This window comes from Bradyrhizobium sp. MI1.7 (assembly GCF_055811795.1).
In genome coordinates this window covers 82,717-125,827 of record NZ_JBVVPO010000020.1, presented here as the reverse complement: position 1 = coordinate 125,827, position 43,111 = coordinate 82,717, and the positions used below count along the sequence as shown (strand labels likewise).

Annotated in this window: 41 protein-coding genes; 19 read left to right on the top strand and 22 right to left on the bottom strand. The window is 64.4% G+C overall.

Annotation, left to right across the window (positions count from 1 at the left end; genetic code table 11):
• Positions 1–155: 155 nt before the first annotated feature.
• Positions 156–1,574: an indoleacetamide hydrolase gene (iaaH, locus tag AC0L3X_RS20105; protein ID WP_063985661.1), complete on the bottom strand. Its 1,419-nt coding sequence runs from the start codon at positions 1,572–1,574 to the stop codon at positions 156–158.
• Positions 1,575–1,650: 76 nt separating this feature from the next.
• Positions 1,651–5,100 (bottom strand): indolepyruvate ferredoxin oxidoreductase family protein, encoded by a 3,450-nt coding sequence (locus AC0L3X_RS20100; protein WP_283017737.1) that lies wholly within the window; start codon positions 5,098–5,100, stop codon positions 1,651–1,653.
• 152 nt (positions 5,101–5,252) lie between these two features.
• On the opposite strand from AC0L3X_RS20100, the gene AC0L3X_RS20095 reads away from it, so the two are divergent.
• Positions 5,253–5,708, top strand: a complete 456-nt coding sequence (locus AC0L3X_RS20095; RefSeq protein WP_014491864.1) for an Lrp/AsnC family transcriptional regulator — start codon at positions 5,253–5,255, stop codon at positions 5,706–5,708.
• A 252-nt stretch (positions 5,709–5,960) separates the two neighbouring features.
• On the opposite strand, the gene AC0L3X_RS20090 is transcribed toward AC0L3X_RS20095, so the two are convergent.
• Genes AC0L3X_RS20090 through AC0L3X_RS20080 form a run of 3 tightly spaced genes read right to left on the bottom strand, consistent with a single transcriptional unit; the run spans position 5,961 to position 9,201 of the window.
• Positions 5,961–6,746 carry a fumarylacetoacetate hydrolase family protein gene (locus tag AC0L3X_RS20090; RefSeq protein WP_473316706.1) on the bottom strand — a complete coding sequence of 262 codons (786 nt, stop codon included), beginning with the start codon at positions 6,744–6,746 and terminating at the stop codon, positions 5,961–5,963.
• Positions 6,747–6,761: 15 nt separating this feature from the next.
• Positions 6,762–8,129, bottom strand: a complete 1,368-nt coding sequence (locus AC0L3X_RS20085; RefSeq protein ID WP_028147946.1) for an LLM class flavin-dependent oxidoreductase — start codon at positions 8,127–8,129, stop codon at positions 6,762–6,764.
• A 19-nt stretch (positions 8,130–8,148) separates the two neighbouring features.
• Entirely contained in the window at positions 8,149–9,201 is a 1,053-nt protein-coding gene (locus AC0L3X_RS20080) for an Ldh family oxidoreductase (protein ID WP_063985658.1), read from the bottom strand.
• A gap of 294 nt (positions 9,202–9,495) precedes the next feature.
• On the opposite strand from AC0L3X_RS20080, the gene AC0L3X_RS20075 reads away from it, so the two are divergent.
• Positions 9,496–13,611 (top strand): bifunctional diguanylate cyclase/phosphodiesterase, encoded by a 4,116-nt coding sequence (locus tag AC0L3X_RS20075; protein ID WP_063985657.1) that lies wholly within the window; start codon positions 9,496–9,498, stop codon positions 13,609–13,611.
• Here the strand turns inward: AC0L3X_RS20075 and AC0L3X_RS20070 are convergent.
• From AC0L3X_RS20070 to AC0L3X_RS20050, 5 genes are all read right to left on the bottom strand, one after another.
• Entirely contained in the window at positions 13,585–13,926 is a 342-nt protein-coding gene (locus AC0L3X_RS20070; RefSeq protein WP_063985656.1) for a hypothetical protein, read from the bottom strand. The two genes, AC0L3X_RS20075 and AC0L3X_RS20070, sit on opposite strands and share 27 nt — an antisense overlap.
• A 223-nt stretch (positions 13,927–14,149) precedes the next feature.
• Positions 14,150–15,142, bottom strand: coding sequence for a UDP-glucose 4-epimerase GalE (galE, locus tag AC0L3X_RS20065; protein ID WP_028147948.1), 993 nt, complete (start codon positions 15,140–15,142; stop codon positions 14,150–14,152).
• Positions 15,143–15,161: 19 nt separating this feature from the next.
• On the bottom strand, positions 15,162–15,968 hold the full coding sequence (locus AC0L3X_RS20060; RefSeq protein ID WP_063985655.1) for a WecB/TagA/CpsF family glycosyltransferase: 807 nt from the start codon (positions 15,966–15,968) through the stop codon (positions 15,162–15,164).
• Positions 15,961–18,339, bottom strand: a complete 2,379-nt coding sequence (locus tag AC0L3X_RS20055; protein WP_354098018.1) for an exopolysaccharide transport family protein — start codon at positions 18,337–18,339, stop codon at positions 15,961–15,963. Before AC0L3X_RS20055 ends, AC0L3X_RS20060 begins: the two co-directional genes overlap by 8 nt.
• A 282-nt stretch (positions 18,340–18,621) precedes the next feature.
• Entirely contained in the window at positions 18,622–19,422 is an 801-nt protein-coding gene (locus AC0L3X_RS20050; RefSeq protein ID WP_063985653.1) for a class I SAM-dependent methyltransferase, read from the bottom strand.
• A 396-nt stretch (positions 19,423–19,818) separates the two neighbouring features.
• On the opposite strand from AC0L3X_RS20050, the gene AC0L3X_RS20045 reads away from it, so the two are divergent.
• A complete protein-coding gene (locus AC0L3X_RS20045; RefSeq protein WP_063985652.1) occupies positions 19,819–20,847 on the top strand; it encodes a glycosyltransferase family 2 protein in 1,029 nt (342 codons plus the stop codon).
• A 6-nt stretch (positions 20,848–20,853) separates the two neighbouring features.
• On the opposite strand, the gene AC0L3X_RS20040 is transcribed toward AC0L3X_RS20045, so the two are convergent.
• The gene (locus AC0L3X_RS20040) at positions 20,854–21,840 is read right to left on the bottom strand and encodes a glycosyltransferase (protein WP_038942514.1); all 987 of its coding nucleotides are present in this window, start codon (positions 21,838–21,840) and stop codon (positions 20,854–20,856) included.
• Positions 21,841–22,088: 248 nt separating this feature from the next.
• Here AC0L3X_RS20040 and AC0L3X_RS20035 point away from each other — a divergent pair, with 248 nt between their 5' ends.
• The 3 genes from AC0L3X_RS20035 (at position 22,089) to AC0L3X_RS20025 (ending at position 25,819) form a co-directional block, all read left to right on the top strand.
• Positions 22,089–23,156: a glycosyltransferase gene (locus AC0L3X_RS20035; protein WP_063986713.1), complete on the top strand. Its 1,068-nt coding sequence runs from the start codon at positions 22,089–22,091 to the stop codon at positions 23,154–23,156.
• 50 nt (positions 23,157–23,206) lie between these two features.
• Positions 23,207–24,559 (top strand): O-antigen ligase family protein, encoded by a 1,353-nt coding sequence (locus tag AC0L3X_RS20030; RefSeq protein ID WP_283017735.1) that lies wholly within the window; start codon positions 23,207–23,209, stop codon positions 24,557–24,559.
• A 117-nt stretch (positions 24,560–24,676) separates the two neighbouring features.
• A complete protein-coding gene (locus AC0L3X_RS20025; protein WP_354132197.1) occupies positions 24,677–25,819 on the top strand; it encodes a GNAT family N-acetyltransferase in 1,143 nt (380 codons plus the stop codon).
• Positions 25,820–25,840: 21 nt separating this feature from the next.
• On the opposite strand, the gene AC0L3X_RS20020 is transcribed toward AC0L3X_RS20025, so the two are convergent.
• Positions 25,841–26,380: an RBBP9/YdeN family alpha/beta hydrolase gene (locus AC0L3X_RS20020; protein ID WP_063985649.1), complete on the bottom strand. Its 540-nt coding sequence runs from the start codon at positions 26,378–26,380 to the stop codon at positions 25,841–25,843.
• A 122-nt stretch (positions 26,381–26,502) separates the two neighbouring features.
• Between AC0L3X_RS20020 and AC0L3X_RS20015 the strand changes: the two genes are divergently transcribed.
• Both AC0L3X_RS20015 and AC0L3X_RS20010 read left to right on the top strand, forming a co-directional pair.
• Positions 26,503–26,979, top strand: a complete 477-nt coding sequence (locus AC0L3X_RS20015; protein WP_063985648.1) for an Lrp/AsnC family transcriptional regulator — start codon at positions 26,503–26,505, stop codon at positions 26,977–26,979.
• 113 nt (positions 26,980–27,092) lie between these two features.
• Positions 27,093–27,977: a protein-L-isoaspartate O-methyltransferase family protein gene (locus tag AC0L3X_RS20010; protein ID WP_063986712.1), complete on the top strand. Its 885-nt coding sequence runs from the start codon at positions 27,093–27,095 to the stop codon at positions 27,975–27,977.
• A gap of 15 nt (positions 27,978–27,992) precedes the next feature.
• On the opposite strand, the gene AC0L3X_RS20005 is transcribed toward AC0L3X_RS20010, so the two are convergent.
• The 4 genes from AC0L3X_RS20005 to AC0L3X_RS19990 all read right to left on the bottom strand — a co-directional run bounded on the left by AC0L3X_RS20005 (position 27,993) and on the right by AC0L3X_RS19990 (position 30,520).
• A complete protein-coding gene (locus tag AC0L3X_RS20005; RefSeq protein ID WP_187388105.1) occupies positions 27,993–28,211 on the bottom strand; it encodes a hypothetical protein in 219 nt (72 codons plus the stop codon).
• A 44-nt stretch (positions 28,212–28,255) separates the two neighbouring features.
• Positions 28,256–28,855, bottom strand: coding sequence for an NAD(P)H:quinone oxidoreductase (wrbA, locus tag AC0L3X_RS20000; RefSeq protein WP_063985647.1), 600 nt, complete (start codon positions 28,853–28,855; stop codon positions 28,256–28,258).
• 163 nt (positions 28,856–29,018) lie between these two features.
• Positions 29,019–29,717 (bottom strand): pirin family protein, encoded by a 699-nt coding sequence (locus AC0L3X_RS19995; RefSeq protein ID WP_028147960.1) that lies wholly within the window; start codon positions 29,715–29,717, stop codon positions 29,019–29,021.
• Positions 29,718–29,767: 50 nt separating this feature from the next.
• Positions 29,768–30,520 (bottom strand): SDR family NAD(P)-dependent oxidoreductase, encoded by a 753-nt coding sequence (locus tag AC0L3X_RS19990; protein WP_473316705.1) that lies wholly within the window; start codon positions 30,518–30,520, stop codon positions 29,768–29,770.
• A gap of 117 nt (positions 30,521–30,637) precedes the next feature.
• Here AC0L3X_RS19990 and AC0L3X_RS19985 point away from each other — a divergent pair, with 117 nt between their 5' ends.
• Entirely contained in the window at positions 30,638–31,576 is a 939-nt protein-coding gene (locus tag AC0L3X_RS19985; RefSeq protein WP_028147962.1) for a LysR family transcriptional regulator, read from the top strand.
• A gap of 129 nt (positions 31,577–31,705) precedes the next feature.
• Positions 31,706–32,227, top strand: a complete 522-nt coding sequence (locus AC0L3X_RS19980; RefSeq protein ID WP_063985645.1) for an REP-associated tyrosine transposase — start codon at positions 31,706–31,708, stop codon at positions 32,225–32,227.
• 128 nt (positions 32,228–32,355) lie between these two features.
• On the opposite strand, the gene AC0L3X_RS19975 is transcribed toward AC0L3X_RS19980, so the two are convergent.
• Positions 32,356–32,613, bottom strand: coding sequence for a hypothetical protein (locus AC0L3X_RS19975; protein ID WP_063985644.1), 258 nt, complete (start codon positions 32,611–32,613; stop codon positions 32,356–32,358).
• Between the two features lie 150 nt (positions 32,614–32,763).
• On the opposite strand from AC0L3X_RS19975, the gene AC0L3X_RS19970 reads away from it, so the two are divergent.
• Together AC0L3X_RS19970 and AC0L3X_RS19965 are read left to right on the top strand one after the other, a co-directional pair.
• Positions 32,764–33,750, top strand: coding sequence for a tripartite tricarboxylate transporter substrate binding protein (locus tag AC0L3X_RS19970; protein WP_063986711.1), 987 nt, complete (start codon positions 32,764–32,766; stop codon positions 33,748–33,750).
• Between the two features lie 95 nt (positions 33,751–33,845).
• Positions 33,846–34,199 carry a cysteine rich repeat-containing protein gene (locus AC0L3X_RS19965; protein WP_063985643.1) on the top strand — a complete coding sequence of 118 codons (354 nt, stop codon included), beginning with the start codon at positions 33,846–33,848 and terminating at the stop codon, positions 34,197–34,199.
• A gap of 72 nt (positions 34,200–34,271) precedes the next feature.
• Here AC0L3X_RS19965 and AC0L3X_RS19960 read toward each other — a convergent pair whose 3' ends face one another.
• From AC0L3X_RS19960 to AC0L3X_RS19950, 3 genes are all read right to left on the bottom strand, one after another.
• Positions 34,272–35,138, bottom strand: coding sequence for an adenylate/guanylate cyclase domain-containing protein (locus tag AC0L3X_RS19960; RefSeq protein ID WP_063986710.1), 867 nt, complete (start codon positions 35,136–35,138; stop codon positions 34,272–34,274).
• Positions 35,139–35,331: 193 nt separating this feature from the next.
• Positions 35,332–35,799, bottom strand: coding sequence for a YbaK/EbsC family protein (locus tag AC0L3X_RS19955; RefSeq protein WP_014491890.1), 468 nt, complete (start codon positions 35,797–35,799; stop codon positions 35,332–35,334).
• Between the two features lie 41 nt (positions 35,800–35,840).
• Entirely contained in the window at positions 35,841–36,572 is a 732-nt protein-coding gene (locus AC0L3X_RS19950; RefSeq protein ID WP_231143641.1) for a haloacid dehalogenase type II, read from the bottom strand.
• 533 nt (positions 36,573–37,105) lie between these two features.
• On the opposite strand from AC0L3X_RS19950, the gene AC0L3X_RS19945 reads away from it, so the two are divergent.
• Genes AC0L3X_RS19945 through AC0L3X_RS19935 form a run of 3 tightly spaced genes read left to right on the top strand, consistent with a single transcriptional unit; the run spans position 37,106 to position 38,903 of the window.
• On the top strand, positions 37,106–37,702 hold the full coding sequence (locus tag AC0L3X_RS19945) for a superoxide dismutase (RefSeq protein WP_028147969.1): 597 nt from the start codon (positions 37,106–37,108) through the stop codon (positions 37,700–37,702).
• Between the two features lie 14 nt (positions 37,703–37,716).
• On the top strand, positions 37,717–38,367 hold the full coding sequence (locus AC0L3X_RS19940; protein WP_063985641.1) for a hypothetical protein: 651 nt from the start codon (positions 37,717–37,719) through the stop codon (positions 38,365–38,367).
• 38 nt (positions 38,368–38,405) lie between these two features.
• Complete coding sequence (locus AC0L3X_RS19935; RefSeq protein WP_063985640.1) at positions 38,406–38,903, top strand: GlcG/HbpS family heme-binding protein; 498 nt, start codon at positions 38,406–38,408, stop codon at positions 38,901–38,903.
• A gap of 98 nt (positions 38,904–39,001) precedes the next feature.
• Here AC0L3X_RS19935 and AC0L3X_RS19930 read toward each other — a convergent pair whose 3' ends face one another.
• A complete protein-coding gene (locus tag AC0L3X_RS19930) occupies positions 39,002–39,886 on the bottom strand; it encodes an amidohydrolase family protein (RefSeq protein WP_354132198.1) in 885 nt (294 codons plus the stop codon).
• A gap of 329 nt (positions 39,887–40,215) precedes the next feature.
• On the opposite strand from AC0L3X_RS19930, the gene ykgO reads away from it, so the two are divergent.
• The 3 genes from ykgO (at position 40,216) to AC0L3X_RS19915 (ending at position 41,490) form a co-directional block, all read left to right on the top strand.
• A complete protein-coding gene (ykgO, locus tag AC0L3X_RS19925) occupies positions 40,216–40,341 on the top strand; it encodes a type B 50S ribosomal protein L36 (RefSeq protein ID WP_006611362.1) in 126 nt (41 codons plus the stop codon).
• Positions 40,342–40,448: 107 nt separating this feature from the next.
• Complete coding sequence (locus tag AC0L3X_RS19920; RefSeq protein WP_094184308.1) at positions 40,449–41,105, top strand: tetratricopeptide repeat protein; 657 nt, start codon at positions 40,449–40,451, stop codon at positions 41,103–41,105.
• A gap of 124 nt (positions 41,106–41,229) precedes the next feature.
• Positions 41,230–41,490 (top strand): hypothetical protein, encoded by a 261-nt coding sequence (locus AC0L3X_RS19915; protein ID WP_063986708.1) that lies wholly within the window; start codon positions 41,230–41,232, stop codon positions 41,488–41,490.
• A 7-nt stretch (positions 41,491–41,497) separates the two neighbouring features.
• On the opposite strand, the gene AC0L3X_RS19910 is transcribed toward AC0L3X_RS19915, so the two are convergent.
• Positions 41,498–41,680 (bottom strand): hypothetical protein, encoded by a 183-nt coding sequence (locus AC0L3X_RS19910; protein ID WP_063986707.1) that lies wholly within the window; start codon positions 41,678–41,680, stop codon positions 41,498–41,500.
• Between the two features lie 328 nt (positions 41,681–42,008).
• Between AC0L3X_RS19910 and AC0L3X_RS19905 the strand changes: the two genes are divergently transcribed.
• Positions 42,009–42,965 (top strand): alpha/beta fold hydrolase, encoded by a 957-nt coding sequence (locus tag AC0L3X_RS19905; RefSeq protein WP_063985639.1) that lies wholly within the window; start codon positions 42,009–42,011, stop codon positions 42,963–42,965.
• The last annotated feature ends 146 nt before the right edge of the window (positions 42,966–43,111 follow it).

Here is a 43,111-nt window from a genome sequence, read left to right as displayed (position 1 = left end):
TGTTTTATCGTCATCGTGTTTTTTTTTTTTTTATTTTATTTTTCCCCCCCCCCGGGTTCCGGGCTGGGGGGGCCACCCGCCCCCCCGCCCCGGCCCCCACCACCCATCAATGATAGGTGGTGGGCACGCTTCGCTTTGCCCACCCTACGAGAGCGTCAACGCGGTGCGGGCAGTCGTCCGAACACGCTGTCGAGCGCCACGCCGATCGCGAGCAAGCGGCGATCGCTTCCCGCAGGACCATCCAACTCAAGTCCGATCGGCAATTTGCTTGTCGCGCCAAGCGCGATCGGGATCTGGACACCGGGAATGCCGGCATTGCTGCCGGGATCGGTGTTCTGGATGCTCAGGCCGAAATTCTCGAGACTGCTGGCGTCCGGATTGGAGGCAATTGCAACGCGCGGCGTGGTCGGGAAGGCGACGGCGTCGAGCTTGTTGCTGGCAAACGTATTGCCGTAGAGCGCCTGAAGCGCGGGGCGGGCGGTCTTGATTGCGGCGTCATAGATCGGCCTCGCGTCGAACAGCGCGTTGTCGGGGCCGGGCAGTTTTCGCGGGATCACCATGCCATCATAGATGCTTTTCACGTCGGCGCTGGAGATCTTCTCTGCCAGCGCCTCGATGCTGAGGCCGGTCCCGGTGTGCTTGAGATAGGCGACCATGTCGTCATAGGCCTCATACAGCGCGACGGGAAAGCTGACCTGGCCGTTGAGTTCGGCGAGCTCAGGCATCTCGATCTCGACGACCGTGACGCCCTTCGCCTTCGCTTTTGCGATCGCCGTGTGGAACGCGGCTTCCGTATCGGCGTCGAGATTGGTCAGCATCGCGTTCGCGATGCCGATCCGCACCTGCTTCAGATCAGCCGGCGCAACCTCGTCGCCGCCGGCGATCACGCGATCGAGCAGCGCGACATCCGCCATCGTCGCGGCCATGGGCCCCGCGGTGTCGCGGGTGTGCGAGATCGGCGCAATACCCTCTTGCGGATAGCGCCCGACCGTCGGGCGCAACGCGGCGCATCCGTTCAGCGCGGCGGGGACACGGACCGATCCGCCGGTGTCGGTTCCGAGCCCGCCCGTGACGATTCGCGCGCCGAGCGCGGCGCCCGTGCCGGACGAGGAGCCGCCGGCGATCAGCGTGCGGTCATAAGCGTTGCGCACGCCGAACTCCGCGCCGGTCTTGAACGCGGTGTTGTAGCCGGAGATGCCGAAGGCGAGCTCATGCATGCTGGTCTTGCCGATGATGACGGCGCCTGCAGCCCGCAGCTTCGCAACCACCGGTGCGTCAGCATTCGGAATGTAGTCCTTCAGTGCCGGTGTGCCGGCGCTGCAGGGCAGTCCCGCGACCTCGATATTGTCCTTGATCACGATGGGCACGCCGCCGAGCGGCTTTGTCCTGTCGCCCGTCGCGTCGAATGCGGCGGCGGCTTTCAGGGCGCCCGCTTCGTCCAGGGTGACGAAGGCATTGAGCTCGGCATGGGCTTTGGCGCGGCTCAGTGCTTCCGTCGTGAGTGCGGTACTCGTGACTTTCCCGGCGCGCAGGTCGGCGACGGCCTGACTCAGGGTCAACTGGTCCAAATCCATGATGCGTCATCCGATTGCAGGGGCGCCAACAGGGTGCCGCCTAAAGTCCGGAGGCTGAGGCCTCACTGGTGCCGCGTCAACCGTGGGCGTGCATCTTTTGCGTTACCGACGTCGTCAAATTCGTGAGCAGCCGCTCGACCTCGGGCTTCACCTTGGCGATCGCGGTGTCCTTCACTGGTCCGTAGCCGCGGATCTCCATCGGCGCTTTTGCGACGGCAACGAGGTCGGGAAGATGTGCTGCCTCGAGCTGGCCGAGCATGCGTTCGATCAGGCCTTCATACCAGGCGATCAATTCCCGTTCAGTGCGCCGCTCATTCGTGTAGCCGAATGGATCGAACGGCGTTCCGCGTAATCCCTTCAACCGCGCCAGCATGGCGAGCGGCATCTGGATCCACTGGCCGAAAGCGCGCTTGCGCGGACGGCCGCGTGCGTCAGGTTTTGACGGCAGGAACGGCGGCGCGAGATGATATTGGATGCGAAAACCGTCCTCGAACTCGCGCTTCAGCTCGCCGAGGAAGCCGCTCTGCATGTGCAGACGCGCCACCTCGTATTCGTCCTTGTAGGCCATCAGCTTGAACAGGGCGCGCGCGACCGCCTCGGTCAGCACCTCACTGCTCAGAGCGGCTTCGGCCCGGCGGACCCTCGCGACGGTCGCCCGAAAGCGCATCGCATAGGCGGCGTCTTGATAGGCGGCGAGGAAATCGGCGCGGCGATCGATGATCTGATCGAGCGTCTCGGCTTCGAGCGCTTCGTCACTCCCCGGCAAAAACTCCGGATCGGCCGCGGCGATCCGGCCCCAGGCAAAGGCCTGCTTGTTGCGTTCGACCGCGACGCCGTTGAGCTCGATCGCGCGCAGCAGCGCTTGCAGCGCGACCGGCACAAGCCCGTGCTGCCAGGCAAAGCCGAGCATGATGATGTTGGCATAGACGGCATCGCCGAGCAGCCGCTCGGCGAGCGCGTTGACGTTGATGGTGTCGAGATTGTCGTTGCCAATGACTTGTCGGATCGCGCGCAGGCGGGCGGGCGAGGCAAGGTCGGCGTCGCGGAAGCGGACGACGTCGCCGGTCGGCATCTCCGCGGTGTTGATGGCGGCGCGTGTGCCGCGGTGATAGGTGCCGGACGCCTTAGGTGAGGAACTGACGACGAGGTCGCAGCCGATCAGCGCGTCGGCCGCGCCCTGGTCGATGCGGACCTGGTGCAACGCGTCCGGACTTGACGCAAGGCGGATGAAGCTCAGCACGGGACCAAATTTCTGTGCAAAGCCGGTGAAATCCAGCACGGAGACGCCACGCCGCTCCAGATGCGCGGCCATGCCGATCAGCGCGCCGACCGTGATCACGCCGGTGCCGCCGACGCCGGTCACGAGCAAATCGTAGGGACGATCGAGCGTGGCGGGAGCGGGCAGGGGAAGCGTAGCCGCGCGACCGACGGCGTCGGTCTCGCTCGCGGTCTTTTTCCGGCGCGTCGCGCCTTCGACGGTGACGAAGCTTGGGCAAAAGCCGTTGAGGCAGGAAAAATCCTTGTTGCAGGACGAGAGGTTGATCTGGCGCTTGCGACCGAACGGCGTCTCCTTTGGCTCGACACTGAGGCAGTTGGATTCGACCGAGCAGTCGCCGCAGCCTTCGCAGACGAGATCGTTGATATAGGCAAAGCGCCTTGGGTCGGCCATCTGTCCGCGTTTGCGCCGGCGACGCTTCTCGGTGGCGCAGGTCTGCTGATAGATCAGGACGGAGACGCCGGAAATGTCTCGCAGCTCGCGCTGCACGGCGTCCATCTCCTCGCGCGGATGGATGGTCACGCCGATCGGCAGGTCTGCCGGCAAGAACTGCGCGGGATCGTCCGACACCAGCGCGATGCGTCCCACGCCTTCGGCGCGAACGCTGTGGGCGATGGCATGCACGCTGATGGGACCGTCGACCGGCTGGCCGCCGGTCATCGCCACGGCATCGTTGAACAGGATCTTGTAGGTGATGTTGGCCCTGGCGGCGATCGCCTGCCGGATCGCCATCGAGCCGGAGTGGTAGTAGGTGCCTTCGCCGAGATTCTGGAACACGTGCTTGTGGCCGGTGAAGCGTGACGACGCCGCCCAGTTGACGCCTTCGCCGCCCATCTGGATCAGCGAGGAGGTCTCGCGGTCCATCCAGCTCGCCATGAAATGGCAGCCGATGCCGGCTAACGCCTTGGAGCCTTCCGGCACCTTCGTCGACGTGTTGTGCGGACATCCGGAGCAGAAATACGGCGTGCGCGTCGCACCGCTGACGTTGATCGTGCGCGCGGCCTCGGGCATCAAGGCGGCCGCGCGCGCGGCGAGATTGAGGCCTGGGAACATCGGGTCGAGCCGGCGTGCGAGCACGCCAGCAAGCGCACGCGGCGACAATTCGCCGATCCAGGAGATCAGCCGCGCCCCTCGCTCGTCGTGCTTGCCGACCATGCGCTCGGGCTTTGAGCCTGGATAGTCGTAAAAATATTCCTTGAACTGGCTCTCGATGATGCCGCGCTTTTCCTCGACGACGAGGATCTCGCGCTTGCCCTTCACGAAGTCCATCGCGTCATGCAGCGCCAGCGGCCAGACCATGCCGACCTTGTAGACGTCGATCCCGATGTTGCGGCAGGCCGCTTCATCCAGGCCCATCAGCCGCAGGGCCTCCATCAGGTCGAGATGCGCCTTGCCCGTCGTGACGATGCCGTAAGTGGCGTTGGGAATATCGTAGATGTGGCGATCGATCGGATTGGCTTTTGCAAAGGCGTAAACCGCGTGCTTCTTCGCCTCCAGCCGCTCCTCGATCTGGGGGCCCGGCAGGTCGGGCCAGCGATAGTGCAGTCCGCCCGGTGGCGGCGTGAAATCGGGCGTGTTGAAGACGCGTGGCGGGCGCAGCGCGACGGATGCACCTGACTCCACGATTTCCGAAATCGCCTTGAAGCCGACCCACATGCCGGAGAAGCGGCTCAGCGCGTAGCCGTATTCGCCGAACTCCAGATATTCGCTGACGCTTGCGGGGTGCAGCGTCGGCATGAACCAGCTCATGAAGGCGACATCGGACTGGTGCGGCATCGAGGAGGAGACGCAGCCATGGTCGTCGCCGGCGACAACCAGCACGCCGCCACGCGGCGAGGAGCCATAGGCGTTGCCGTGCTTGAGGGCGTCGCCGGAGCGATCGACGCCGGGGCCCTTGCCGTACCAAAGTCCGAACACGCCATCGACTTCGCGATCTGCCTGCGTCTCTACCTGCTGCGAGCCGAGCACTGCTGTTGCCGCGAGGTCCTCGTTTACCGCGGGGAGAAATTCGATGCGATCCCGCTTCAGCCGCTCCTGGATGCGCCAGAGCTCGAGATCGACGCCGCCGAGCGGCGAGCCGCGATAGCCGGAGATGAAGCCGGCGGTGTTCAGCCCGGCGGCGCGGTCGCGCCGCGCCTGGTCGAGCGCGATGCGGACGATCGCCTGCGTGCCCGTGAGGAAGACGCGCCCCTCTTCGCGGTCGTAGCGGTCTGAGAGCTCGTAGCTGTCGAGTGATGGAACGGCGTCCATGGCGGACCTCGTGCGGCATCCTGCCTGATGACGGAAGGGTATGCCGGGGAGGCTGGTAGGTCTTGCCTATTCACCCTGTCTTGATCGATAATTCGGTAAAATTTTGCGGAGGATGGCATAATTCGGTAGAAGTTACCGAATCGGGGGCTTCCATGATTGAAGAGCAGGACGCGCGGATTCTCGCCCATCTCCAGACGGACGGCCGCGCCACCAACCAGCAGCTCGCCGACGAGGTCGGCATGTCCACCTCGGCGTGCTGGCGCCGGGTGCGTGCGCTGGAGGAGGCCGGCGTCATCCAGGGCTATGCCGCGCTGATCGCGCGCGAGCAGGCGGGCTTTGCGATGTCGGCCATCCTGCATGTCTCGCTGGAGCGGCACGATGCCAAATTCGTCGACGAGTTCGTCGCGCGGGTGACCACGCGGCGCGAAGTGCTGGAGTGTTTCGCGACCACGGGCGACGCCGACTATCATTTGCGCGTCGTCGTGCAGGACATGGCGGCCTACAACAGATTCCTCGACGAGTTCATGTTCCGCATTCCCGGCATCCGCTACGTCCGCAGCAACGTGGTGCTGAAGGAGATCAAGACGAGTGTGGCGCTGCCGTTTTGATTGCGCGGGAAGTGCCGTGGTGCCGTAGGGTGGGCAAAGGCGCGCTTGCGCCGTGCCCACCATCTCGCCTCCATTACGAATGCGGTGGGCACGCTTCGCTTTGCCCACCCTACGGCACTGTTGATTTCGCGGCGTATACAACTCTATCTCCTCACCCTGAGGAGGCCGCGCAGCGGCCGTCTCGAAGGGCGAGGCCACAGTCGGGCCTTCATCCTTCGAGACGCTTGCTTCGCAAGCTCCTCAGGATGAGGACTACCGCTGCTCCCGCACAAACCTGTTCCGCAACGTCCCTACGCCCGTGATGTCGATCTCCACCACGTCGCCGTGCCCGATGTCAGGCGAGGCGCCGTCCGTGCCCATCCAGATCACGTCGCCGGGCCACAGCGTGAAGTACTTGGTCAGCTCGACCAGGAACGGCACCACGCCGAAGATCATGTCGTTGGTGTAGAAGCGGTTGGTCTCCTTGCCGTTGACCCGGACGACGGTTTCCATTTTCGCCAGATTGGCCTCGGTTTCGATCCAAGGGCCCATCGGCTTGAACGTGTCGGCGTTCTTCGAGCGCCACAGGCTGCGGTCGGCCTTCTGCCAGCTGCGTTCGCTGACGTCGTTGCCGATGGTGTAGCCGAACACGCAATCCATCGCATTCTGCTTGGTGAGATGCTTCACCTTCTTGCCGATCACGACGACGAGCTCGCCTTCATAGTGGATCTTGTCCGTCGCAAAGGACGGGATCACGACGTCCTCGTCATGCGCGATCAGCGCGTTCTGGGCGCGGTAGCCGATCTCGGGTCTATCAGGGACGGCCGGCACCTCGCCGCGCTTGTCGGCGGCTTCCTTCAGGTGCTTCAGATAGTTCAAGCCGACGCAATAGAAGGTGCGCGGGATTAGCGGCTGCTCGATCCGAACTTGTGCCAGCGGATGCGTGCGCGAGGTGCGCTGCCATTCGCCAAAGGGATCGCCGTCGACCGCGATCACCTGGTCGCCCTCGACAATTCCCCAGGAGGTCTTGTCCGAGACAGTGAATCTCAGCCAGCGCATGCTCTGTCCTCGTTGTTATTCCGCGGCATCGCGCGGCTGCACCTTCCAGGCGCCGGCCGCGGGCCGCTTCAGCCCGAGATTTTCGCGGAGTGTCTTGCCCCGATACTCCTTCTGGAACAAGCCGCGCCGTTGCAGCTCCGGCACGACGTGTTGCACGAAGTCCGCATAGGAGCCGGGCACATAGGTCGCGGCGATGACAAAGCCGTCGCAGCCACGCTCGACGAACATCTCTTCCAGTCTGTCCGCAATCTCCTTGGGACCGCCGACCATGGCGTCGTGGACCTGGCCGCGGCCGGAAAAGGTGACGAAGTCGCGCGCGCTCGGATTGCTCTTGCCGGAATTCTTCAGCACGCCGTCGCGGAGGCCCAGAATGCCCTGCATGCTCTTCAGATCGTCCGTCGTCAACGGCTCGTCGAGGTCCTTGGAGGCGAAGTCGTAATTGAGCGCTTCGGCAAGTAGCGACAGCGCGTCGATCTCGAGCGGCAGTTTGTTGATCAGCGCCATCTTGTCCTCAGCCTCGGCCCTGGTCGCGGCGCAGACCGGCGTCGTCAAATTGCAAAGGCGCATCTGATCGGGATCGCGGCCAGCCTTGGCTGCCTCGTTTCGAACGGCGGCATAACCTTCCTTGGCACCAGCGAGATTGCGCGCGGCCGTGAAGATCACCTCGCCCCAATGGCCGGCAAAGCGTTGGCCGCGGCCGGATGCGCCGGCCTGGATGATGACGGGATGGCCCTGGTCCGAGCGCGGGACCGTGAAGGGACCACGGGACTTGAAGGCCGCCCCCTTGTGATCGAGCCGCTTCACCTTGGCCGGATCGGCAAAACGGCCGCTCTTCTTGTCCATGATGAGCGCGCCGTCTTCCCAGGTGTCCCAATGCCCGAGCACGACCTCCATGAATTCGTCGGCGCGGTCGTAGCGCGAATCATGTTCGGGATGGGAATCGCGACCCATGTTGAGCGCCTCGCCGTCATTGAGCGAGGTGACGACGTTCCAGCCCGCGCGCCCGCCGGACATCAAATCGAGGGTCGCGAAGCGGCGGGCGACGTCGAACGGCTCGTAATAGGTGGTCGAGCAAGTGGCGCCGAGGCCGAGCTTGTCGGTGACCATGCCCATCGTGGTCAGCACGATCAGCGGATCCATCTTCACGCAGCGGATGCCGTATTCGACGGTGTGGGCATGATCGTTGCCGTAGCGGTCCGGCATCGCCAGCCGATCGTCGAAGAACGCCATGTGGAACTTGCCGGCTTCGAGGATCTTGGCGATCTCCTGATAATAGTCCGCCGACATCGAATCGTCGCGCGAGTCCGGATGCCGCCACGAGCTCGGCAAATTCGTGCAGTTCTGCGCCTGGAGGAAGCCGACCAGTACCATCTGCCGCGTCATGCTGTTCTCCCAAATTCCGTCAGGCCAGATCAAGGACGGTGTCGAGCCGGTACTCGCGCGCCAGCGCGCGCAGCTTTTCCCAGGTCGCATCCTCGATCTCGATGCCGTCGCGCAGGCGTTGCTGCTCGCGCAACCCCTCGATCTCGCCGGGATAGTACACGCCCTTGCTGCCTTCGGAGGGCGGCGTCGATTTCAGATAGTGCGCGAATTCGGCGACCTCGCGCTTGAATTCCTTCAGCGGACGGAACGCGGCGACGTTGAACACCGCCATGAAGCATCCGTCATTGTGACGTCCGGTCGGTTCGACGCCGAAGCCGAGACCGGTCAGCAGGCCGCACAGCACCTCGACCATGGCGGCGAGGCCGCTGCCCTTGTAGCCCTCGGTGCCGCCGAGCGGCAGCAGCGCGCCGCCCTTGCGATATTGCGTGGGGTCGGTGGTGTGCCGTCCCTCGGCATCGATGATCCACCCCGTCGGAATCTCCTCGCCGCGGGCGACCGCGAGCTGGATCTTGCCGGCCGCAACCGCCGAGGTTGCCATGTCGAGATAGAACGGCGCATCCAGATCGGACGGCACCGCGATCGAGATCGGGTTGGTGCCGAGCCTAGCCTCCTTGCCCCCGAACGGCGCCACGTGCTTTGGCGAGCGGCCGGAATCCGCCGTCGCAATCCCGATCATGCCTTCGCGCATCGCCATCAACGGATAGGCGGCGAGGCGACCGACATGGCTTTGCCGGAATACGGTGCAGGCGGCAACGTTCGCCGTCTTCGCCTTCTCGATCGTCAGCGCCATCGCCTTGGCGTTGACGTGGAAGCCGAACCCCCACTGGCCGTCGATCACCGTCGTGGTCGGCGATTCCTGGACGATGGTCCATTTGGCGCCGGGCACGATGTGGCCGGCCTTGATGCGGTCGATGTAGGTCGGAACCGCGATCACACCGTGGGAGTCGTGACCGGCGAGGTTGGCGTTGACGCAGCCTGTGGCCACCGCATCGGCCTCTTCGTCGGAAGCTCCGGCGGCACGGAGCAGCGCGGCGCTGATGAGCGTGAGGCGGTCGGTCTTGACGACGGGCATGGCGTTCCCTCGGCATTCTGCCCTTAACGGGCTGCTTGTTGGGAGCCATCGTCTCAAAGCGTGGGAGCGATATCAATCTCCCGTAAACCAATACAGGGCTGCAAAATCGTAAAGAGAGCGCGCCTTCGTCGAAGAATCCTCCCGTGCGGCGGCATTCCCGACAGTTTGGCGCCGGCCGTTCGCAGCTCATTCACTTTGATCGCGGGTTTGCAGCGCGCAATAACGACCACTTAGGCCGTCGCCGTTCATAAAGCACCCGGGAGAATTAGGCAGAAATGCCCGGGAGCTGAGACCGTGCAGACGACCCTCGCGCGCACCTTTGCAGCGTTGAGCGCCATCAACGAAGCGATCCTTTACGCGAAATCGCCGGACGAGCTGTACCAGAAGGTCTGCGACGCCGGGTTTTCGAGCGGAGACTTTTTGGCCGTTGCGGTTTTCCTGGTGGGGCCGGATGGCCGGCGGCTGTGCTTTGCGGCCGGTTGCGGCGATGACATTGCGCGGCTGCGTTCGCTCGAGATCACGACCGACTCCGGCACGCCCGAGGGAGCGGGTGTCGGCGGCGAAGCCTTTCGCAATCAGAAGCTGAGCATCAGCAACGACTACCTGAATGATCCTCGCTCGCTGGCGTGGCGCGAGGGCGCAGCCAAGGCCCACATCGGCGCGGCGGCTGCGCTGCCGCTGCTCTGCAACGGCAAGAGCGTCGGCGTGCTGTATGTGACCCGCAGGGAAGCCGGCTCACTGAACGAGCAGATGGTGTCGCTGTTCGAGCGCATGTCGGCCAACATCTCCTATGCGCTGGACAATTTCGCGCGCGAGACCGCGCGGCAGACCAGCGAGCTCGCGACGCGGCGGCTCAACCGCATGTTCGGCGCGCTCAGCGCGACCAACGAAGCCATCCTGCGTGCGAAGACCGAGCGGGAATTGTATCAGCTCGTGTGCGACGCCTCGGTGCACGGCGGCAAGTCGCTGGCGACCTTCGTTCTGCTGAAAGAGCAGGACTCGCATTGGCTGAAGCCTGTCGCCGGCACCGGCGAGAATCTGGAGATCGTGGCCCGGACCCACTACTCCGTCGACCCCGAGAATCCCTATGGTCGCGGCATTTCCGGCGAGGTGTTTCGAACCCAGAAGCCCCATGTCGAACGTGATCTCGCGCGTCGCACCAGGGGAACGCCGTGGGAGCAGGCCAATCTCAACACGGGTGTTGCCGCCTGCATCGCGGCCCCCCTGATCCGGAACGGCGAGAGCATCGGCGTCATCCTGTCCTTCCTCAGCAAGTCCTGGGCGAAGGATGAGGGGGTCGTCGCGCTCATGCTGCGCATCGCCGAGAACGTCTGCTTCGCGATCGACAATTTCGACCGTGAGGCCGAGAAGGCGCGGATCGCCGAGGAGGAAGACCGCCTGGCGCGCATGTACGCGGCACTGAGCGCGACCAATGAGGCGATCCTGCGCGCACGCTCGCGGGCCGAGCTCTTCGACCTCGTTTGCGAAGCGACGGCGAAAGGCGCCAAGTTCACCTCGGCCAACATCGCGCTCGTCGATCACGATGCCGAGCTGCTTCGCGTCGTTGCTTGCTACGGGCCGAACGCGGATATGGTCCGAAATTTCAAATTCTCCACGTCCGACCAGGTGCCTGAAGGCCGAGGGCTGACGGGAACCGCTTTCCGCACGCGCCAGCCCTGCCTCAGCAACGACGTGCTGTCCGACGACAGGATCAAGCCCTGGCAGGCCAATGCCCGCCGCAACGGCATCGGCTCCTCCGCGGCGCTGCCGCTGTTCAATGGCGACAGGGTCGAAGGCGTCTTCCTCTTCAACTCGCCGGAACGCGGCACGTTCACGCCAGAATTCGTCGAGCTGCTGCAACGGCTCCAGGCCAATGTCGCCTTCGCGCTCGAGAACTTCGATCGCGCCGACGAGAAGGCGAAGGCCGAGATGCAGCGCAACCGTCTTCGGGGCATGTTGGAGGCGCTGAGCGCGACCAACGAAGCGATCATGCGCGTGAAATCCCGCGCCGAGTTGTTCGAAGCCGTGTGCGAGGCCGCCGTGCTCGGCGGAACGTTCTCATCTGCCACCATCGCCTTGGTCGATCCGACGGCGCGCTTTCTCGACATCGTCGTCACCAAGGGCGAGTGTCGCAGTCACGTCGAGAACTGGCGTTTCGCGACGTCCGCCGATGAGCCCGAAGGACGGGGGCTCGCCGGCACCGCATTTCGCACCAAGGCACCCTGCGTCGCGAACGAGCTCCTCACGGACGTTCGTGCGACGCACTGGCGTCGAATCGCGCGGGATCAAGGGACGAAATCCGGCGGCTGCTTCCCGCTGCTGAAGAACGGCACCGATGCCGTCGGCGTCCTTCTGTTCCTTTCGCCGGACGAAGGCACCTTCACGCCTGACCTCATCCAGTTGCTGGGGCGCCTCGCGGAGAACGTCTCCTTTGCGCTCGACAATTTCGCCCGGGCCGAGGAGCGGTCACGGGCCGAGGCGCAGAAGGAGCGCCTGACGCGCATGTTCGCCGCGCTGAGCGCCACCAATGAGGCGATCGTGCGGGCCAAGTCGCGCACCGAGCTGTTCGAGCTGGTGTGTCAGGCCGCGTCCACCGGCGGCAAGTTCACATCGACGACCATTGCGCTGGCCAAAGCCGACAGCGACCAGCTCGCGATCGTCGCGGCCGCAGGGCCGTCTGCCGAAACCACGAGGAACGTTCGCCTCTCCATCGACGCCGACCGGCCCGAGGGGCGCGGCATGAGCGGCACCGCGTTCCGCACCCGGCAGCCCTGTGTCAGCAACGACTATGTCAACGACAGCCGTGTGAGCGCCTTCCACGCCGTCCTGCAAGGCGACGGCGCGCGCTCCGGCGCGGCGTTCCCGCTGATCACGCACGGCCAGCCCGTCGGCGTCATGATCTACATGTCGACCGAGCAGGAGACCTTCACGGCCGAGTTCGTCGAGCTGTTGCAGCGCCTCGCCGACAACGTCTCCTTCGCGATGGAGAATTTCGATCGCGCCGACGAGAAGAACGAGGCCGACGAGCGGATCGAATACCTCGCCTCGCATGACAGCCTGACCGACCTGCCGAACCGCGAGACCTTCAACGGGCTGTTGCGGGAGGCGATCGACGAAGCTCAGCGCCACGATCATCGTTTCGCGGTGTTGTTCATCGATCTCGACCGCTTCAAGGTCATCAACGATTCGCTCGGCCATGAGGCCGGCGATCTGCTCCTGCTCGAAGTGGGGAGCCGACTGCGCGGCGCGCTGCGGGAAACCGACGTTGTCGCACGCCTTGGCGGCGACGAGTTCGTGGTGATCCTCGACCAGTGCGGTGAGATCGACGATGTCCAGCGCATCGCGACCGGGCTTCTCGTGGCGCTCGCCGAGCCCATGGAGCTGGCCGGCCACGAATGCCACACCACGGCCTCGATCGGCATCGCGATGTATCCGGCCAACGGCTCCGACGTTCAGACGCTGACCAAGAACGCCGACATGGCGATGTATCTCGCCAAGGAGGACGGCAAGAACGGCTATCGCTTCTTCTCCAAGGAGGTGAAGACGCAGTCGATCGAGCGGCTGTCGCTCGAGAGCGCGTTGCGCCGGGCGTTGGAGCGCGAGCAGTTCTCGCTGAACTACCAGCCCAAGGTGGACATGGAGACCGGCCAGATCACCGGCGTGGAAGCGCTGCTGCGCTGGACGCACCCGGATCTCGGCAGCATCTCGCCGGCCCAATTCATTCCGCTTGCGGAAGAGACCGGGCTGATCGTGCCGATCGGCCGCTGGGTGGTGAAAGAGGCCTGCGCGCAGGCCATGGCCTGGCAGCGTCGTGGCCTGTTGCCGGTGTCGATGGCGGTCAACCTGTCGCCGCGGCAGTTTGTCGACGAACATCTGTTGCAGGACGTCGACGAGGCGCTGGCGGCGTCCGGCATGTCGCCGGTACTGCTCCAGCTCGAGGTCACCGAGAGCATGATGATGCGCAATGTCGGTCGTGCGCTGAAGGTGCTCGACGCCATCCAGAGCCGCGGCATCCGCCTCGCCATCGACGATTTCGGCACCGGCTATTCGTCGATGTCGCTGATGAAGCATTTTCCGATCGACACCATCAAGATCGACCGCTCCTTCGTGCGCGACCTGCCGCAGGATTCGGAGGACCAGGCGATCGCGCAGGCGATCATCAGCATGGGCAAGGCGCTCGGCATGACCGTGGTCGCCGAAGGCGTCGAGAACGCCGAGCAGGAAGCGTTCCTGCGCGCCCATGGCTGCGACGAGATGCAGGGCTTCCTCATCTCCAAGCCGGTGCCGGCGCGGCAGATGGCCGAGCTGCTGCGGCCGATGGAGCTGCCTGTCGCGCCGCCGCTCCAGCCGGAGCCTGACCTCGCTGCGACCGAAGCCGCGGCGTTACGGCTGAAACGCGCTGTCATCTGACGGCTGCGGGTGCAGTTCGCGGACGTTGTCTTGCTTGATGTCCGCTTTGCGCGGAAAATCATCCGGCCAGGGCTGCGAGGTTTGCTCGGCGAACAGCTCAAGGAGGGCATGCGCACCTTCGGCAAAGCTTGAGCCGTCGCCGAGGCCCAGCTCACAACACCAAACCTGTCGCATCGGCTCGTGCGCGTCGACCACCGCCATCGCCGGTCCCCACCACCAGGCCGGTGCGGGCGAGCGTTCGTCCTCCGGCACGGCGTGCCATAGGACGAGCTCGTCCATCACGCGCTCGAATTGCAGGCTTGCGGCCTGATGCATTCGCTCCGTGCTCCCTGGGCCGCGCCTGAAAGCAGGCCGATGCCCGGACTCGATCGTGGCCTTCGCTGTGAAGAACAGGCTCGCGCTATTGGCGGAGCCTCACATGCCGCTTCCATTGGCGGCCATAAGAGCAACATGCGGCGGTCGGGACATGCGCCGCCGCCGGCTGTGATCATCTCTTTAGCCGCTCGGGGGCCCGACCGGCAAGCCGTAATACGGGTGTCTAGCGCGTCCTGAGCGGATGCGCTGTCTGGTGCCAGGCCCAGGCAGTCCGGATCACCGTCGGCAGGTCGGAATGGCGCGGCACGAAGTTCAGCACTTTTCGCGCGGCAGAGGCATCGGCGACCAGATAAGTGGGATCGCCGGCGCGACGCGGCTTCATGGTGTGCGGCACCTCGCGCCCGGTCTCCTGCCTGATGGCGTTCAGGATCTCGCGGACCGAAAAGCCGGAGCCGGTGCCCAGATTGAAGCTGCCGCCGGCATGTCCCGTTTCCAGGAGCTTCAGTGCTGCGACATGCGCCGCAGCGAGGTCGGTGACGTGGATGTAGTCGCGGATCGCGGTGCCGTCCGGCGTGTCGTAGTCGTCGCCGAACACGGCGAAGTCGACATGGCCCTGGAGCGCCATCATGGCGCGCGGAATGAGATGCGTTTCGTTGTCACGCAATTCGCCGATGCCGCCGGCCGGGTCGGCGCCGCTGGCGTTGAAATAGCGCAGGCAGAATGCGCCGAAGCCATAGGCTGCGCGATAATCGGCGAGCATGCGCTCGATCATCCATTTCGACGCGCCGTAGGGATTGATCGGCGCGCAGGGGAAGTCCTCCGGCAGCTCCTTGGAATCGGCGTTGCCGTAGACGGCGCCGGTCGAGGAGAACACGATGCGCTGGCAGCCTGCGTTGCGCATCGCCTGCAGCAGCGACAGCGTGCCCTGGACGTTGTTGATGTAGTATTTCTGCGGGTCGGTCATGGACTCGCCGACGAGGCTTGCCGCCGCGAAATGCATCACCGCCGTGACCTTGTGGTCGGCGAAGGCGCGCGCCAGCGCGGCGCCGTCGAGCAGGTCGCCCGTCACCAGCGGACCGGCGACGAAGCTGCGATGACCTGTCGAGAGATTGTCATAAACGACGGGCTGATAGCCGGCGGCAGACAGTGCGCGGCAGGCATGCGAGCCAATATAGCCCGCGCCCCCTGTGACGAGGACGGTCGGTCGGTCGGTCATGTCGTCTTCTACTCTTCTCTCAGCGATTGGAAGGCCGTTTGCGGCTGAAGAGAAGATAGAGCGCACGAGGGTTGGTGGTCAAATAGCGCCAGAGCAGGCGGCGCGGCTCGAGCCATGTGCGCCAGGCCCATTCGAGTCCGATCTTCTGCATCCACTGCGGCGCGCGGGACCGGCTGCCCGATAAAAAGTTGAACAAGCCGCCGGATGTCTTGATAACGCCAACATTGGTCAGCAGCGGCGTGTATTGCTCGACGAATGCCTGCTCGTTGGGCACGCCGAGCGCGACCCAGAGGTAATCCGGCGCGAGCGCGTTGATCTCCTCGACTTTCGCGCGCAGGGCGTCGCCGCGCAGATAGCCGTGGCTGTACCCGACGATCTTGAGGTTCGGATACAGCCGCTGGACATTCGCGACCGCCGCGGCGTTCTCTTCCTCGCTGGCACCGAACATGTAGAAAGTGCGGCCGACGGCTTCGGCCTTGCGCGCGACCACGTGGAACAAATCGGTGGTGGCGACGCGCTCCGGCAGCGGAAACCAGGATTGCAGCTTTGACGCCGCGACCAGCGGCTGGCCATCGGCGTTGATGAGGTCGGCGCCGCGGAACAGGCGTTCGGTCTCCGGTTCGGTCGAGCAGCGCGCCAACACCTCGCCATTGGCCGAGGTCAGGTGCAGCGGACGGCCGATGCGATGTCTGGGATCGGTGGCCTCGATCATGAAATCGGCAGTTGCTTCCAGGTCGAGCGCGGCCATGCGAAGGCCGCCGATAGTGATCCGCGGCACGTCGGCGGTTGCGGCCCGGCCGTCCAGATTGACGCGGCGCTCAAGCATATTGTCTGCCTCGCTGGCGCGCTTGAGTTGCGGGGGTGAGCTCGTCGAGCACGACGCCGACGAGCTTGCGCTCGGCGCGGCCGAGCGTGTTCAGGATTTCTTCCAGGCCGTCGTTGATGTCGAGGCTGGTCGGCAGCACTGCCACCAGCGCGTCGGCGTCGTCGAGCAGCTTGCGGCTGGCTGCACCAAGCGGCGTCACGGGGCCGTCGAGGATCACGAGATCGTAGCCGCCGGCGGCGCGCGCCTGCTCGATGGCCTTGCGCATGGCCTCAGTCGCCTTGCCGGCATCGCCGTCGGCGGCCGGCAGCACCGAGATGCCGTTGACCGTCTTGATCTCGCGCGAGGCCTTGCTGCCGATCGAGAGCCAGCCGAGCCGGCTTGGCTCGCTCTTGCCGGGGCGGCTCACCTTGTTCGAGAGCGAGTGTGCCTGATGGTCGGCATCGATCATCAGCACGCGGGCGCCGTCGCGCGCGGCCGCGAGTGCGAAATTCAGCGCGGTCACGCTGCGCCCGGTGGTCTCGCCCGCGCCGACCAGCGCGATGACCGGCATGGCCTTGCCGCCGGCACGCCCGGCCACGGCAGTGCGCATGTCGCGCCAGGCGTTGAGCAGCGTCGTCAGCGGAAAGCCGGGGCGGAGCGTCGGCCAGCCCAGCCGGGTCAGATCGACGCCGCCACCGGTGGCGAGGATGGCGCCGAGCGTGTGAATGACGTCGGCCTCCTGGAGGCGCGCGATCAGCGGCTTTCCGATCAGCGTGTTTTCGTCCATCTCAGGCTGCAGCGATGGCGCGGCTAGCTCCGGTAGAGATTGCGCAATTTCCGGAGCTCGCGGAGCCGGCTGCGGCTGGGCTGCTTCCGGTGTCCGCGAAATCTCCGGCGCTCGCGGAGCCCGCGGTGCCGGCGTGCGCTCACGACGGGCCGGTGTGGGCGCTGCCGGCGCGGTCGCACCGGCGGACAGCAGCTCGGCCGCGACGAACCAGCTTGCAGCAGCGAGCGCACCGAAGATGAAGCCGATCATGGCAAACATGCTCATCGCCGGCGGGAACGAGCGCCGCTGCGGCACGGTGGCTTCGCCGATGACGCGGGCCGCCGAGGTGTTCAGGGTCTCCTGCTCCTCGGTCTCGCGCGAGCGCTTGAGGAAGGACTGATAGACGTCGCGGCTTGCATCGGCCTCGCGTTCGAGCTCGCGCAGGCGCACGGCGGCCTGGCTGAGCTGAACGCTCTGCCGCTTCTGCGCTTCCAGGGCCCGGTTGAGCGAGGCTTCAAAGTCGCGGGCGCGTGTCAGATCGTTCTTGGCGGACTGCGCGAAGCGATCGATCTCTTCGTTGATGGTGCGCTTGAGATCCTCGACCTGCTTCTCGGTCTGGCGCAGCGCCGGATGCCGCGGGCCGAGCTCGCCGGCCTGCTCCGCATATTTCTTGCGGGCGTCGGCATATTGCGCGCGCAGGTTTGCGATGGTAGGCGATTGCAGCGCTTCCGAATTCGCGCCGGCATCGGCAGCGGTGCGCCGGCTCGCTTCGATCTGGTCGAGCCGCGCCTGTGCGTCCATCGTCGCCGCGCGGGCCGCGGAAAGCCGCTGGTTGCTGGCGGAGAGCTGCTGGTCGCTGATCAGCGCGTCCTGGGTGCCGACGAAATTGTTCTGGGCCTTGTAGGTGGCGAGCGCGGTCTCGGCACTGCGCAGCCGCTCGCGCAACTCCTTGAGGCGGCCGGAGAGATCGTTGGTGGCGCGTCGCGCGGCCGAAGCCTGCGAGTTGCGGGATTCGGCGAGGTAGGCATTTGTCAGCGTGTTGGCGAGCATCGCCGCTTTCGCCGGATCGGTCGACCAGACCTCGATGTCGACGATGAAGCTCTTCTCGGTCTTGCGGACCGTGATGTGCCTGTTCAGCGCGTCGAGCGCCGCGAGCTGCACTTCCTTCGTCTCCGCGGCGGAGGGCGCGCGGGGCTGAAGGCCGATCAGGCCGAGCAGCGACGACATCAGGCTCCTGGCGTCACCGCCGCCGCCGAATTCGGGATCCTTGTCCAGATTGGCCTGCTGGATCACCTGGAGCAGCACGCTGTTCGAGGTAATCAGGCGCGCCTGGCTCTCCACCACCATGGCCATGCCGGAGACGTCCTGCGCGCGCGGCGTGAGCTCGCGATCGACGAGCTGAAGCTCGCGCGGGTCGACATAGAGCTGGGCGGTGGCGGTGTAGCGGGGCGTCACGCTCTTGCCCGCGGTGACGGCAAGCGTCGCGCCGAGGAGCGCGGCAGCGGCAATCGCGATCTTTCGCCGCCAGAGCAGATTGACGAGCTCCAGCACGTTGAAGCCGGCTTGAGGCCTCTGCTGCGGGGCCTCCGGTCCGGCCCGATCTATCGGCTGGTTGTAGTCAAGCATAGTCCCCAGCTTTCATTCCAACGACCGCGGGCTGAGGGGTTACTCTTCGCTTTACGCCACGCACCCGGGATATAGATGCCCAATCAACGCAACAGGGAAAATTAACCATACTCATTGAGGGACTATTCACCGAAATGGCAAACAAAGCGTTTAAGCGCATGCCACTCTTCGACGCGTCGCGATGACGCTGAGGTCCCCAAGGAATTAACGGTTCGTTACCGCGCGCAGCGATGCCGCAAGGCTTCGCTCGTCCCGCGATGGACCGCGCGCGTGCCATGATCGTCAGCGCTTCCTCAGAATGACGTGGTAATCACCGCGGCGAACGTCGATCCTGCCCGGCAGCACGGCGTTCATCACGGCGGCGCCGGCATCGACCAGAGCGGCGAACAGCGGCTTGCGCCGGCGCATCTCGGGATAGCGCGGACTCTCGACCTCGCGGCGGTAGATCATCTCGAGGCCGTTGGCCGCGGCGAATGTTTCGAGCCGCGGCAGCGTCACCAGCGGATGGAAGAAGGTCGGGAACGGCGGCTCGCCGGGCAGGCCGGCATCCTTGATGCCTCGGATATTCCGGTAGAACCAGACATGAAACCAGTGCGGCGAGTATTTGGTGACGACGCCCGACAGCGAGCGCGGATTGGGTGCGCCGATCAGGATCATTCCACCGGGCTTGAGTGCGTCGCGGAAATTCAGGAGCGCGGCATCGACATGGGGCAGATGCTCGATCACGTTGTAGCAGATCACCAGATCGAAGGTTTCGCGTCCAAAGCTGTAAGTCTGCACGTCGCCTAGGATCGCCTCGTCGGCGTAAGTGTTGTTGCGGACCTGATCCTCGTCGATGTCGACGACGGTGACCTTGCTGCGGTTGAGCAGCTCCGGTGGCAGAACACTGCACGAGCCGCCGCCGGCCTCATAGGTGGCGAGCTGGCCCTGCGGCAGCTCGCGGCGGAGCACGTCGTGGACGGCGAGCAGGCTGTCGCGGGCTTCGCCGGGGACCAGATCGTGCAGCGCCTGGGTGCGTGCCGTGGCCGTTGGGATTTGGATCGCCGTGGCTGTCGCGAAATCGATCGAGGCTGGCTTGTTCATTTTTTCTGACCGCGCTTGTTCGACTCAAATTTACAGGAAAAATCTCGCATGCCCGAAGAGCAAATCCGGTGCCGGGCCGCTTCACCGGTCGCGGTGCTTACGGTCGGGTTAATGCGGGCAGGCGTTAACTACGGCATTGTCCATGTTGCGCTGTTGTGCGCGTGATGGACTGCGAATTGCACTATCACGTATGCAGGGACTTGCAGGAGAAACGCGCAAAAGCGGTTAAGTGTATGGAGGGCGGGAGATCGGCGGCGTTGCGCCGTCGCGAGCCTCGGGCCCGCCGTTCATTTTGGGGCTGATATGTCCCGCGGCGATGTGCCGTCGCAGGACAGCGCCGATTGCTGCGCGATTGACGCAGGGCTTTTTCAATACATATCGGACATCTAGGATGCCATGACGCTGATCCCGACAGACCTTTCCGCCAGCCGGATCTCGGATGCCGTGCGCGATCCCAACCGGGAGATCGCGGCGAGCTCCCGCGTCATCGACCTGTCGGTCGGCATCGTCGTCTGCATTCCATGCTTCCGCCGCCCGCACCATCTGCGGCTGACGCTGGACTCGCTCGCGAGCCAGCGCACGCCGCGCTCCTTCGCGGTGGTCATGGTCGAGAACGACGCGGTGGGGCGCGAAAGCACGCCGGTTGCCGCGGAGTATCTGGCCGACGACCGGCTCCAGGGCGTTTGCCTGGTCGAGAAACGGCAGGGCAATTGCCAGGCGATCAACGCCGCCTTCGAGACGGCCCAGGCGCTGTTTCCGGCCGCGACCCGCTTCCTGATGATCGACGACGACGAGATCGCCTCGCCCGACTGGCTCGAGCTGATGGTTCGCACCGCGGAGGCGACCGGCGCCGACGTGGTCGGCGGGCCGGTGCTGCCGGTCTTCGACGACGACAGCAAGCCCTGGCTGGCACGTCATCCCGCCTTCTGCCCCGCATATGATTACAGCGGCGCGGTGCCGCTGATCTATGGCTGTGGCAACTGCCTGATCACGCGCGCGGCGTTCGAGCGGTTCGATCGTCCCGCCTTCGACCTGCGCTTCAATTTCCTCGGCGGCGGCGATTGCGATTTCTTCGTGCGGTGCCGCGATGCCGGCATGATCTTCCACTGGACGGCAGAGGCGGTCATCACCGAGACCGTGCCGCAAAGCCGCACCAGCCTCGGCTGGATCGCCAAGCGCAGCCTGCGTATTGGCGCTATCAATTATCGCGTGCAGTACAAGGCCGCACAGAGCGCAGGCGCGCGGGCGCGGGTGTTCGCGCAGATGCTAGGACGGCTGCCGCTGTCGCTGGTGCGCTCGGCCCGTCTGCTCGCGACATCGAAGGCCGTCGTCGCCATGCATCCCGCGCTGGTCGCGCTTGGCTCAATGCTCGCGGCGCTCGGCTTCGCTCCGAAGCCCTATGAGGCCTCGAAAATCGTGTCGTGACGCGGGTTAGATGCCCAAACGGGCGAGGGCGACCCTGACCGCGGCGCGGGGCAGCGATTTGAGCGAGCGCCGGCCGACCATCCCGAGATAAGCCAAGGCGTCGCGATATCTGCCGAAGCGGACCGCCTGCATCGCCGAATAGGTGACGAGATGGACCTCGGCGGCCTGGCGCAGCCCGGCCGCCGTACCCTCGGGCAGTCTCGCCAGGATCAGCCCATCGTCGAACACCCGCGCGATCGCAGGGAAGAAGTCCTTCGGCGTCCGCACCGCCGCATTCATGGTGTTGGCGGTGTGCAGGCGATAGTCGAGCAGGAGCTTTGGTGCGAACTCGAACTCGCCGATAGCGGCGAGGCGGCACCAGCAATGCCAGTCCTCGCAATATCTGAGGGACGTGTCGAAGCCGCCGATGGCGCGGAACGCCTCCGCACGTGCGAGCGCGATGCCGCCATTGACGATGAAATTGCCGGCCGCGAGCCGCGCCAGCACGTCGCCTGACGGCTTGCGGCGTCCCTTCAGCAGGCCCCGCCGGCCAATCTGCCGTCCTTCGCTGTCGATCGTGTTGTAGTCGCCGTAGACGAGAACCGCGCGCGGAGCACCGCGGGCCGCCGCCAGCAGCGCCGCCACCGCGCCGGGGCGCAGGCGGTCGTCGGCATCGAGGAAGAGCAGCCATTCGCCGCTCGCATATCGTGCGCCGAGATTGCGCGCGGCGGATACGCCGGCGGAGTCGTTGGTCATCAGGCGCAGCCGCGGGTCACGAATGGCGCGGACAATGGCCGTGGTGGTGTCGCTCGAGCCGTCGTCGACGACGATCACTTCGGTGATCTCGCCTTGCGCCAGTGCGCTGGCGAGGGTTTCGCCGATATAGGCCGCAACGTTCTTGGCGGGAATGACGACGGACACCGATGTGGTTGAGCCGGCCGGCAGCGGGAGACGCGGCGCCGGAACGACGCGCGAGGTAGCCGGCAAATCGAGAACATCTTCGGCAGTGATCAGGGCCACGGCTCGCCTTTAAGGGTCTGTTAACCAGGGCGCATCTGCCGACTGGCATTGCGATCAATCGCGACATTGGCCCGCCGCGAATGATACTCGCATTACGGCCAAATCGTTGTCGCGAAGGCCTGCGTGTTTCTGGTTTCGTAGATTAGCGTTAAGCCGCGGGCATTAAGCCTGTCGCAAATTTGGAAGAGTGCGACAGCGGGTCCCATGCGAGAATGCGGACCTGTTTGCCGCGGATGGATCTAGTGCCCGCAAAGACGTTCGAACACGACCCCGATGCCATGGTCCTCAACCTCTTCTACGAGGACAAGGACGATCGCTGGTTTCCCGGCGACCGGCATCTGCGGCGCATGGCGCGCCGGATGCTGCTCGGTGAGCCGCGCATGAGCGGGCAGCTTCGCGTGTTCCTCAATCTCTGCGCAGGGCTCGACCGGCTCGGCATCCGCTACCGCGTCAACGATTACGGCTACATCGCGCAGCATCCCGACGAACTCGCCTGCATCATCGGTCGCACCTTCCTGCTCGACAAGTTCGCGTGGAAGAATCCGATCCTGCTCGGCGTCGCCGCCCACAATCATCCGCTGGACGATCCTGATCTGTTCAAGCGGCTGCCGGTGAAGAAGGTCGTGGTGCCCGGCCCTTGGTACGTCGACATGTACCGGCCGTACTGGCCCGACACGGAGGCCTGGCCGATCGGCATCGACACGGATCTCTGGGCGCCGTCGGCGCCGTCGCAAAAGACCGTCGACGTCCTGATCTACGACAAGGTCCATTGGGACCGCGAGCGCTATGCGCCGGAGCTGATCGAGCCCGTCCGCGCCCGGCTCCTCAAGGAGGGCCGCTCGTTCACGGAATTGCGCTACGGCAGCTACAAGGAAGAAGACTATCAGGCCGCGCTGGCGTGCTCGCGCGCGATGATCTTCCTGTGCCAGAACGAGAGTCAGGGCATCGCCTATCAGCAGGCTCTGTCCTGCGGCGTGCCGGTATTCGCCTGGGATCCCGGCGGCCCGTGGCGTGACCCGGATTATTATCCGCACCGCGTCCGGTTCGCACCGGTGTCGTCGGTGCCGTATTGGGACAACCGCTGCGGCGCCAAGTTCATCGACATCGCGGGGTTCGAGGCTGGCTGGGACCGTTTCTGGGCCGGCTGCACCGCTGATGCGTTCGATCCGCGCGGCTTCGTGCTCGACAATCTCACGCTGGAGCAGCGGGCGCTGCAATATTACGAGATCGCGCGCAGCATCGTGCGGCCGCAGGCGGCAACGCAGGCCTCGGCCCTATTGGTTGACGGATGCTTAACAAGGATGGGCTAGACTCAAAGCGTCCCCGGCTTCACCACCTGCCTTGAGCCATGGATCGAAGCATGGATCGCAGCGCCGCTGACATGACCGACGTGGAGACCCGAACGCTGGGCCGCGTCCTGCACGATGGGCTCGCGGGGCTGAATGCCGCGCGGGCGGCGCGCTGCCTCGTCGCGGTTGCGGCGCTGCTGCTGGTGCTGATCACGCTCGATCCGTTTCCTGACCTTCGCAACGAGGATGTGACCACGGTCGTCGGCGGGCGCATGGCGCTCACCTATATCTCCTGGGGTCTGCTGGCTGCGGTCGCGATGTTGTTCGTCGCCGCCACCGATGCGCCTGCGCTGAAGAGCCTGGTGACGCCGCTGCATCTTTGCCTCGTCGGCTGGCTGTTGATCAACATCGTCTTCTCCGAGAGCCGCGGCGTTTCGATCCAGCGCTTCGTGCTGGCGGTCAGCGTGACGTCGCTCGCCATGCTGTTGCCATTGCTGCCGCCGACACAGCGGGCTTTCAACCTGTGTCTAGGCGGCGCCGCGCTCGTGCTGCTGGTGCTGTGCTATCTCGGCGTCTTCCTCGCGCCGCAATATTCGATGCACACCGCGCTCGATCTCACCGAGCCGCAGCTTGCCGGCGACTGGCGCGGCAGCTTCGGCCACAAGAACATCGCTTCGCCGGTGATGACCATCCTGGTCTATGTCGGTATTTATCTCTGCGGCGTCGGCTCGTTCGTGATGGGGCCCGCGATCGCCGCGCTTGCCGGCATCTTCCTGATCTACACCGGCGGCAAGACGTCGACGGTGCTGTGCCTTGCGATCTACGCGCTCGCCTCGCTGGTCTATGCCACGCCAGGCCTGTGGCTGAAGCGGCTCATCTGCTTCGTGCCGCTGATCGTGATGAACCTGCTGACGGTCGGCAGCGTCTTGAGCCCGGCGCTCGGGGCGCTGACGCGGCTGCTTCCCCTCGATCCCACCTTCACCGGCCGGTCCGCCATCTGGGAATTCGCGCTCGCGGCCGTCGCCGAGAAGCCGATCATCGGTCACGGCTATGCGGCGTTCTGGGACGACGTGACCGCGCGGCAGACCGCCCAGGGGGCCGAATGGGCGACGTCCGCGGCGCACAGCCACAACAGCTATCTCGACCTCGCGGTCACCATCGGCCTGCCGGGGCTGATGCTCGTGATCCTCGTCTTCGTGCTCGCACCGCTCGGCAATTTCCAGTCGGCCCAGGCTCACAACCGTAGTCGCGCGCTGGCAAAACTGTTCCTCACCGTATGGCTGTTCGGCCTGTATTACGGGGCCACCGAGACGTTCCTGCTCGAACGGCAGAATCCGATCTGGTTCATGTTCGCGCTTGCAGTGGCTGGCCTGCATTTCCTCGCCAGGTTCCAGTGCGTCGAACAGACGGAACCGGAGCGCTGACAGCTTGTCGCAGCCGGAGCGATAGTGATGTTGGCTTAACGATAAGCCGTTACGTCACTTGTGGTCTGCGACAAACATAATCTATCTGGAAACATTCAGTAATCGCATGTCCCGCGGATGACGTTTCTCAGCGTCGAGCAATCAGATGGTCTTGTGTCCAGCACGTCGGGAATCGCTGTCGATTTCGTGCGTGACTGGCGGCAGGCCGCATCGCGCCTGAGCGTGGGGCATCGCACCGCATTCCAGCACGGTTACTGGCTCGGCGCATGGTACGAGGCGTTTCACGGCTTTGCACCGCTGATCGCATTGATCTCCGATGCCGCGACCGGCAAGGACATCGCGGTGGTGCCGATGATCAGCCACATCAGGCGCGGCATCCGCATCGTCGAATTCGCCGACCTCGGCGTCTCCGACAACAACGCGCCGATCCTGGCGCTCGATGCCGCGTTGGACGCTGCGGCGACGGATGCGATCGGCAGGGCGCTGGTCGACGCGGTGCGCGCCTTGCCCGACTGCTTCGATCTGCTGCGGCTGAAGAAGATGCCGGCCCATGTTGGCGACAAGCCGAACCCGCTGGTGTCGCTCGGACGGATCGGATCCTGCTCGCTCAACGGCAACCTCGTGCTGACGGGCGACGACTATGAAGCCTATCGGGCCTCGATCAAGCGCATGCAGATGCCGCGCTGCTGGCGGGTCTTCAGCCGTCATGCCGGCGCGCGGTTCGAGATCGCCACGGATGTCGCGCGTGCGCGCGAGATGCTGGACGTGATGGATGTCCAGCAGCAGGCCCGCATGCGAAAGCTCGGCTCGCGCTTCGTCCTCAACGACGACGCTCATGCCCGGTTCTATCGCGAGGTCACCCGCCAGGGTATCGCGGAGGGCTATGCCGTCATCTCGGCGCTGATCTGCGACGAGGCCGTCGTCGCCACCACGTTCGGTGTCAGGTTTGGTGCGAGCTATTTCCTTCTGCGTATCAGCCACGCCGCCGATTCATGGCCGAACTGCTCGCCGGGGCTGCTCGTCACCGAACGGACCATGGCGGCGCTGCATGCAGAGGGCGTGCGCCGTTTCGATCTGAGCATCGGCAACCAGGACTACAAGCGCCGCTTCGGCGCCGAGAAGGTCGCGTTGACCGATGTCAGCATCGCGCTGTCCTGGCGCGGCGCTCCCTATGCATGGCGCGACCATACCGCGCAGAACCTGCGTCGCTATCCCAGGCTCGCCGCCTTCGCCAGCAGGGCGATACGCAAGATGCGGTGACGGAGGCCGTCAGTACGCGCGTCATCTCGAAAGGCCGGCACTGAAGGCGTCCAGCAGCGCGCGACCCTGCGGCCAGTCGCCGAGCCCGCTCGACGCATTGATGTGGCCAAGGGCGCCCAGCACGATCAGACCGGACTTCCAGGCACGCGCCCGCTGCTGCGTCTTATCGAGCCTGCCAAAGGGATCGTCGGTGCTGGCGATGATGAGCGAGGGGAAGCGCAGCGTGCGGTCCGGCACCGGCTTGAACGCAGCCGCCTCCGCGGGAAAATTGGCGCCATCGGGATCGGGCACCGCGACCAGAAAAGCACCCGCGATCGTGGATGGGAAGCGCGTGGCCCAGTGCGCCACCAGCAGGCAAGCGAGGCTGTGTGCGACCAGCACCGGCGGTTTCGCGCAGCGCCCGACCGCCTGCTCCAGGGATTGCTCCCAATCGGCGAGCTCCGGCCGGTCCCAGCTCGCCGGCTGAAACCGCGTGAAACGTGTATCGTTGCGCTCCCAGAGTGTCTGCCAATGAGTTTCTGCGGAGCCGCCGAGGCCGGGCAAGGTGATGATGTCGTGCATGATCGTCCCGTGATATCTGAGATGCACGTGCAGTGTGGCCGGTCTTGGCGCTGCGTCACATGGCAAGTCATCGGCGAAAGAGATCATCTGCCGATGATCTCAAGGTGGAATGGAGAATTGTCTTGGATCGCTTCGGAAGCATTGACACCAAGGATCTGAAGATCCTGGAGGCATTGCAGGTCAATGCGCGCGTGCCGCTGTCCGAGCTCGGCCGTTCCGTCGGGCTGTCTCAGCCGGCCATCTCCGAGCGCGTGAAGCGGCTCGAGGAAGCCGGGATTATCGAAGGCTACGGCGCCCGCATCAATCCGCGCGCGCTAGGGCTCGGCCTGATGGCGCTGGTCCGCCTGCGCACCTCGCATGAGCACATCAAGACCTGCCTCAAACGGTTCGGCGAGATTCCGCACATCGTCGAAGTCCATCGCGTGACCGGCGATGATTGCTTCGTGCTCAAGGTGCTGGTTCCGGCGCCGGAAGATCTGGAGACGATCGTGGATCGTATCGCCGGCTTCGGCACTGTGACGACCTCGCTCGTGCTGCGGAGCGAGCCGGCGCGACCGATCGGTAAAGACCTCATCAGGAAGAAGACCGAACGCGGTTGAGGCGTGGCCCGCGCGATCGACACGTCACCGGGCTGTCACAAAGCCTTCGATTGCGCCGAGCTTCGATGATCGCGCGCGTTGTGCTATCGTCGCCCCCGCTTTCCGGAGGCGACATGGAAGATCGTTCGGCGAAATATCGCGCATTCTATGCGCAGTTGATCTGCGCTGCGGCCAAGACGACGGATCCCCGTATCGAGCAGGCCTTTAGCACGGTCAGGCGCGAACCCTTCGCCGGACCCGGACCGTGGTCGATCTCCGTCGGTGGCCATCCCTATGTCGTGACGCCCGACGATGATCCCGCCTTCCTCTATCAGAACACGCTTCTGGCGCTGGATCCGGCGCGCGGCCTCAATATCGGGATGCCGGGCGCGCACGCCTATTGGCTCAGCGGCTGCGGTGTGCGGGAAGGCGAGACGGTGATCCAGATCGGTGCGGGCAGCGGCTACTACACGGCCCTTCTCGCCGAGCTCACGGGACCTTCGGGCCGTGTCCATGCCTATGAGATCGACGAAGGCCTGGCGGCGCTCGCGCGCGAAAATCTGAAGGACATCCCGCATGTCGAGCTGGAAGATCGCTCGGGCATCGCGTCCGATTTACCGGGAGCGGATGTGATCTATGTCTGTGCGGGTGCGGCGCAGCCGGCCACGGAATGGCTCGATGCGCTGCGGCCCGGCGGCCGGCTGGTGTTTCCGTTGGCGCCGGAGGGCATGCTCGGTGGCATGTTGATGATCACGCGCCCGGACGAGGGCACGGTCTGGCCGGCGAAATTCCTGAGTCGAGCCCAGTTCATCGGCTGCGCGGGACTGCAGGACGCGGATGCCGGCCGGCGATTGGCCGAGGCGTTCGCGAAAGGATGGGAGAGCGTACAGTCGCTGCGCAGAGGCGGCGCTCCGGACGAGACGTGCTGGTTTGCCGGTGAGGGCTGGTGGCTTTCGACGGCTGCAGCACCCGTTCCGACGGATTCAATCAAGCCCCACGCCGACCTCACGCAGGCGTGACGGACCGCTCGCGCCTTACGATTTCGCGCACCCGGCGCAATGCAACCGGCCGCGCGAGGCGCGGAACAGGCTGCGGCAATACCAGCGCCGCGCCAATGCTTGCGCAGGCCTGCGGATCATCTGCGCGATCAACAAGAGTTCGAAAGCCATTCGTATCGCTTTGGTCAAATATCCCGACCACGTAAATGGGGCGGCGTTCCCGAATGAGAACGCCGCCCGCGTCGCATCAGCCATGCAGTCGTTCGTGCATAAAGCCTAACTGCGCTCAGCCATGAAGTTCAGCCATGAAGTTTCTTGGCGGTCTCCGCGATCTGGCGGCCCTGATAGCGCGCGCCGGCGAGCTCGTTGGCGCTGGGCTGGCGGCTGCCGTCACCGCCGGTGATCGTGGTGGCGCCGTAGGGGGCGCCGCCGGTGACCTCGTCGAGCTTCATCTGGCCGGCAAAGCCATAGTTCAGACCGACCACGACCATGCCGAAATGCAAGAGGTTGGTGATGATCGAGAACAGCGTCGTCTCCTGGCCGCCATGCTGGGTCGCGCTCGCGGTGAAGGCGCCACCGACCTTGCCGTGCAGCGCGCCCTTGGCCCAGAGCCCGCCGGCCTGGTCCAAGAAGTTCGCCATCTGCGAGGCCATGCGGCCGAAGCGGGTGCCGGTGCCGACGATGATCGCATCGTAATTGGCGAGGTCCTCGATCTTGGCGACGGGCGCAGCCTGGTCGACCTTGTAGTACGAGGCCTTGGCGACCTCGGCCGGCACCAGCTCAGGCACGCGCTTGATGTCGACGGTGGCGCCGGCCTCGCGCGCGCCTTCGGCGACGGCATGGGCCATCGCTTCGATGTGGCCATAGGCGGAATAATAGAGGACGAGAACTTTGGTCATGGTGGTCTCCGTTGGGATCGATGTTGACTGTTTGTGGGGGACGTCATGTCCGGGCAGAAGCGCGAAGCGCGTCTTCGCGCTAGATGTCCCGGGCATCCACGTTCTTGTGCGCCCATGGTGGGGCGTGGATGGCCGGGACAAGCCCGGCCATGACGGATAGCGCTTAAGCCGCGTCGACGAGCACGAGCTCGGAATCTTCCAGAGCCGTGATCTTCAGCCTGTCCTCGTCGCGGATCGCGGCGCCGTCGCGGGCATTGACGCGCACGCCGTTGATTTCGACCGCGCCTGCCGCTGGCACGAGATAAAGGTGGCGCGACTTCTGAGCTGAATACTCAGCCGTTTCGCCGGCCTTGAGCGTGGTCGCCAGCACCCGCGCGTCGGCGCGGATCGGCAAGGCGTCCTTGTCGTTCTCGTCGCCGCTGGCGATGGTGACGAGCTTGCCGGAACGGTCCGCCTTCGGAAACGGCTTCGAGCCCCAGGTCGGCTGGCCCCCGCGCGCCACAGGCTCGATCCAGATCTGGAAGATGCGGGTCTTGGTCGGCTCCAGATTGTACTCGGAGTGGCGGACACCGCTGCCCGCGCTCATCACCTGCACGTCGCCCGCTTCGGTGCGGCCCTCGTTGCCGAGGCTGTCCTGATGGGTGATCGCGCCTTCGCGCACATAGGTAATGATTTCCATGTTGGCGTGAGGATGGGCGGGAAAGCCGGTGTTCGGCGCGATCTCGTCGTCGTTCCACACCCGCAGGGCGCCATGACCCATGTTGTTTGGGTCGTAGTGGCTGGCGAAGGAGAAATGGTGCTTGGCCTTGAGCCAGCCGTGATCGGCGCCGCCGAGCTTTGCGAAAGGTCTGAGTTCGATCATCTGCGTAATTCCTTTGTGTGATCCTTTGGGTTGAACGGGTGGCGCCTTGATCAGGCGCCGAACCCGCCGTCGACGTTGAGCACTGTGCCGGTGACGAAGGAGGCTTCCGGGCTTGCGAGGAACACGACGCCGGCGGCGACTTCCTCGGGGCGGCCGAAGCGCTGCAGCGCGTGCTGCTTGCGCTGCGTCTCGGCGAACTCGCCGCCGTCCTTCGGGTTCATGTCGGTGTCGATCGAGCCGGGCTGCACCACGTTCACGGTGATGCCGCGCGGGCCGAGGTCGCGTGCCGCGCCCTTGGTGTAGCCGACGACGGCCGCCTTGGTGGCGACGTAGTCGGCAAGCCCCGGGAACGAGGCGCGGTCGGCGAGCATGGAGCCGACGGTGACGATGCGGCCGCCTTCGCCCATCAATTGCGAAGCAGCGCGGATCGCCGCGATCACGCCGTGTACGTTGATGGAATCCTGCCGCTCAAGCGCGGCCGTGTCAGCCTTCGCATCATCGATAGCTCCGCCCGCGGCAACGCCGGCATTGTTGACGAGGATGTCGAGATGGCCGAATTCCTTGGTGACGTCGTTGACGAGCTGCGTCACGTCCTTGGCCGAGGCTTGGTCTGCCTTGAAAGCGCGCGCCTTGACGCCGCGGGCCTTGAGCTCGGTAACGACCGCCTCGGCCTTTTCCGGCGAGGCGACATAGCTGATGGCGACATCCGCGCCTTCATCGGCGAGAGCGCGGGCCGAGGCCGCGCCGATGCCGCGCGAGCCGCCGGTGACGAGGGCAACCTTGCCTGAGAGCTTCTTGGTCATTGGATTTCTCCATTCCTGAATGTCTGATGACCCTTGGATAAGCCTCCGTCTGTGGTATAGAAATAGAAACTGTTGAAACGCATTGTTTCCTGAAATACCCCAATTGGACCGGCGCACATGGCAAAACTCCCCGATTTCGAGGCGCTCGCGATTTTCGCAAAAGTCGTGGAATTACGGTCGTTTGCGGGGGCCGCGAGCGAGCTCGCGATGTCCAAGGCAACGGTGTCCAAGGCGGTCACGCGGCTGGAGGAACGACTCGGTGCCCGGCTGTTCAACCGCACCTCGCGGCGGCTGGCGCTGACCGATGCCGGGCACAAGCTCGCCGAACGCGCCACGCGCCTGCTCGTCGACGGCGAGGCGGCCGAGAACGAGGCGCTGGCGCAATCGGTGGCGCCGCGCGGCCTGGTCCGGCTCGCTGTGCCCATGACGTTCGGGATCAAGGCGGTGGCGCCGTTGCTGCCGGAGTTCTTCGAAACCTATCCGGAGGTCTCGGTCGATCTGCATCTGAGCGATGCGACGATCGATCTGATCGGCGAGGGTTTTGACATGGCGGTGCGGATCGCGCGGCTGCCGGACTCTTCGCTGATCGCACGGCGGCTCTTCACCATGCCGCGCTTCACGGTGGCGGCGCCGTCCTACCTCAAGAAACATGGCCGGCCGACGCATCCGATGCATCTCGCCGAACACAAATGCTTCAGCTACGCCTATCTCTCCACGCCCAATGTCTGGAACTACACCAATTCGGCAGGCGAGCAGGCCAGCGTCCGTCCGGGCGGACAGCTTCGCGTCAACAACGGTGAAGCGGTGATGCCGGCGCTGATCGCCGGTCTCGGCATCGCCGAGCTGCCCGAGTTCATCGTCGGCGAGGCGATTTCGTCCGGCGAAGTCGAGGTGATCCTGAAAGACTGGAAGCAGGCCGAAGGCGCCGTGCATCTGGTCACGCCACCCGGCGGCCCGCGCCCCGCACGCGTCGAGGCGCTCGGCGATTTTCTCGCGGCGAAGCTGCCGGGCACGTGCAAGCGGCGGCCGAAGAAAGGTGTCAACAAAGCGGGGTAGATCCCTTGGTGGGCACGGCGCGTTGCGCCTTTGCCCACCCTACGTGATCTCGCTAGTCTATCCTGCAAACGGCTATCGTAGGGTGGGCAAAGCGAAGCGTGCCCACGCCTTTGCCTGATGGGATCGCAGATGTCTCGATATCGGCGCACACAAGGCAGCACATTCTTCTTTACGGTCGTGCTCGCCGATCGTTCAAGCACTCTGCTCGCGGATCATGTTGATCGCCTAAGACGAATTTACCAAACCGTTCAGCAGCGCCGACCGTTCGAGACCGTCGCGATCTGTATCCTGCCCGACCATCTCCATGCCATTTGGTCGCTCCCGAAGAATGATTCCGACTTTTCGTCGCGTTGGAATTTGATCAAGGGCGGTTTCTCGCGAGGATTGGAAGCGCAGGAGCGCTCGGCAAGCAAGTCACTCAAGCGCGAGAAGGGAATTTGGCAGCGCCGCTACTGGGAGCACGCGATTCGAGACGACGCGGACTTGGAGCGCCACGTCGATTACATCCACTTCAATCCAGTGAAGCATGGCCTCGTCACGCGTGTGCGCGATTGGTCGCTCAGCAGCTTCCATCGCTACGTCGACCAAGGCACTCTCCCCGTGGATTGGGGAGGGGATATGCGGGATATCGCGGGGCAGTTCGGAGAATGATGGTGGGCACGGCGCGCGAAGAGCGCGCCTTTGCCCACCCTACGAGATCTCGCTCGTCGATCCTCCGCACAACTATCGTAGGGTGGGCAAAGCGAAGCGTGCCCACCATTTCAGATTACGACTTCCGATCACGACACCTTCACGCCGTTGATCGCGACAATGCGCAAGGCTGGCTTCAGCGTCTCCTCCAGCTGCGACTTCAGTTCATGAACACGCGGGTCGTTCGAGCGCGCCGCGCAGGCGGTGTATTGATGGACCGATTGCGCCAGGGCGCGCCGCGCTTCCGGCGTTCGCGTCAATTCGGGCTTTGAAAGCCGCAAGACGATCGCTGCGAGATTCACCAGCATCTCGTCCAGGGCGACGTCGATGGTCGCAAGATTCCGCATCACTCACTCCCTCAAGAGGGCAACAGCGGGTTCACGGAAGCGTTCCGGGCCGGACCGAACATGGTCAATACTTCGTAAACGCCTTGTTCTTGCCGCTCGGCCGGTTAGGCTGCCAGCGAAACAAAGATAATCGGGGGCGAGGGGACTATGATGGATCGACGCGATCTCTTGCGCGCCGCTGCGGCATTGCCGTTGTTGCGGGCTGCTTTACCTGACAAGGCCTTCGCGCAAGCCTATCCGGTGCGCAACATCACCATGATCGTGCCGTTTCCGGCCGGCGGCCAGGCCGATCTCGCGGCGCGCCCCGTCGCGATGGCGCTGGAGCGGATCCTCGGCAAGCCCGTCATCGTCGACAACCGCGCCGGTGGCGCCGGCGGATCGGTCGGCAATGCCGCGGCGGCGCGCGCAGAGCCCGACGGCTACACGCTGCTGATGACGCTGTCCTCGCTCGCGGTGCTTCCCGAGGCCGACCGTCTGTTCGACCGACCCGTTGCCTACGAAGTCTCGCAGTTCATGCCGATCGCGCGCGTCCTCGCCGATCCCACGCTGCTCGCGGTGCCGGCCTCGGCGCCGTGGAAGACGGCGCAGGATTTCGTCGAGGATGCGAAGAAGCGGCCGGGCCAGATCACTTACGGCTCGTCCGGTCCTTACGGGACGCTGCATGTCGCGATGGAGATGTTCGCGAGCAGCGCCGACATCAAATTGCTGCATGTTCCGTTCCGCGGCGCGGGCCCGGCGCTGACCGCGCTGCTCAGCGGCACCGTGCAGGCGATAGCAGCCGCGCCCGGTACCTTGAAGCCGCAGGTCGACGACGGCAAGCTGCGCGTGCTCGGCAATTGCGGCGCACAGCGCATCGCGAGCTTCCCCGACGTTCCGACCTTTCAGGAGCTCGGCTACAAGGACGTCGAGATGTACATCTGGGCCGGGCTCTTTGCACAGAGCGCTCTTCCTGCGCCGGTCGCGAGCCGCCTGCGCGAAGCGATGGCGAAGGTGATGACGAGTCCGGATGTGCTCAGGAGCTTCGAGGCCTCGGGCAGTCTGGCCGCCTATCAGGACGCGCCGGCATTCTCGCAATTCGTGGCGACGGACAGCGCGCGGCTGATCGCGGCGGTGAAGAAGATCGGCAAGGTGGAATAGGTTCCCGCCGCATTTTCACATTTTTTTGTTGGTTCAGAACCTGACCGCGTCTCATTGATTGAAGACAAATCAAGGGAATCGAGAAGGATCGGGATATGCGAACAGAGCGGATTGCGCTGGGTCTGGCGCTTGCAGTCAGCGGCATCGTCGCGCAGGGCGCGGCGTCAGCCCAGGACTATCGCGGCACAATGGAACAGCAGATGGCGTGCACGCCGGATGTCTGGCGCCTGTGCAGCGACCAGATTCCGGATACGAACCGCATTGTGGCCTGCCTGCAGCAGAACACGCCGCAACTTTCGAGCGCATGCCGGGCGGTGTTCCAGTCGAACAACCAGGCCCAGCCGCAGCAGCCGGTCCCGCGCGGCCGGTCTGTGCCGCCGCCGCGCTACAACAATGCGCCGCCGCCTGTCGCCGCGCCACCACGTCCCTATGATGATGACAACGACTAGAGCATGATCCGGAAAAGTGTGATGCGATTTTCCGAAGAGGTCATGCTCAAGTCATAACCTGAAGCGACCGTCTCACTCCCGACTCGTTTGGCGCTCCCGCTTGCTGTTCGGCTCGGGTCGCTGCCGGAGCGCTGTCCGCAAGAGGGCACCGAAGAGCAATGCTGCGACTGGCCAATGGAACCAGATCTTGTGCATGCCGGTGAAAACGTTGATCAGAATCAGAAAGCCCGAAACCGTGAGGGCCACTGCAACCGGGCGGGGCAGCTTCGCCAGCCAATCCGAGACGAAGCCCATCCAGGTGGATGGCTCGTGCCTGCTGTCAATCCATCGCGCGCCAGTTTCCGAATCTGCAACTGCCCGCCCCTGGGAAGGGAGGCTTTCGTCAACCGGGAAGCTCCGTCGCCCAGCGCTTTGGCCGCTCATGGCCACGCGATAGCTGGTCATGGGAGCAACGTTCTTCATTGGTCGCTGGCCGAGACAGTCGAAGCCAACGGACAATTTGTTGTGCACCTGATCGTAGACGGAGCTTGAGATCACAACGCCGCCGGGTTCGGCGAGCTCTTGCAGCCGCGACGCGATATTGACTCCGTCGCCGTAGATGTCGGACCCGTCCACCATCACATCGCCGAGGTTAATGCCGATGCGAAACCGCATCGGGTTCGCGTGAGGTGGGTCCGAATCCTGGTTGGAAATTTCCTGCTGAATTTCGACCGCACATTGCACGGCCTCGACGACGCTGGCGAACTCGGCGATCACAGCATCGCCCCAGGTATTCACGATCCGGCCGTCATGACGCTCCACCAGTCCCGCAAAGGCAGTGCGGTAGCGGCGCAGCGTCTCCAACGTTCCGGTCTCGTCTGCCTCCATGAGGCGAGAATAGCCCTGCACGTCAGCGCACAGGACGGTGGTCAATCGTCGTTTCACCTTGTCGTCGGTCATGGTCCATATGGTAGCCTCCCTGACCGGCAATTGCATCAGGCATCGCATCTGGCCCCATCGCGGCTCAACGACCGGTCGTCCAGTCCCGAAACCGTCATACCCGTGCAACGAATGCAGCCAGCCAGGTGCCAAAACCGACCTGGCGTGAGGTCTGCCTCCGCGCCGTGGTTCACGAGGACAGGCCGGAGCCGCCTTAAGGCCTGTGCTCGCAGACGTCGACCCATTCGGCCGCGGTGAGCTCCGCCATCCGCTCGGGTGTGATGCGCACGGCGCTGTGGGTCGAGCCTGCGGCCGGCACCACCACGTCGAACGCCTTCAGCGACACATCGCAATAAATCGGCAGCGGTGACTTCAGTCCGAACGGGCAGACGCCGCCGACCTCGTGGCCGGTGATCTCGGCAACCTCCTCCAGCCCCAGCATCTTCGGCTTGCCGCCGAACGCAGCCTTGACCTTCTTGTTGTCCATGCGCGAGGTGCCGGCGGCAACGATCAGGATCACACGCTCGCCGATGCGCAACGACAGGGTCTTGGCGATCCGGCCGGGCTCGACGCCATAGGCTTCGGCGGCCAGCGGCACCGTGGCCGAGCTGATCGGGGATTCGATGACGGAGATGTCGGGGGCTTTCTCGGCGAAGAAGGCGCGAACGGATTGAAGGCTCATTCCAAACAGCTCATTCCAGACTCATGGGCGGGCGGCGATGCTTAGGCGATCGTTGGCAGTTCCGAGAGCGCGCGGACACGATGATCCGGCGCGAACCCTAGCTCGTCCATCTGGGTCCGGATCGCCTTATACATCGTCAGCGGTGCCACGAGTTCGTTCTCGACGCAAGCCAGCGCCATCGCCTCGGGCGTCACGCGTTCGATCCAGGCGACGTTCAGCCCGAACGACTTCGCGCCGGCGACATCCCAGGGATTGGACGAGACGAACAGAACCTCATCCGGCTTGGTGCCGAACGTCTCGCCGATCAGCGTGTAGGCCTCTGGAGATGGCTTGAAGACCTTCTTTGCATCCACGCTGATGGTAGCGTCGAGCAGACGGTCGAGCCCGGAATTGCGCACGAGCGCATTCAGCATGTCCGGACTGCCATTCGAGAGGATGGCGAGCTTTCGCGGCTTCAGCGCGGCAAGCGCGGCGGCTGCATCGGGGTAGAGATCGAGATCCAGGTATTTCTCGATCACCCGCTCGAACGCTTCGCCTTCGTAGGCGAGCCCGAGCAGGCGCAGCGTATAGGCGAGCGAGTCGCGCGTGACGGCGGCAAAATCCTGGTAGCGCCGCATCAGCGAGCGCAACCAGGTGTATTCGAGCTGCTTGATCCGCCAGACCTGCGTGATGATCTCGCCATAACCCGGAAAAGCATCCTCGGTGATCTCTGCGACCGACTGGATGTCGTACAGCGTTCCGTAAGCGTCGAAGACGACGGCCTTGATGCTCATGGCTCGCTCCTTTGGGACTTTGCGGTGGCGCACGGACAATACCGAAACGGCCCGGTACTCGACAAGGTCGGAACCTTCTTCAAACAATCGTCACCCCGTCGACCTCGCGCAGCAGATTGACACTGCCGCCGGCAGGCGTTTAATTCAGGGTACGGGGATTTGCGATCTCCCCGCGAGGCGACATGCCCAAGTATCGCGTCCTGGTCACCAAGGACGCCGCATGTCTTCTTTCATCTCGATCTCATCAGAGAAATTGTCCCGTCAATTGGCGCCGCCAGCGCGCCGACCCTCGTCGATGTCCGTATCGACAAGGACCGCGCGGTCTATTTGCGCACTCGACAAGACGGCGAGCACCAAGAGCTAGCGAGCACACGGGGCAAGTCGGGGACGACGATGACGTGGAGGACTCCATGACGACGAATACCGACCGCCGAGACTTCATCAGGGGCGTGGGGGCCGCCGCGGCATCGACCGCAATACTCGCGGGGACGCAAGCCCTTGCGCAAGCCAATCAGCCAACAGGAGCCAGGCCAATGACATACCAGCCCAAGCCGATGCCGTTCGATCCGAAATCCATTGCCGGCATCTCGGAGAAGGTGCTCGTCAGCCACTACGAGAACAACTATGTCGGTGCCGTAAAGCGACTCAACGCGATCGGAACGCAACTCGCCGAGCTCGACTTCGCGAAAGCTCCGAACTTCGTCATCAACGGCCTGAAGCGCGAGGAACTCGTCGCGTCAAACTCGATGATCCTCCACGAAATCTATTTCGACGGGCTCGGCGGTGCCGGCAAGCCGAGCACACCACTTGCCGACGCGATCGCGCGCGACTTCGGCAGCATGGAGCGGTGGCGCGCGGAGTTCTCCGCCATGGGCAAGGCCGAAGGCGGCGGCTCCGGCTGGGTGATTCTTTCCTACTCACCGCGCGACAAGCGGCTGGTCAATCAGTGGGCCGCCGACCACACGACGACGCTGGCCGGCGGACGCCCCGTGCTGGTGCTCGACATGTATGAGCACGCCTATCATATGGATTATGGCGCGGCGGCCGCGAAGTATGTCGACATCTACATGGAAGCGATCAAGTGGGACAACGCTGCAACACTGTACGATCAATACAGGCGGGAAGCTTAGACGTCGTGCAAAAAATGAGCGTAGCGCTCTTGGGGGCGGCGTTGTTCCTATTGTTGGTGGGAGGAAACGCGATGGCAGAAACTGTAAATTTTGACAACGCAGCAACCGGCGCAGCGCCCGAAGGCTGGACTCTGACGATGACGGGTCGTGGCCAGCCCAAATGGACGGTCGAGGTGGAGTCGACGGCGCCAAGCAAGCCGAACGTCCTGAAACAATCCGGTCAGGCGACGTTTCCAGTGGCGCTCAGGAACGGTACCAGCATCCTGGACGGGTTTGTCGAGGTCAAGTTCAAGGCGATCGCAGGCTCCGAGGATCGTGCGGCCGGTATTGTCTGGCGCGCAAAGGATGCCGACAATTACTATGTCGTGCGGGCCAACGCGCTTGAAGACAATGTTGTGCTCTACAAGACGATCAAGGGTGTTCGCAGCGCGCTCGATATTGTCGGCCGGAAAGGCGGCTATGGCGTCAAGGTATCGGTGCCGTCAGGTCAATGGCATTCCCTACGTTGCGAATTCGCGGGAAAGCTATTCAAGGTGACGTATGACGGCAAGCCGATGTTCGAGGTGGAGGACGAATCGATCAGGGACGCCGGCATGATCGGCTTGTGGACCAAGGCCGACAGTGTCACCGTATTCGACGACCTGACATACGGTGCGCTGAACTAGGTTAACATCGGCGTCGACCCGCTCACGTCGGAGAAACCATGCTCGCTCGAACCCTGCTTGCGGCCACCGTCCTGTTGATGCTCGCGCACCCGGCAACGGCGCAGGAGCCGCTCGCGACCTACAAATCCCTGAGTCCTGAGCTGGCGCTTGATCTGGCCCGGGCATCGCTTGCCGATTGCCGATCACGCGGGTACCAGGTCGCCGTCGCGGTCGTCGATCGCTTCGGGGGGACACAGGTGATCCTTCGTGACAGGTTCGCAGGTGCTCACACCGTTTCAACGGCCTCGGGCAAGGCGTGGACCGCAGCAACATTCCGTACCAGCACCACCGAACTGAATGCCGTCAGCCAACCTGGCATGATGCAGGCCGGTATCCGCAATCTCCCCGGCACGGTCATTATAGGTGGCGGATTGATTGTCGAAGCGGGCGGTTCGCTGGTCGGAGCCGTCGGTGTGTCTGGGGCGCCCGGCGGTGATGCTGACGAAGCCTGCGCCAGGGCCGGAATCGACGCCATACGCGACAAGCTGGAGTTTTAGGGCCGCCTTGCCCGCCTCAGCGAGGCCTCGAGCGCCTGAGCGTGAGGGCTTCGGCAACCGGTCGAAGCCCTCAATGCGCCGTGGCGATGAGTACGCGGCTAGATCCCCAGCAGCCTGCGCGCGTTGGCCTTCAGCACCTTCGGCCGGATCTCGTCGCGGATCTCGATTTTTGCGAAGTCCGACAGCCAACGGTCCGGCGTGATCACCGGCCAGTCCGAGCCGAACAGCATCTTGTCCTGAAGGATCGAGTTGATGTAGCGCACCAGGATCGGCGGGAAATACTTTGGCGACCAGCCCGAGAGGTCGATGTAGACGTTCGGCTTGTGAGTCGCGACCGAGAGCGCTTCCTCCTGCCAGGGGAAGGAGGGGTGGGCGAGGATGATCTTGAGGTCGGGGAAGTCAGCCGCGACGTCGTCCATGTACATCGGGTTGGAATATTTCAGCCGCATGCCCATGCCGCCGGGCATGCCGGAGCCGACACCGGTCTGGCCGGTGTGGAACAGCGCGATCGCGCCGCCATTGTTGATCTCTTCGTAGAGCGGATAGGCCATGCGGTCGTTGGCGTAGAAGCCCTGCATGGTCGGATGGAATTTGAACCCGCGGACGCCGTATTCCTCGATCAGCTTGCGCGCCTCGCGCACGCCGAGCTTGCCCTTGTGCGGGTCGATCGAGACGAAGGGGATGAGGACGTCGAGATGGTCGGAGGCGATCTCCAGCATCTCCTCATTTTTGTAGCGGCGGAAGCCGGCCTCGCGCTCGGCATCGACAGGGAAGATCACGGCTGCGATGTTCTTGGAGCGATAGTAGGCCGCGGTCTCCGGCACGGTCGGCGGATGCTTGTGCGGCGACTTGAAATAGTCCGCCATCTGCGCCTGGAAGTCGTCATAGCCGTCGTCGGGATGGGTGCCGCAGGGCTCCTCGGCGTGGGTGTGGATGTCGATGGCGACGACATCGTCGATGTTGGGCAGCTTCAGCTTCGGCATTGGTTTCCTCCCGACGGGTTGTCGAATTGATTATATGATATAACGAATTTGGCAAGGCACGTCGTCGAAGCGAAGCCCCAAGTCGACAAATGCGTAGATCGGGCCGATCCGGCCGTTTCTACTTGCTTTCTACTTTGCATGGGGTTGTTTTCCAGAATTTGCTGGTCCGGAACCGGGCAGTTAACATTGACATCCGGTCCTCCCATGCCTTAAGAACCGCCCCGTCCCGGGCGGTCGGTCCGCCAGCGGGAAAGATCTCATTTTGCCACATTCGCGCGTGCCGAAACGGTAGTGCCGAACACGGCCTTTCGAACGTTCAGGATTCTGCCATGAAGGTCCGTAACTCGCTGAAATCGCTGCGCGGTCGCCATCGCGCCAACCGCCTGGTCCGCCGCAAGGGCCGGGTCTATGTGATCAACAAGGTGCAGCGCCGCTTCAAGGCTCGCCAGGGCTGATATTGCCCTCGCGGTCGCCTCGCGCGCGCCCCGCAAGACCACGGCTCACACGAGTTTGACGCCGCCTTTGCTTTGCAAGGGCGGCTTTGCGCGTCTAGACTTTGGCCATGGCAGTGAGATTCTTGGCAGTGAGCTTCCCTTTCGCGCGCACCCTGTGTCTGGCCCTTGTGCTGGGCGCCACTGGCCTTACGCCAGCCCTGGCGCAGAAAGAGCTGCCTGCCCCTCCCGGCAAGGAACAGAAGAAGCTGCCGGAGGCGCCGGCCAAGCTGCCCAAGGTCGACCGCAGCAAGAATCTCGATTTCCTGTTCGGCGCGCTGAAGGCCGCGCCGGACGAGGCCAGCGCCAAGCATGTGGAGGCACGGATCTGGGCGATCTGGATCCAGACCCCGAGCGACACCGCATCGCTGTTGATGGCGCGGGCCAAGACCGCGGTCGACGCGCAGAAGATCGACATTGCGATCAAGCTGCTGGATTCGGTCATCAAGCTCAGGCCCGACTACATCGAGGCCTGGAACCGGCGCGCCACGCTCTACTACATGCAGAATGACTACGGCCGCTCGCTTGCCGACATCCGCGAGGTGCTGATCCGGGAGCCGCGCCATTTCGGCGCGCTCGCAGGCCTCGGCATGATCATGCAGGAGGTCGGTGACGAGAAACGTGCGCTTGAGGCCTACCGCAAGGCGCTGGCCGTCAATCCGCACCTCGAGAAGATCCCCGAGCAGGTCAAGGCGCTGACCGAGAAGGTCGAAGGCCGCGACATCTAGCGGACAAGTTGATCATTTCCCGAGTGATTGCGGCGTGCGCGGATTAACCACGATCACATGTGCGGTGTTCTCAGGGGTATTGTTGAAGCGCGCGCAGGCCTACCTGCATGGCAGGAGCACGGCCATGAAGCGTTTGATCTTTGCAGGTGTATTGCTGCTCGCGTCGGGCTCGATGAGCCTCGCCGACGGCTTGTTCTGGGTGGTCGGCAATCGCGCCACCGGCAAATGCAACATCGTAACCAGCAATCCCGTGATCATCGGCGACATCTGGTTCGGCGACGGTCCCTACACGTCCAGGGCCGATGCCAAGCTTGCCCGTTCGACGATCCGCGCCTGCCCTGCGGTCACACCCGACGAGGAAAAGGACGAGGACGGAACGAACTAGCCTGCACTTAGTGCAGGACGCTACCGGCGCGCTCGACAAGGCCGTGATCGGCGGCCGCGGCGTAAGCCTTTGCAAGCTCCGTCTCGAGATGCTCGTTGATCAGAAGCAGTGCCCGCACTGCACCGCGCAGGTCACCGTTGCAGCTCGCCACGATCTCGTCGATCGCAGTGTCTTTGGATCTGAAGCTCATCGACATTCTCCGGTTCAAATCAGGACACATCCTGCCGGCCTTCCCGCATCCCCTTGGAGTTTGCGAGGAGGATCGGCGCCCACCCGCGCCTAGATGGCGGAACCGACCGTGGCGATTATATGGAAGCCGCGATGACGACTGCATGAAGCTGGTCCGAGGCTTGCGCGCTGTGGGGAATACCATTGATTTTATTGACTTTTTTCATACTCGAATTATGCACATATCCACAGCCCCGGCTTTTCAAGTGGAGCGCCGGGTTCCACGGAGCGAAACTGCCGCCCGCTAGTCTCGTAACTGCCAGGTGCCATGGATCGCCCGGATTCTCTCCATGATCGTGATGTCAGTCGTGACCGCGCTGGTTCTGCTGGCGCTGGCCACGCAGGCCGGCGTCCTTGCCGTGCAACGCGCCTTTCCGCCTCAGGGCCGGATGGTCGAGGTCGACGGCGCTGTGCTTCACGTCGTCGATATCGGTCCGCGCGGTTCAGGCGTGCCGATCGTGATGCTGCACGGCGCGAGCTCCAATCTCGAAGCGATGCGGCGTCCGCTCGGCGACCTCCTGGCCAAAGACCATCGCGTCATCCTGATCGACCGTCCCGGTCACGGCTGGAGCACGCGGATGCGGCGGCAGGATTCGACGCCGCAGATCCAGGCCCGGATGATTGACGAGGCGCTTCGTAAGCTCGGGATCGATCGCGCGGTCTTCGTCGTGCATTCCTGGAGCGGTGCGCTCGGCGCGCGGATCGCGCTCGATCATCCCGGCCGCGTCGCCGGTCTCGTCATGCTGGCGCCGGTGACCCATCCCTGGCGCGGCGGCGTCGGCCGCTACAACGAGATCATCGCAACGCCGGTGATCGGCCCGCTGCTCGCCTACACCATCACGCTGCCGATGGGGTATTTCGTTGCCGAGGCCGGCGCGCGCAGCGTCTTCGTGCCGCAGACCATGCCGGATGGCTTCGTGCAGGACTCCGCGACGCCGCTATTGCTGCGCCCGCGCGAGTTCATCGCCAATGCCTACGATTTGGTGACGCTGAAGGAAGCGGTGACGGCGCAGGCTGCGCGTTACGGCGAGATCAAGGCGCCGGTCACGATCATCGCCGGCGAGCCCGACAAGACGGTGAAGACCGGCATCCACGCGCGTCCCTTCGCCGCGATGGTGCCGGGTGCAAAGCTGATCGTGCTGCCCGATCTCGGCCACATGGTGCAGAACGCTGTGCCGGATCTGGTGAAGACGGAGATCGAGACGATGATCGGGAAAATCGTCCCGGCGCAGGCGGCCGCCGATTAAAGCGTTTTCGAGCGAAGTGGATACCGGTTCGCGTGAAGAAAACGCGTCAAAACAAGAAGCCCGAGCTTAGGTTGTGACTGAATCAGAACCCAAGCTCGGGCGGCCGCCGTTGAAGCGCGTACTGCTTGATTTTACCCTACTTGTAG

Bases quoted from the DNA above. Each gene is read 5' to 3' on its own strand.
- AC0L3X_RS19970 (WP_063986711.1), top strand. From the start codon at position 32,764: ATGGATCGACGCGATCTCTTGCGCGCCGCTGCGGCATTGCCGTTGTTG.
- AC0L3X_RS20050 (WP_063985653.1), bottom strand. From the start codon at position 19,422: ATGAACAAGCCAGCCTCGATCGATTTCGCGACAGCCACGGCGATCCAA.
- AC0L3X_RS19955 (WP_014491890.1), bottom strand. From the start codon at position 35,799: ATGAGCCTTCAATCCGTTCGCGCCTTCTTCGCCGAGAAAGCCCCCGAC.
- AC0L3X_RS19965 (WP_063985643.1), top strand. From the start codon at position 33,846: ATGCGAACAGAGCGGATTGCGCTGGGTCTGGCGCTTGCAGTCAGCGGC.
- AC0L3X_RS19905 (WP_063985639.1), top strand. From the start codon at position 42,009: ATGATCGTGATGTCAGTCGTGACCGCGCTGGTTCTGCTGGCGCTGGCC.
- AC0L3X_RS19940 (WP_063985641.1), top strand. From the start codon at position 37,717: ATGAGCGTAGCGCTCTTGGGGGCGGCGTTGTTCCTATTGTTGGTGGGA.
- iaaH (WP_063985661.1), bottom strand. From the start codon at position 1,574: ATGGATTTGGACCAGTTGACCCTGAGTCAGGCCGTCGCCGACCTGCGC.
- AC0L3X_RS20095 (WP_014491864.1), top strand. From the start codon at position 5,253: ATGATTGAAGAGCAGGACGCGCGGATTCTCGCCCATCTCCAGACGGAC.
- AC0L3X_RS20070 (WP_063985656.1), bottom strand. From the start codon at position 13,926: ATGCATCAGGCCGCAAGCCTGCAATTCGAGCGCGTGATGGACGAGCTC.
- AC0L3X_RS20030 (WP_283017735.1), top strand. From the start codon at position 23,207: ATGGATCGCAGCGCCGCTGACATGACCGACGTGGAGACCCGAACGCTG.
- AC0L3X_RS19980 (WP_063985645.1), top strand. From the start codon at position 31,706: ATGTCTCGATATCGGCGCACACAAGGCAGCACATTCTTCTTTACGGTC.
- AC0L3X_RS19945 (WP_028147969.1), top strand. From the start codon at position 37,106: ATGACATACCAGCCCAAGCCGATGCCGTTCGATCCGAAATCCATTGCC.
- AC0L3X_RS20025 (WP_354132197.1), top strand. From the start codon at position 24,677: ATGACGTTTCTCAGCGTCGAGCAATCAGATGGTCTTGTGTCCAGCACG.
- AC0L3X_RS19985 (WP_028147962.1), top strand. From the start codon at position 30,638: ATGGCAAAACTCCCCGATTTCGAGGCGCTCGCGATTTTCGCAAAAGTC.
- galE (WP_028147948.1), bottom strand. From the start codon at position 15,142: ATGACCGACCGACCGACCGTCCTCGTCACAGGGGGCGCGGGCTATATT.
- AC0L3X_RS20005 (WP_187388105.1), bottom strand. From the start codon at position 28,211: ATGGCTGATGCGACGCGGGCGGCGTTCTCATTCGGGAACGCCGCCCCA.
- wrbA (WP_063985647.1), bottom strand. From the start codon at position 28,855: ATGACCAAAGTTCTCGTCCTCTATTATTCCGCCTATGGCCACATCGAA.
- AC0L3X_RS20100 (WP_283017737.1), bottom strand. From the start codon at position 5,100: ATGGACGCCGTTCCATCACTCGACAGCTACGAGCTCTCAGACCGCTAC.
- ykgO (WP_006611362.1), top strand. From the start codon at position 40,216: ATGAAGGTCCGTAACTCGCTGAAATCGCTGCGCGGTCGCCATCGCGCC.
- AC0L3X_RS19915 (WP_063986708.1), top strand. From the start codon at position 41,230: ATGAAGCGTTTGATCTTTGCAGGTGTATTGCTGCTCGCGTCGGGCTCG.
- AC0L3X_RS19975 (WP_063985644.1), bottom strand. From the start codon at position 32,613: ATGCGGAATCTTGCGACCATCGACGTCGCCCTGGACGAGATGCTGGTG.
- AC0L3X_RS20055 (WP_354098018.1), bottom strand. From the start codon at position 18,339: ATGCTTGACTACAACCAGCCGATAGATCGGGCCGGACCGGAGGCCCCG.
- AC0L3X_RS19910 (WP_063986707.1), bottom strand. From the start codon at position 41,680: ATGAGCTTCAGATCCAAAGACACTGCGATCGACGAGATCGTGGCGAGC.
- AC0L3X_RS19935 (WP_063985640.1), top strand. From the start codon at position 38,406: ATGCTCGCTCGAACCCTGCTTGCGGCCACCGTCCTGTTGATGCTCGCG.
- AC0L3X_RS20085 (WP_028147946.1), bottom strand. From the start codon at position 8,129: ATGACGCGGCAGATGGTACTGGTCGGCTTCCTCCAGGCGCAGAACTGC.
- AC0L3X_RS19960 (WP_063986710.1), bottom strand. From the start codon at position 35,138: ATGACCGACGACAAGGTGAAACGACGATTGACCACCGTCCTGTGCGCT.
- AC0L3X_RS19990 (WP_473316705.1), bottom strand. From the start codon at position 30,520: ATGACCAAGAAGCTCTCAGGCAAGGTTGCCCTCGTCACCGGCGGCTCG.
- AC0L3X_RS20060 (WP_063985655.1), bottom strand. From the start codon at position 15,968: ATGCTTGAGCGCCGCGTCAATCTGGACGGCCGGGCCGCAACCGCCGAC.
- AC0L3X_RS20045 (WP_063985652.1), top strand. From the start codon at position 19,819: ATGACGCTGATCCCGACAGACCTTTCCGCCAGCCGGATCTCGGATGCC.
- AC0L3X_RS19920 (WP_094184308.1), top strand. From the start codon at position 40,449: ATGGCAGTGAGATTCTTGGCAGTGAGCTTCCCTTTCGCGCGCACCCTG.
- AC0L3X_RS19950 (WP_231143641.1), bottom strand. From the start codon at position 36,572: ATGAGCATCAAGGCCGTCGTCTTCGACGCTTACGGAACGCTGTACGAC.
- AC0L3X_RS20020 (WP_063985649.1), bottom strand. From the start codon at position 26,380: ATGCACGACATCATCACCTTGCCCGGCCTCGGCGGCTCCGCAGAAACT.
- AC0L3X_RS19930 (WP_354132198.1), bottom strand. From the start codon at position 39,886: ATGCCGAAGCTGAAGCTGCCCAACATCGACGATGTCGTCGCCATCGAC.
- AC0L3X_RS19995 (WP_028147960.1), bottom strand. From the start codon at position 29,717: ATGATCGAACTCAGACCTTTCGCAAAGCTCGGCGGCGCCGATCACGGC.
- AC0L3X_RS20080 (WP_063985658.1), bottom strand. From the start codon at position 9,201: ATGCCCGTCGTCAAGACCGACCGCCTCACGCTCATCAGCGCCGCGCTG.
- AC0L3X_RS20010 (WP_063986712.1), top strand. From the start codon at position 27,093: ATGGAAGATCGTTCGGCGAAATATCGCGCATTCTATGCGCAGTTGATC.
- AC0L3X_RS20090 (WP_473316706.1), bottom strand. From the start codon at position 6,746: ATGCGCTGGCTGAGATTCACTGTCTCGGACAAGACCTCCTGGGGAATT.